Raw genomic sequence first — 57,671 nt, 5'->3', positions numbered from 1 at the left:
ACCTTCTATCGATCATGAACTCCGGAAATCTCCAGTTTGGTCCCGGAATGGCGACAGCCACGTTGCCCTCAGCCAATACGCCTTCATGAAATAACTCCTCGTACGTTTTACACAGTTCTCCGCGCGCGATGACTTCAAATCGATAACGCCCGAACAATGTATCGATGGAGGGAAATGCCAAACCGATAGCCAAAACTGATAGCAAGTCTTTGAGACTTTCTTGCCTGACAGCTTGTTCCAGTTCTGCAATCGAGCTCTTCGATCCGCTGACGCATTCAAATGCTTTCAGTTCCTGCTTTTTCGCAGCGTCAATTGCGTCGGCTGTATAGCGCAATGCCTCGTCGTTGCTCAGTTTGAATTCTTCAAGTGTGGCCGAATGGATGTTATTCCAAAGGGACGGATTACTCTTGGGAATGTAGTCGTCAGCGATTCCCAACGCTCTGAATCGCTCCATCATTCGAAGTGCATGCGCGTAGAACCGGCGATCGGTATCAGTCGTCTCAAGCTTGCCTTCCAAAATGGCATGAAGGCGTTGAATCATGACGAGGTCGGCAGCAGCCCCTTTTCTTTCGATTGTTGTTGCCGCTCCTTCAACAAGATTTGGTTCCAGCATTGTTTTACTCGCTGCAAAGGATTCGATTTTTACGGAGCGATTAACCTACATCAGCTTTCGAACGGACATATCTGCATCGTTCGTGAGTAATGAGCTGCTTAGTTGTATGAATAATCGTGAGCGCGATTTGATCGCTTGGGATTGGAAGATCAAAAAGAGATTTCCTACAGATAGGAGCATCTTCCCGACGATTACAAGTGAGACGGGTAAAACGGCGCCCATAAAAAAGGCCGCTGCAAACGCAGCGGCCAAGGTAAGACGTTGGATCAAGGAGCTACAAATCAACGTCAGTGAACACCAGGGTGATAAACCGAAATATTCGATTCATCTGAAATCTTTCAGCAATGGCCTGAGTTGCTCGAAGGCCTGTGCATCATGCTTTACGGCGTGTCCCGTGAAAGCCCGCTCAGAATACGGTTTCAAGCCTGTAGGAAAAATACCGATTCCAGACATGCACTGTTACGGGGCATGCAACAGTCATCCTGCATCAACGGCCTCATGCGCTTGATTGATGATCCTCCATCCAGCCGATCCATGGCCGGCGCAAAGCCCCGGGCCGCAAGGGCATTCATCCCTTCGGGCGACAATGCGAATACCTCCTTGGTGCGCTTATCGACCCCGTCGTGCGGCAGTAGGGTGGGGCCTTCTGTCACTCACCGGGGAAGACGCATGACAACAAAAACAATGCGCGCCATCTTCACACCGCAGGCGCTGGCAGCCGCCGTGGCTCTGGGTTGCTGCGCTCAGGCGCAAGCGGTTGCGTTCAACATTGGCGAAATCGAGGGCACGTTCGATTCGTCGCTGTCGGTCGGCGCGAGTTGGGGGATGCGCGATGCCGACAAGTCGCTGGTCGGCACGGTCAACGGTGGTACCGGGCAATCCTCGACCGGTGATGACGGACGCCTGAACTTCAAGAAGGGCGAAACCTTCTCGAAAATCGTCAAAGGCATCCACGACCTCGAGTTGAAGTACGGCGATACCGGCGTGTTTGTCCGTGGCAAGTATTGGTACGACTTCGAACTCAAGGACGAAGACCGCGAGTTCAAACCGATCAGCGACAAGGGCCGCAAGGAAGGTGCGAAGTCCTCCGGCGCGCAGATACTCGATGCCTTCGTCTATCACAACTACTCCATCGCCGATTTGCCGGGCACCGTACGCGCGGGCAAACAGGTGGTGAGTTGGGGCGAAAGTACCTTCATCGGCAACTCGATCAACAGCATCAACCCGATTGACGTTTCGGCGTTTCGTCGACCCGGCGCGGAGATCAAGGAAGGCCTGATTCCGGTGAACATGTTGTTCGGCTCGCAAGGCCTCACCGATCAATTCACTGTTGAAGGCTTCTATCAGTTGGAGTGGGACCAGACCGTTCTGGATAACTGCGGCACCTTCTTCGGCGTCGACGTTGCAGCGGACGGTTGCAACAACGGTTACACCGTCGGCAACCCGGCGATTGCACCGCTGGTGCCATTGACCACCGCGTTTGGCCAAGGCATTCAAGTGACCCGCGAAGGCGTGGTCATCCCCCGTGGCGGCGACCGCGATGCGCGGGATTCCGGGCAGTGGGGCACGGCGTTGCGCTGGCTCGGCGACGATACCGAATACGGCCTCTACTTTATGAACTATCACAGCCGCACGCCGACAGTCGGCACCACCACGGCAGGGCTTTCGACGCTGGCGGCATTGCCGGGCATGGTCGGCATTGCCAACGGCTTGGCACCCGGCAGCGGTTCGGGCCTGGCACAAAGTGTGATGCTCGGACGCGGTGGGTATTACCTGGAATACCCCGAAGACATTCGCCTGTACGGCGCGAGCTTCTCCACCACCCTGCCCACCGGCACTGCATGGACCGGCGAGATCAGCTACCGCCCCAATGCTCCGGTGCAGGTCAACACCAACGACCTGACGCTGGCGCTGCTCAACCCGATTGCCGGCGGTACGGCGTCGCCGATCGCGACAACTCCGGGTTCCGACAACAAAGGTTATCGACGCAAAGAGGTCACGCAAATCCAGAGCACCCTCACGCACTTCTTCGATCAGGTGTGGGGCGCCCAACGACTGACGTTGGTTGGCGAAGCCGCGGTGGTACGGGTCGGTGGTCTGGAGTCGCGCAGCAAGCTGCGTTATGGCCGTGACTCGGTGTACGGCCAGTACGGTTTCGGTGGCGACACTGACGGTTTTGTCACCTCGACCTCGTGGGGCTACCGTGCCCGGGCGATCCTTGATTACGCCAACGTGATCGGCGGGATCAACCTCAAACCCAACCTGTCGTGGTCGCACGACGTCGCCGGCTACGGTCCCAACGGCCTTTTCAACGAAGGCGCGAAAGCCATCAGCGTCGGCGTCGATGCCGACTATCGCAACACCTATACCGCGAGCCTCAGTTACACCGACTTTTTCGGCGGCGACTACAACGTCCTCGAAGACCGTGACTTCGTCGCCCTGAGCTTCGGCGTGAACTTCTGATCTGCCCGAGAAGGATGAAAGCAATGCGCAAAATGATTCTGCAATGCGGTGTGCTGGCCCTGAGTCTGCTGGCGGCCAACGTGATGGCGGCGGTGTCGCCGGATGAGGCAAACAAACTCGGCACCAGCCTGACCCCGCTCGGCGCCGAGAAGGCCGGCAACGCTGACGGCTCGATTCCGGCCTGGACCGGTGGCATCCCGAAAAACGCCGGAGCGGTGGACAGCAAAGGCTTCCTGGCTGACCCGTTCGCCAATGAAAAACCGTTGTTCACCATCACCGCTGCCAACGTCGACCAATACAAAGGCAAACTTTCCGACGGCCAGGTAGCGATGTTCAAACGCTACCCGCAAACCTACAAGATCCCGGTCTATCCGACCCACCGCACCGTCGCCGTGCCGCCGGAAATCTACGAGTCGGCCAAGCGCAGCGCACTCAATGTCACCAGTATCAATGACGGCAACGGCCTGGCCAATTTCACCGGCAATCGCTATTACGCTTTCCCGATTCCGAAGAACGGCGTGGAGGTATTGTGGAACCACATCACTCGTTACCACGGCGGTAATCTGCGCCGCATCATCACCCAGGTAACGCCGCAGACCAATGGCAGCTACACGCCGATTCGCTTCGAAGAAGAAATCGCCGTGCCGCAATTGATGAAGGACCTCGATCCGGAAAAAGCCGCCAACGTGCTGACCTTCTTCAAGCAATCGGTCACCGCGCCGGCGCGTCTGGCCGGTAACGTGCTGCTGGTGCACGAGACCCTCGATCAAGTAAAGGAACCGCGTCTGGCGTGGATCTACAACGCCGGTCAGCGACGGGTTCGGCGTGCCCCGCAAGTGGCGTATGACGGGCCGGGCACGGCGGCGGATGGCCTGCGCACCTCGGACAACTTCGACATGTTCTCCGGAGCCCCGGATCGCTACGACTGGAAACTGGTCGGCAAAAAGGAAATGTACATTCCGTACAACAGCTACAAACTTGATTCGCCGAAACTCAAGTACGACGACATCGTCAAGGCTGGCCACATCAACCAGGACCTGACCCGCTATGAACTGCACCGGGTCTGGGAGGTGATCGGCACGGTCAAACCGAGCGAGCGGCACATCTACGCCAAGCGCCACATGTACATCGACGAAGACAGCTGGCAGGTCGCACTGGCGGACCATTACGACGGTCGCGGGCAACTGTGGCGCGTCGCCGAAGGTCACGCGCAGTACTACTACGATCACCAGGCGCAGGCCTACACCCTCGAAGCGCTCTACGACATCATCGCCGGCCGCTACATTGCCTTGGGGATGAAGAACGAAGAGAAGCACAGTTTCGAGTTCGGCTTCGAAGCCAAGGCTGCCGACTACACACCATCGGCCCTGCGCGCAGAGGGTGTGCGGTAACGGATCAGATACATCAGCCGTACAAAAGGCGACCGCATGGTCGCCTTTTTTATGGCCGCCAATCAGCGTGCTGAATACTCGTCAACAAGCTGCCGGGAGAGGGCTAGGGTGAGCCCACAACTATAAAAAGGCTCGCCCGATGACCGCCATGACGCCGTGTCTGGATCGCCCCGGATTCTTGCCCAGACTGTCCTCCCATCATCAACCCCGCGCGCGATTGAGCGAGCCGTTGCTTGAGTCGATGGCGCGGGTCAGGCTGATCTGCGCACCTGCGGGCAGTGGCAAGAGTGCGCTGCTTGCCGAGTGCCTGCTGGAGGCGCCGCAACACTGCGAAGTCTGCTGGTTGCCGCTGGCGGGGGCAGCATCGGGTGTCAGCGAATTTTGTCTGCGCCTGGCGCAGGCGTTGGGGCTGGCCGATACAACGGAGTCCGCTCTGGTCGCGGCGCTGAGTCGCTGGTCGAGGCCTACCTGGCTGTTTATCGATGACTACTGCCGGTTGCCCGATTGCGCGCTGGATGCATTGCTTGATCGCTTGCTGACGGTCAGCAGCCCGGCCTTGATCTGGTGGATCGGCACGCGTCGACGCCCGCCATGCAACTGGCCTCGTCTACTGCTCGATGATGAATTGTACGAGTGCGAAAGCTCGACCCTGGCGTTCACCCAAACAGAAATCGCCCATGCGTTGAAGCACCTCCCCGCCGGGCAGGCCGGCGACCTGGCCGCGCGAATCTCCCAGCGAACCGCTGGCTGGTGCGCCGGGGTGCGTATGGCGCTGTTGCGCAAATGCGATTGGTCACAGACAACAGAACCGCAGCAACGCATCGATACACTGCTCGACTACCTGCAACATGAACTCTTCACTGGCCTCACGCCGGACCTGACCGAAGTCTGGCGCGTGCTCGCACAAATGCCGCGCTTCAATGTGCAACTGTGCGAGCACCTTTTCGGCGCCGGGGAGGGGGCTTTACACCTGCGCACATTGCAAATGCTTGGCTGCTTTATTGAGCCCTGGAATGACTCCGCGGACTGGTTGCAGATTTTCCCGCCGCTGTCTCGCGTCGTGCGCGAGGAACATTGGCCGTCGCGCCGTACATGGCATCGACGTGCCTGTCAGTGGTTCAGTTCCGCACGGGATTGGCGCTCGGCATTTGAGCAGGCGTTACTGGCTGAAGAATACGAAGCTGCCGTCAGCCTGCTGCAGCACTTCAGTTTCGAGCAATTGTTTGAAGAGCAAACAGTGGTGTTGTTGGTGCGACTGCACGAGCAACACGCGGGGGAGTTGACCCTGAGCACCCCTCAACTGGTCGGGCTGATTACCGCAGCGTTGCTCTTTGCCGGTCGTTTCGAGCACGCAGCGAAATGCATCGGGCATCTGGGGCGGTTCATGCCGCAGCCTTCGCCAGCGCTTGAGCGCCAGTTGATTTCGCGTTGGCAAACGTTGCAAGGCTGGTTAATGCACCTGGAAGGGCGGATGGAGGCCGCTCATGAACACTTTGCGCAAGCGCTGGAGGTCCTCGATCTCGAGAATTGGATCGCTCGGGTGATGTGTTTGTCAGGGTTGACCCAACAGGCCCTGTTGCGCGGGGAGCTGGATCTGGCTCATGCGTTGAATCGCCGGGCGTTGTGTCTGGCGCGGGCTCAAGGCTCGCTGGTTTTCGAAGCACTGCTTGAACTCGATCACGGACAATTACTCGAGCAGCGCGGCGCGGCGCCTCGTGCTGAAAGCCTGCTGGCGGGCGTGCATGATTTGCTCGCCAGCCAGCCGAACCGCCTGAGTCCCTTGCTGGGACGGATTGCCTTGCGTCGCGGGCGTCTTGCGCTGAGTCAGGGGCTGGATGTCTCGGCGGCGGAGTTTTTTCAGTCCGGGCTGGACGATTGCAAACGCAATCAAGACAAGCGGGTTTTGTATGGCTATCTGGGAATGGCGCAACTCGCTGCCAACGGGGCGGATTATCAAAAGGCGTTCGCATGGCTGCGTGACGCGGAGCGTTTGATGCAGCAGCGGCAGATTCCGGAAACGGTTTATCGGGGTGTGCTGTTACAAATCAGCAGCCTGTTCTGGTTACAGCAAGGACGTCCCGAACTGGCATGCGAGGCAACGACACGCCTGCTACGTCACTATCAAGGATCGAACGCCTTGCAGGCGCCCCCCGCAACACTTGAATTGATTCCACGGATTGAATACTTGCTGATCCTTGCGCAAGTGGGTCTGCGCACAGCGCACAATCCGCTCGGCCGCCTCCAGCGTTTGCTGGAGGCGGCGCATCAACGCAAAATGTTTTCGCTGGAAGCCGACCTTCAATTGGCGTTGGCCGAGGTTGCCTTTGTGCAAGGCGATCAGCCTATGGCGCGGCGTCACTTACAGCAGGGGCTGGAACTGACCCGTCATCACTGTTTGCATCAGGCGTCGCGCGAACTGCAACTGCGCCAGCCCGGGCTGATGAAAGTGCTGGATAACGAGCCACTGAAATCGACCGGTGCCAATACCCTGATTGGTAGTGGTCTGCTCAGCCTCCGTGAACTGGAAGTTTTAGGCCTGATCGCCAAGGGATATTCCAATCAACAGATTGCAGACCAGCTGTTTATTTCTCTACATACGGTAAAAACCCACGCCAGACGCATACATGGGAAGTTAGGTGTCGCACGGCGAACTCAAGCGGTCGCGAGTGCCAAGTCGTTGGGTATGGTGTTCTAGCATTGTTGTTATATGCAGTCTTCAGCAGTGGTTCGAAATCAGTGTCTGTTTGAGCCGCTAATGCTTGGGTTTCAAGAGCTTGTTGAATTTTTTCGCAACAGCCAATCGTCTAAGGCGACTGCTTCGTGCGAGGCTGAAACATAAAGTTCTGAATGATTTGGACGCTCACGTGTGAATTATTTCGAGAAAATTGGATGTAATGGTCAGGGCTAAGGTGCTCATTGGTTTTAAATTTATGGTGATATCGGTATGTAAAATAATTGATTCAGGTTGTTTGTTCTGTGATTCGGTCTGGGTAATGTACAAGATTGGAAAAGTATTCCGAGTATCTTTTCGGGAAGTCCCTGGCTTAGTTTGAATTAGCGAAGCAGATGTCATTCGGATGTTTGTAAGTGTCAAACTGAGAAGGTATGTTTAAATGGAAGTTCGTAGTCTTGACAATGCTGGATTCGGTAAAGTGGGAGAGGCGCTGGTCGCATTAAAGGGGCCGTTGAACGACATGCCTGCATTCGATGTTGTTTTACGTGCCTGTTTGCAGCGTGCAGTTGGCGAATTTTTTCAGCAGGCCGATGCGCGCATAATCAATATCAATGTTCGTGGCAAGGTCAAGCCGAAGCAAATGGAGCCGGTAGGAAGTCTGCTTCAAGTGTTAACTGACTGTCTGCAGCGTGGCAGGGCGCCGAAGTATGATGCGCAGTATTACGCGATTTATAGTGACCCGATTACAACCAATTCTCGAGATTTGTTGCCTGCGGTCCCTCTGGCATCTGTTGAGAAGTTACTGGAACGTCTGTTTCTAAATTTGCCAGACTACTATGTTGCGGTACTGCAAGAGTATTGGGCGGGAAAGGGCGAAAGTAAGGGGCGTTTTGCAGTTCCGAGAAAACTGACCATGAGCGAACTTCAAGCCTATCTCTTTCTGGATGAGCTTGAAGTTTTTTCTGATGAGGGCGGTATCAGTCGGGATGAACTTCAACGTATCCGTTATATGCTTCAGCCGGGCTCGCGCGGTACTTGGTATGGCGTATTTATCGGCAGCCGGGGAGACGCTTATAATGTGCAGCATTCAATGTTCGCCATCCCACTGGCAGAAGCTATCCGGGATGAACTTATTCCACGGGCGGATACCGCAATCGTACTGTACTCCCCGACTCATGGCGTCGAAAGATTCTCCTCCTCTGCTGAAATGCATCGGACGCTTGAGCAACGCCTGTCGTCCGGTGACAGTCGTGAGGTTTTCCTACAGTCGCTCGCAATCAAGGAACGAGAAAATTTTCCAGTCGTGCCCGAATTCCGTTATTTGAAAGTTGAAGGCGATCTGTTTGCACGCATCAGCGATAACGCCATTGAAAAATCCTGCAGTGAAGTTGTTAAACTGCTGGCTCAGTTCACTGATTCTGACTCGAATTATGATGCGGTTGTCGCGTCGGTGACGTCTGCACAGGCCTTGCCGGATATGCTTGGCCAGGCGAAGTCTCGCCAAGCGGCGCTTGTTCGGCTGGCGCAAAAAAACAGGTGGCCGATCTGGCTGCAGAATGCCGGTTCAACGAATCAGGAGATTTATGAGGCATTGGAAAAGCGCCTGCTGGAAAGCGAAGTGCAATACCATGAAGTAACAAAGGGCTTCGCCTCGCTCAAGGACTTTGCAAAAAAAGAAGTGGAGGATTTTATTTCTCCGGGTAAGGACGTTCGGATTGACCCCGATAACGTCTTCGTCAATGTCCGCCATGTGTTGAATGTAACGAATGGTCAAAAGATTGAGACCAGGGAGCGCAAAACGCTCACCCAGGCGTTCATGTACGGCGTGCATGATCAACAAGGTCAATTTGAAATTGCTGTGGAAAATCAGCCTTACAATCCTAAGTGGACCGCCTCTGAACTGCCTAAGTCGATCAAAGCGTTGAACGTGCGCGTGCGATATAACGACCAGAGGCAAGCCGTCTACTCGAAACCTGAAGTCTCGCAAGCGCTTCGACAAGTTCAAGGTCGCAGGACGGCTCTGTCGCTATTTAGCGCGGTTCTGCAAAAACAAGTGAGCCATGATGCCAACGATATGGTTAATCGCTATAACTATGATGACCTGTCTATCATGTCCGGGGGGATCAAGCTTGGTGCCAAGTATCACGCGTTCAAGGAGCTGAGGTATTTTAAGCGCAAGCTTGATCAAGACTCCCCCATCGTGGTGTATGCGCCGGGTTTTCCAGGCTCGCAAGAGTGGTTCGAATTTGCCACGTTCAAAGCGTTAAGGAATACGTTATTAAAATGGGTCCAGGACGATGAAGTCTGGGAGTATCTGAAGTCTCAGGCCGTTCTGTCTGATGTAAACAGGATGGTGGCTGAAGTCACAGGTGATAGTTGGACCCCACGTTGGATTGGTCAATCGAGTTTTGAATTCCCATTTACTACTGAAGACTACCCGCTGGAAAACGCGGTAAAAAATATCCTCAGCTGGGAATCCAAGCAAATAGAAGCTTATACACCACAGTGGTTCAGGAACGCCTCGGCGGAGGAGCAAGGGTTATCCGTTCGATTGCATACCGAATTCAAGGCTATTCAGAACGTAACAAAAGACGATCTGAAAATCGTGCCTTTCAAGGAGTTTGCCCGTGAGCTGGTGATGAAAGCATTCGCCCAGTACTGGGAGCGAAAGGGGCTTAAGGTTCCAGTCTTTGATCCGAATGATGTCATGGTCAAGATTCACAATGTTCCAGAAATGCCGCTCACCGATCTGTTCATCCAGTGGCAGATTTGGCGCAGTGACGTTACGATCTTTGAAAAAATTGTAAGTGTTGTCGTTCCAGGGATCTCCATAGCAATACATGAGTTAAGAGATTACCTTCGAACTGCCCGGTTCTCCGGTCGGGGTGTAGTAACCGCATTGAATGCACAGGTCATCAATGATCTTATTGATCTGAAGCCCGGCGAACGTTACGACGAGTATCTTAAAAATCAATTCCTCTCGACGCCACGTCGTGCTCTGAAGGAGGTTTGTTATCGAGAGCTTAAGCAGAACGAAATGCTCACTGCGGCGCTTGCCCAGAAAATCAGGCGCACGATCTCCAATGAAGATTTCAGTTGGCTTAAAGCACTTATCGATGATCTTGATAGCGATATTCGCGGCACCCATCGGTACCCAGGAGGCACTGCAGACGGACCGGTCGAGGGCGTTTGTCATTTCACCTTGAACTACAGGAAAGTTCACGGCGCATATGTCTTCAGTCGCAAATTTAACGGGCGGTTGCAGTCTGTTGTCTACGTACCGGGTACCCATGACGGGAATGATTTCTTTCCTGTCGAACAGTTATCGACGCGGCTTAAAGACTCCGCCTTCAGCGGTCATGTTTTACGAATGGTCAGTCTCCAGGATCAAAAGGCTGTTAAAAAACTCACAGATAATTACAAAGACGGGGGGCCACACGCACAGCCCCCCACGTTGTACGGCGCGTATAAGGTGGGCAACGAGTTCAAAGACGAGTACGAGGCCATGATCGCGCGTTTCAGGGCAGACGTGGATTATCAAACCACCAGTACCTGGGAGGCGGTCTGGGTCGATGCCAAGATTTTGCTCAATATCGCTTTGGATGTTGTCTCGTTGTTCGTGCCTCCAGTGGGCGCGGTAGTGACTGTACTGCGAATCGCGTATACGGTCGTTGAGGGGATTTCGGCCTCACTGGACGGTGATAAGGAAGCAGCCAATGCTTATTTCGCCAGTGCCTGGAGAGCGGCCATCATGTTTTATATCGGCTACATCGCCGGCGTCGGCAACTCTTCCAGCGCGGCCGGGCTGCTGTCTCGGATCAACGATTACGCGAACCTTCTCTCGTCGGTAACCGGTGTTCGCGTTGGCATCAGCTATGTCACCGCAGTCGCCGTTCCGCCTCACCGAGTGGAAAGCACCACGCGACTGATCGGTTGAGCCAGTAATCGAGGCGCCTGCCTATCCTTTCAGGGGGCAGGCGTCTCGAATCCCATCCGCCAACTCACGGCCCGCGTCGCAGCCAGCAAACGCTGCGCCGCCGGGCCGTTTTCGTCGGCGTGGAACAACGAAGTCGGGCCGACGATGGTCAGCACCGCTGCAACTTGCCCCACCGCGTTGAACACGGGTGCCGACAAGGCATCCACCCCCGGCATCAGCAAACCATGCACATGATGCAGACCGCGTTCGCGAATCTGTTCACACAAGATGGCGTAAGCCTTTTCATCGGCCAACGGGTGATTGGCGGCAGCGATTTCCTGCTCACGTAATTCGTCGGTTTCCCGATGCGGCAGGTAGGCACTGAACACCAGTCCGGTCGAGGAGCTGAGCAACGGCAACACCGAGCCCAATTGCGTCACCACCGTCACCGCGCGCACCGCCGGTTCGATGTGCACAACGGTTGCACCCTGATTGCCCCACACCGCCAGAAAACAGGTTTCGTTGAGTTCGTCGCGCAATTCGGACAGCGGCAGGGCAGCGACTTTCAGCACGTCCATACTGTTGAGGGCGGCCAGGCCCACGCGCAGCGCCTCACGGCCGAGGCCGTAATGGTTGGTGGCGGTGTTTTGCTCGGCAAACCCCGAGGCGATCAACGCCTGCAAATAGCGATGCACTTTGCTCGCCGGCATCTGTACATGTTCGGCCAGACGTGACAGCGAAGTGGAAGGCGACAATTCGGCCAAAGCCTTAAGGATGTCGGTGCCGACTTCGGCGGAGCGCACTTTCTGTTTGCCGTTACTGTCGCTGGTTTTTTCCATGAGGCTGCCGGGATCCGAAAACGAATGGGCGTCTTTATAGCTTGACGCTGGATAGCGAGCAAATTACGTTATGCGTAATCGAATTACGATAATAACAACCCCGGCGTGCCGAAACCTCTGAGCCAGAGCGATGGGCCACTGCCGACTCCCTGTTCAGGAGGCTCCATGAACCTCGATTCAACCGCGTTGTCGCTGGCCTATCAGTCCGGTTTCGGCAACGAATTCAGCACTGAAGCGTTGCCCGGCGCGCTGCCCGTCGGCCAGAACTCCCCGCAAAAAGCCCCGTACGGCCTCTACACCGAATTGTTCTCCGGCACTGCATTCACCATGACCCGCAGTGAAGCGCGGCGTACCTGGATGTACCGGATACAACCGTCGGCCAATCACCCGGCATTCGTCAAACTGGAGCGGCAACTGGCCGGTGGTCCGTTGGGTGAAGTGACCCCCAACCGCCTGCGCTGGAACGCGCTGGACATGCCGAGCGAGCCGACCGATTTCATCGACGGTCTGGTGAGCATGGCGGCCAACTCGGGGGCCGATAAGCCCGCCGGGATCAGCATCTATCACTACGCCGCCAACCGTTCGATGGAACGCGTTTTCTTCAACGCCGATGGCGAACTGCTGCTGGTGCCGCAACTGGGGCGCTTGCGTATTGCCACCGAGCTGGGCGTGCTGGACGTCGCGCCGCTGGAAATCGTCGTGCTGCCTCGCGGTCTGAAATTCCGCGTCCAATTGCTTGATCCGCAGGCTCGTGGCTACATCGCCGAGAACCACGGTGCGCCGCTGCGCCTGCCCGACCTGGGGCCGATCGGCAGCAATGGCCTAGCCAACCCGCGCGACTTCCTGACCCCGGTCGCCGCCTACGAAAACCTGCAACAACCGACCACGCTGGTGCAGAAATTCCTCGGCCAGTTGTGGGGCACCGAGCTCAATCATTCGCCGCTGAACGTGGTCGCCTGGCATGGCAACAACGTTCCGTACAAATACGACCTGCGCCGGTTCAACACCATCGGCACGGTCAGCTTCGATCATCCGGACCCGTCGATCTTCACGGTTCTGACTTCACCGACCAGTGTGCACGGGCTGGCCAACCTGGATTTCGTGATCTTCCCGCCACGCTGGATGGTCGCCGAGAACACTTTCCGTCCACCGTGGTTCCACCGCAACCTGATGAACGAATTCATGGGCCTGATCCAGGGCGAGTACGACGCCAAGGCCGAAGGCTTCGTGCCCGGCGGTGCCTCCCTGCACAGCTGCATGAGCGCCCACGGTCCGGATGGCGAGACTTGCACCAAAGCGATCAACGCCGCGCTTGCACCGGCGAAGATCGACAACACCATGGCCTTCATGTTCGAGACCAGCCAAGTGTTGCGCCCCAGCCGCTTCGCCCTCGAATGCCCACAACTGCAACCCAATTACGACGCCTGTTGGGCCACGCTGCCCGCCACGTTCGACCCGACCCGGAGATAACCCATGACTCAGAATTCCATCAACCGCAGTTGGGTTGTCTCGGCCAATGGCCACGCCGACTTCCCGTTGCAGAACCTGCCGCTGGGCGTGTTCAGCATCAACGGTTCGGCACCGCGCGCCGGTGTGGCAATCGGCGAACACATCTTCGATCTGCAAGTGGCGCTTGAGGCCGGATTGTTCGACGGCGCCGCACGCAGCGCGGTCGAAGCCATGCACGGCGGCCAGTTGAACGCGTTCTTCGAACTCGGTCGCGAAGCGCGGGTGGCCTTGCGCGAGCGCCTGCTGGAATTGTTCAGCGAAGGCAGCACCCATCGCGGCAACATCGAAGCCCAGGGCGCGAAACTGCTGCCACTGGCCGCCGATTGCCAGATGCAGCTGCCGGCGCGCATCAGCGATTACACCGACTTCTACGTCGGCATCGAGCACGCGCAGAACGTCGGCAAACTGTTCCGTCCGGACAACCCGTTGCTGCCGAACTACAAACACGTACCGATTGGCTACCACGGCCGCGCCTCCACCGTGCGCGCCTCCGGCACCGACGTGCGCCGTCCGAAAGGCCAAACCTTGCCGGCGGGCGCGACGGAGCCGACTTTCGGCCCCTGCGCACGTCTGGACTATGAACTGGAACTGGGCATCTGGATCGGTCAGGGCAACGAGATGGGCGAGTCGATTGCAATTGGCGATGCCGCCGAGCACATCGCCGGTTTCTGTCTGCTCAACGACTGGTCCGCCCGCGATATCCAGGCCTGGGAATACCAGCCGCTGGGTCCGTTCCTGTCGAAAAGTTTTATCACCAGCGTTTCGCCGTGGGTCGTCACCGCTGAGGCGCTGGCGCCATTCCGCACCGCGCAACCCGCGCGTCCTGAAGGTGATCCACAACCACTGCCGTATCTGTTCGACAAGCGCGATCAGGAGGGCGGTGCGTTCGACATCGAACTGGAGGTGCTGCTGCTCACCGAACGCATGCGCGAACAGAATCTGCCAGCCCATCGCCTGACCCTGAGCAACACCCGCCACATGTACTGGACCGTTGCGCAAATGGTCGCGCACCACAGCGTCAACGGTTGCCAGTTGCAGGCCGGTGATCTGTTTGGTTCGGGCACGTTGTCCGGCCCTGAAAGCGGTCAGTTCGGCAGTCTGCTGGAAATCACCGAGGGCGGCAAAAAGCCGATCGAACTGGCGTCCGGCGAAGTGCGCAAATTCCTTGAGGACGGTGACGAAATCATCCTGCGCGCCCGTTGCGCCCGTGACGGTTTTGCTTCCATCGGCTTCGGCGAATGCCGCGGTAAAGTCTTGGCGGCACGCTGACAGGAGCGGCTCATGGATCTCTATACCTATTACCGTTCGACCTCGTCGTATCGGGTGCGGATCGCGCTGGCACTCAAGGGCCTCGACTATCAGGCGCTGCCGGTCAATCTGATCGCGCCGTCCGGCGGTGAGCATCGGCAAGCGGCGTATCTGGCGATCAATCCACAGGGCCGCGTGCCGGCCTTGCGCACAGATGAAGGCGAATTACTGATCCAGTCACCGGCGATCATCGAGTACCTGGAAGAGCGTTATCCACAGCAGCCGCTGTTGCCGGATGATCTCGCCGCTCGCGCCCATGTGCGTGGCGTGGCGGCGGTGATCGGCTGCGATGTGCATCCGCTGCACAACGTCAGCGTGCTCAATCGGTTGCGTCAGTTGGGGCACGAAGAGCCGCAGGTGGTGGAGTGGATCAGTCACTGGATTGCTCAAGGGCTGGCCACGGTGGAGCAGTTGATTGGCGACAGTGGTTTCTGTTTCGGCGAGTGGCCGTGTGTGGCTGACGTCTACCTGATCCCGCAGTTGTATGCGGCCGAGCGATTCAATGTTTCGCTGGAGGCTTATCCGCGGATTCGCCGGGTTGCTGCGCTGGCTGCCGAGCATCCAGCCTTTATCAAGGCCCACCCGGCCAACCAACCCGATACACCTTAAGCTCCAACCAAAAAACTGTGGGAGCGGGCTTGCCCGCGATAGCGATTTATCAGTCAACTCTATGTCGGGTGCACTGGCGCCATCGCGGGCAAGCCCGCTCCCACAGGGGGTAATGCCAGCTTCAACCAAAAAATCATAAAAACAAAACAGGTACCTTGCGATGCACAACCAGATTGCCAGCTTCCGGGCGGCACTCGACGCCCGTCCTGTGTCCCGCTATCAGTGGTTGCTCTTGATCCTGCTCGCCTTGCTGCTGGTCACCGACGGTTACGACGCCCAGGTGCTTGGCTACGTGGTGCCAGCGCTGGCGCAGGATTGGGGACTGGAGAAATCTGCGTTCGGTCCGGTGTTCAGCGCCAACCTGCTCGGTCTTACCCTTGGCTCCCTCGCTGTCACGCCACTGGCAGACCGTTTCGGCGTGCGCCGGATTCTGCTTGCCTGCGTACTGATCTACGCCACCCTCACCGTCCTCATGGTGTTCGCTGACTCGTTGAATACGCTGATGATCGCGCGCTTCATCTGCGGAATTGGTATGGGCGGCGCGATGCCCAGCGCCATGGCGTTGATGTCGGAGTACTCGCCGCCGCGCCTGCGTACATTGATGGTGACGCTGGCCGCATGCGGTTTCTCGTTTGGCGGCGCGGCGGGTGGGTTTGTCGCGGCCGGGTTCATCGACCAGTTCGGCTGGCAAGCGGTGTTCCTCGCCGGTGGCGTCACGCCGTTGCTGCTGTTTCCATTCCTTTGGTGGATGTTGCCGGAATCCTTGCCGCGTTTGTTGCGCGATGCACCGCCGTATGTGCGTCTGCGTAAGGTAACTGCGCGGATGCTGCCGGACTGGCAACCGCCGGCGGCGTCCATCGGGCAAAACCAGCGGGAGCAGGGCAGCAAGCTGACCGTGGTCGAGTTGTTCCGCAACGGTTACGCACGGCCGACTCTGCTGATCTGGGCGACGTTCTTTGTCAGCCTGATTCTGCTGTACTTCATGATCAGCTGGCTGCCGACGCTGCTGCTGGAGAGTGGCCTGAAACTCAACGAGGCCAATCTGGTGACGTCGATGTTCCTGTTCGCCGGTACCTTGGGTGCAATCTGCATGGCCTGGTTCGCCGACCGCTTGAAGCGCAAAGTTCGACTGTTGTCCGGTGTTCTGGCGGGCGCGGCGCTGTGCACGATCCTGCTGGGGCTCAATCACGACAATCCGCGTTATCTGGTGGCCTGCGTGTTCGCCGCAGGGTTCTGCATCATCGGCGGGCAACTGACGCTGAATGCGTTCGCGAGTAATTTCTACCCTGCGCACGTTCGTGCCACGGGCACTGGCTGGGCGCTGGGTGTGGGGCGATTCGGTTCGATTCTCGGGCCGCTATTTGGCAGTCTGCTGCTGGCGATGCATATTCCGGTGGAGCAGATTTTTTTCTTCTGCGCGATTCCGGCGGTGATTGCTGCACTGCTGATCATTCAGGTGCGTTCGCCCAATGACACACGCATATCCAATGTGGGAGCGAGCCTGCTCGCGAAGAGCGATAACACGGTGTAACTGAAAGACCGCGTCGCCTGCTCGCGATGAGGGTGTGTCAGTTATTAATGATCCGACTGACCCACCGCTATCGCGAGCAGGCTCACTCCTACAAAAATCGTTTCAGTGGACGACAGAGTTGGGCGGGAGATGGCCGAGGCGCTCGGTCAGGCGCAGTCGCTGGATCGGATCGTCACTGAGCAACAAGGCATGTTCCAGATCGAAACGCTCGGCGTTCGGGCAGTCGAGCCGTTGATACAGACTGGCGCGGGCGAGGTAATCGGCAGCGCCGGCATTGCCCAGTTCGAGCACGCGCTCGGCGTCGATCAACGCGGCGATGAAGTCATCGTGGGTCAGGTGCAACTGACGCAAGTTGCGCGACAGGCGCTGCAGCATCTGCACCGGCGTCGCCGTCAGCAAATGCTCGGCGTTGAGCTTCATGTTCGGCCCGTACTGGCGTTGCAGCAGTTCGCGACAGTCATTGGGATACAGGCGTCGACCACCGCAAGGGTCGAGCAAGTGATCGGCTCCGGGCACGCGCAGCAGGAAATGCCCGGGGAAGTTGACGCCGACCAGTGGAATCTCCAGACCGCGCGCCAGCTCCAGGGCAATCAGCGCCAACGTCAACGGCTGACCACGCCGGGTCTGCAACACTTTATGCAGCAGGGCTGCCTGCGGACGTAGCGGCAGAAAGTCATCCTGGGCAAAACCCAGATCCGTCATGCGTCGCAACAATGGCTGCGCCAGTTCGCTGACCGGAAGCATCGGCAAGCCGTAACTGACCCGTTGTTGCAGCTCCTTGAACTCTTGCAGCGGCGTCTCGGGATCGAGCGCTTTTTCGTGCTCGGCAGCCATCCACAGCGCGGCTTCCAACAGCGCGGGCGGCGAACGGTGCAGACAGTCGAAAAAACGTTGGCGCGGACTCATCACAATCTCCGGGGAATGCCTCGTTTTAGCCCCGTCCGCGCCATTCGTCCAGTGCGTGGTTATGCGCGTCCTGGGTTATGCCGCAAAGCGGTTGTCAGCTGTTGTGCTTATTCCGGTGCGCTCCAGCAATTTTCAGGCGCAAGCCTATACTGGCGTTCTACAAGAAGTGATTCGGGAGCCCAACGATGTTTGCGCTCATGCAAAGCACTCGCCTGGAATCGCTGCACCTTAGCGTCGACCCGGTTTCCGGGTTGAAGGCGGTCATTGCCATCCACAACAGTCGTCTCGGGCCAGCCCTGGGCGGATGTCGTTATCTTGCCTATCCCAATGATGAATCGGCGGTTGAAGACGCGATTCGCCTCGCTCAGGGCATGAGCTACAAAGCCGCGCTGGCGGGCCTGCCGCAGGGCGGTGGCGTCGCGGTGATCGTGCGCCCGGTGCATGTGGAAAATCGCGGCGCGCTGTTCGAAGCCTTCGGCCGTTGCATCGATCAGCTCGACGGCCGCTACATCACCGCCATCGACAGCGGCACCTCGGTGGCGGACATGGACTGCATTGCCCAGCAAACCCGGCACGTCACCAGCACCACCTCGGCGGGGGATCCCGCGCCGCATGCGGCCATGGGCGTGTTCACCGGAATTCGCGCCACGGCGATGGCGCGGTTGGGCAGCGACAATCTGGAAGGCTTGCGCGTGGCGATCCAGGGTCTGGGTAATGTCGGTTACGCGCTGGCCGAGCAACTGCATGCAGCCGGGGCTGAATTGCTGGTCAGCGACATCGACCACGGCAAGGTGCAACTGGCAATGGAACAGCTCAATGCGCACCCGATCGCCAACGATGCGTTGCTCAGCACGCCGTGTGACATTCTCGCGCCGTGTGGATTGGGTGGGGTGCTCAACAGTCACACGGTCACGCAACTGCGTTGCTCGGCAGTGGCCGGGTCGGCCAATAATCAGCTGACGCATCTGGATGTCGCCGATCAGCTGGAGCGGCGTGGCATTCTTTATGCGCCGGACTATGTGATCAATGCGGGGGGACTGATTTATGTCTCGCTGAAACATCGTGGCGAGGAATTGCCCACGATAACTGCACACCTCTCGAAAATCAGTTCGCGGCTGACCGAGGTATTCGCCCATGCGCAGGCGGAGAAACGTTCGCCGGCGCGGGTGGCGGATGAGTTGGCGGAAAAGGTTTTGTATCGCTGAAACGTAAAAGATCGCAGCCTGCGGCAGCTCCTACAGGGAAAACGTATTCCAATGTAGGAGCTGCCGCAGGCTGCGATCTTTTAATGGGTCAGTGATTACTTTGCAGCTTTCGCCGCTTTTGCAGGTTTGACCGGCGCTTCAGCCGTTTCTTGCGCATCAGCAACGTCAGCCACTGGCTCTGCCGGGGCATTGATCAGCTCCGACAGTGCGTCAGGCTGGCTCTTGAACGCCTTGGCAAATACATCGCGATTCTTCGCCATGTAGATCCCGACTTCTTCAACCTGCTGCTCGTTCAGCGACGGCACGGCTTTTTGCAACACTTCGGACAGCATCTCGGCCAGTTCGAGCATTTTGTCATGACGGTCAGCTTCGGCTTTATCCATGAACAAGCGCTCCAGATCTCGGCTGCTGCGGTATACCACTTCGACGGCCATTCACCACCTCACATGCCTTCACATTTAGTTGTCTTTGCGACTACTGTATCTATATACAGCGAAAAGGATAAGCGAATCCCTGCGCTTTGGGTAGCGGCTTTTCAATGTAGACCGGATTTGAAGTTTGTCAGCCTCGTCGGACGTTGGCCGCATGCGGTGCGACCAAACGCCACGGCGCGGGTTTTGCGGCAGCTCGCCATGATGGCGTGGCCTCTTTTCTGCATGAAACTGCAAACGTGCAGAAAAACCGTCACGTCCAACACGCATCATCCGCTCGAATCGGGCTAAGGAACTTCATCGTGAAAATAAACTGGGCCGAGAAATTGCGGCAAAACGTGCATCAACTGGCCGAGTCCCTGGGTAACCTGTTCGTCGAGACCTTCCACTATCTGGCGCTGTTCGCCATCGGTGCGGTCACGGCGTGGGCGGCGGTGATGGAGTTTCTCGGGATGCTCGAGGAAGGCCACATCAAGATCGATGACATTCTTTTGCTGTTCATCTATCTGGAACTGGGCGCAATGGTCGGGATTTATTTCAAGACCAACCACATGCCGGTGCGCTTCCTGATTTACGTGGCGATCACCGCGCTTACGCGCCTGCTCATTTCCAACGTCTCGCACCACAACCCGCCGGACATGGGCATCATCTACCTGTGCGGCGGAATTCTGCTGCTGGCGGTGTCGATTCTGGTGGTGCGTTATGCCTCGTCGCAATTTCCTTCGGTGAAGATCGAACACCCGCAACGCAAGATCGGTACGGGGTCCGGTGAGCATCCTGAGGTGGAAAAGGGCGAACTCTAAAGCCCGGCCACTTGCCGTGGCTGGCCTTTTAGCAGCGGCGGTGGCGGGGTAATTCCGTCGCCGCTGGTCATTGCTTCGAGAATCGCCATGGCACTGTGGCCCTGCTCGATGGCGATACCGAACTGAATGCTCTGCACCAGCAGTTTGAGGCGTTTGGGATCGTTGCGCTGTTCAGCGCTGATCATCCGTTTGGCCACGATCCGGCCGCCGTTGGACAGGGTCAGCATGATGCTGCCGTCCAGGCCCTGAATACTCAGGTTGATCTGATAGTCCGGCGCAAAGGCATCGGTAATGATCTGAAAAGGATTGTCCATGATGCGTCACCGCCTGATTGAACGTGCAGTTGTTGACCGGCCGGGATCGGGTTGGTTCGCCAAACCGGATCATCGGCCATTCCGTGGTCTGTATCGTTGCTTCATGTAGGAGCTGCCGAACCTGCGACAACTCCTACAGGGGATGTAGCAAGGGACATGCCGGGAAAATTGTCGAACAACGAAACCGGACAAAAACAAGGCGAGCCCATGGCTCGCCTTGTTCATTTACGGGCCGTTTCAGGGCACGACCGAGAAGATGATCGCTGACAGTGCAATCAGGCCGATCAGCACGACAAACACGTTGGAGGCCTGACCCGAATACTGGCGCAAGGCTGGCACACGGCGGATGGCGTACATCGGCATCAGGAACAACAGGCAGGCAATCACCGGGCCACCGAGGTTTTCGATCATGCCGAGGATGCTTGGGTTGAATGTCGCCACAACCCAGCAACTGAGGATCATGAACAGCGCGGTGGCACGATTGAGCCAGCTCGCCGACATCACTCGACCGCGACTGCGCAGGCTCTTCACGATCATGCCCTGGAAACCTTCGCTGGCGCCGATGTAGTGGCCGAGGAAGGACTTGGTGATCGCCACCAGCGCAATCAACGGCGCTGCGTAAGCGATGACCGGGGTCTGGAAGTGGTTGGCCAGGTACGACAGGATCGAAATGTTCTGTGCCTTGGCCGCCGCGAGATCCGCTGGCGACAGCGCCAGCACGCAACTGAAGCAGAAGAACATTACCGTCACCACCATCATGCCGTGGGCCATGGCGAGGATGCCGCTGCTCTTGCGTTCGGCCTGCGCGCCGTAGCGCTGCTTCTGGTCAACCGCGAACGCCGAGATGATCGGCGAATGGTTGAACGAGAACACCATCACCGGGATCGCCAGCCACAATGTCTTGAGGAACACCGACATCGGCACGGCCTCTTGAGCACTGGCAAAGAATGCGCCGTTCCAGTTCGGGATCAGGCTGATTGCGAGCAGCAGCAACGCCGCGACAAACGGATAAACCAGCACGCTCATGGCTTTGACGATGACGCTCTGGCCGCAGCGCACAATGGCCATCAGACCCAGAATCAACGCCAGCGACAGGATCGCCCGGGGTGGCGGGGCAATGTGCAACTGGTGTTCGAGGAAGCTGCTCAAGGTGTTGGTCAACGCCACGCTGTACACCAGCAGGATCGGGAAGATCGCGAAGAAATACAGCAGCGTGATCAGTTTGCCGGCACCGATGCCGAAGTGTTCTTCGACCACTTCGGTGATGTCCCCGGAACGCCCGGACAGCACGAATCGGGTCAGGCCACGGTGGGCAAAAAACGTCATCGGGAACGCCAGCACGGCGAGAATCAGCAGCGGCCAGAAACCACCGACGCCAGCGTTGATCGGCAGGAACAGGGTGCCGGCACCGATGGCGGTGCCATACAGGCCAAGCATCCAGGTGGTGTCGAATTTGCTCCAGCCCTTGTGGGCGGTTTCTGTTTTGCCTGTGAGGTCTACAGCGGGATTTTCGGCAGCAGGTGTACGTACATCGGTCATCGGTATCGCCTCGTTATTATTTTTGCTCGGGCTCACGTGTTGCGGACGGTCAGGGAGTGCTCCTCAGCACTCCACCCAGCTCACTGCCAGGCCGCCTCGTGAAGTCTCTTTGTATTTGTCGTGCATGTCGGCACCGGTATCGCGCATGGTGCGGATCACCCGGTCGAGGGAAATGAAGTGGTTGCCGTCGCCGCGCAGCGCCATTTGCGTGGCGTTGATCGCTTTCACGGCGGCAATGGCGTTGCGCTCGATGCACGGCACCTGCACCAGACCGCCGACCGGGTCGCAGGTCAGGCCGAGATTATGTTCCAGGCCGATTTCGGCGGCGTTTTCCAATTGCTCCGGGGTGGCGCCAAGCACTTCGGCCAGGCCCGCAGCGGCCATGGCACATGCCGAACCGACCTCGCCCTGGCAGCCGACTTCGGCGCCGGAGATCGAGGCATTTTTCTTACACAGAATGCCGACCGCCGCCGCGCCCATGAAGAAGGCGACGACGTCATCGTCAGACGCGTCCGGGTTGAATTTCATGTAGTAGTGCAGCACCGCCGGAATGATCCCGGCGGCGCCGTTGGTCGGCGCAGTAACCATGCGCCCGCCCGCGGCATTTTCTTCGTTGACGGCGAGGGCGAACAGGTTCACCCACTCCATCGCCGACAGCGTCGAGCTGATGACATTCGGTTTGCCGATTTCCAACAGACTGCGGTGCAATTTCGCCGCACGGCGCGGCACATTCAGACCGCCGGGCAGGATGCCTTCATGGCGCAGGCCTTGCTCGACACACTCGCGCATTACCGACCAGATGTGCAGCAAACCTTTACGGATTTCATCGTCGCTGCGCCAGGCCCGCTCGTTGGCCATCATCAGCTCGGACACCCGCAGATTGTGCTGTTTGCACAGCGACAGCAGCTCGGCGGCGCTGGAGAAATCGTAAGGCAACTCGACGTCGCCGGCCGGGGACACGCCAGACTCGGCTTCCGCCGCTTCAATGATGAAACCGCCGCCGATCGAGTAGTACGTTTGCGTGAACAGCTCGGCCAATTCGCCGAAGGCTGTCAGCGACATGGCGTTGGGGTGGTAGGGCAGGCTCTCGTCGAGCAGCAGGAGATCGTGCTGCCAGTCGAAGGCAATCTCTCTTTGCCCGGCCAGAGACAGCAGACCGGTTTCGCGCAGTTGCTGAATTCGCGGGTCGATGGTCGACGGATCGATGCTGTCCGGCCATTCGCCCATCAGCCCCATGACCGTGGCGCGGTCGGTGGCATGGCCGACGCCGGTGGCTGATAGCGAACCGTACAAGCGGATTTCCACACGCTTCACGTCGAGCAGCAAATGCTGGTCGATCAGCGCCTGTGCGAAGGTCGCGGCGGCGCGCATCGGGCCAACGGTGTGGGAACTGGACGGACCGATGCCGACCTTGAATAAATCGAAAACACTGATAGCCATGCTAAAGCCTTACAAGCAATGGAGTGGGAATCGCCGCCATTTTTTGTAGGACAAGCGCAATGTCGGCGATACTGCCTACCTCGCTTCAACGTGACTAACGAAATTTCCTAAGTAAGCCTTTAGCAGGACTAAACAATGAGTCGTCAATTGCATGCACAGACCTACGTCTGGCTGCAGGTGTTTTCCTGTGCCGCGCGGCACTTGTCGTTCACCCGTTGCGCCGAGGAACTGCACATCACCCCGGGGGCGGTCAGTCAGCAGATCCGCCAATTGGAGGAGCGCCTTGGCTTTCGCCTGTTTCATCGGCGCGCACGCGGTGTGGAGCTGAGCGCTGAAGGCCAGCGGCTAGCGATTACGGTCAATGAGGCGTACGGCAGCATTGACGCGGAATTGCGTCGGCTCGATGCCGGAATGATCAGCGGGATTTTGCGGGTGCGTTCGATCCCATCGTTCCTCAGTAAATGGCTGACCCCGCGTCTGCCACGCCTGCAACAGCGCTACCCGGACATCCAGTTGCGCCTGGTGGCCGAGGACAGCAGCGTGCCGTTGCACGAGGGCGACTTTGACCTGGCGATCGATCTGAACGACGGCAGCTATCCGGGACTGTTATCCACAGCCTTGCTTGATGAGCAGATTTTCCCGGTGTGCGCGCCGAGCCTGTTACGCGGGCGGCCACCGCTGCACGGGCCGGCGGATCTGGTGCATTTCCCGTTGTTGCACGACATCACCGCCTGGCGTGGCAGTTACGAATACGCAGAGTGGGAGTTCTATCTCAACGCCATCGGCTTCGAAGGCGCCGACGTACGGCGCGGGCACACCTTCAATCGCAATCACCTGACCATCGAAGCGGCGATTGCCGGCATGGGCGTGGCGATCGCGCGGCGCACGTTGCTCAACGATGAGCTGGAGCGGGGCACCTTGATTGTGCCGTTCGGGCTGTCGGTGCCCAACCACAAACGTTACGTTCTGCTCTATGCGCCGGGGGCGTTGAGCCATCCGGGCGTGCGGGCGGTGCATGACTGGCTGGTGGAGGAAGCGGGGATTTTTCGCAGTTTGCACCCGTTGAATGACGGGCAATTGTGAGCAAATTTTGCAGGGTTGCGAGGCGACCCAACTCCCGACCTTACCAGTGACTTGCTTGGTTGTCCGGCTTTTTTTGCGAATGAATATTTATCTTTTTTCAGGGGTTGAAATGTTTGGCTGTCGGGCCGATTGTTGTAACCAAGAGGTCAGGAAAATATGTTTACGGCCTCTCGCGAGCTAGCTGAAATAAGGGATGAACTATGCAAATCCAAGTCAACAGCGATAACCATATTCAAAGTAGTCAACGACTGGAGGAGTGGGTACGTACAACCATTGAGAGCACGCTCGAACGTTATGAAGAAGACCTGACCCGTGTCGAAGTCCATCTGAGCGACGAGAACGGTGACAAGCCAGGTCCCCATGACATGCGCTGCCAACTGGAAGCGCGGCCAAAAGGCCATCAACCGATTTCCGTGACCCACAAGGCCGATTCGCTGGAACAGGCGATCGACGGTGCAGCCGAAAAACTGGAGCACGCACTGGAGCACTTGTTTGGCAAACTGCGGGGCAAACCCCGTGCCGCCATTGTGCCATTTACCAGCAAGGCGAACGACGCGCTGCTGGAGGAAGAATTTCTGGAGAATGAACAGGCAGCGATCAACAGTTGATCCGCTGATTCCATAAGCCACCCAATGAGAACGGGCCTGCGCAAGCAGGCCCGTTTTTGTTCGTGTGGCTGGATGGTATTTGGGTATGGCATGAGAAAGCAGCCCCTCACCCCAGCCCTCTCCCGGTGGGAGAGGGGGGCGACCGAGGTGTCTGAAGAGATGCGTCGACCTGAAAGACCGAGTCGATTCTGGATTCCGCTCAGTACTTTCAGGTCGGTATATTTCTCAAGCATCCCCCAATCAGTCCCCTCTCCCTCGGGGAGAGGGTTAGGGTGAGGGGTTTTTCAAACCTCAGAACGCAACCGATGTCTGCACATAAACCGTTCGCGGCTCACCTACATACTTGCCCTTGTTGTTGTCATCAAACGAGCGGGTGAAATACTGGGTGTTGAAGATGTTCTTCACCCCCACCGCCACATTCAGATCCGACAACTGCGGGCCGAAGTCATACCCGGCGCGGCTGCTGAACAGCATGTAACCGGGGATCTTGCCGGTACTGCCGTCAGCGCTTTCTTTCGAGGTATTGGCATTGTCGGCGAACTGGTCGCTCTGGAAGCTGCTGTCCAGATTCAACTTCCAGGGTCCCTCTGTGTAGCCAACGCCAATAGTGCCTTTGTGCTTCGAAGAGAACGGCACGCGGTTGCCTTTATTCGGCCCGTCTTCACGGATGGTCGCGTCGACGTAGGCGTAAGAGGCGTAGACATCGAAACCGGCCAGCGCCGGGCTCAAGTCATCGAGGGCGTAATTGACACTGGTCTCAATGCCCTGATGACGGGTTTCGCCACGGGCGATCACCGAATCGTTGGTCTGGTTGCTTTCGTACTGATTGTCGAAGTTGATCAGGAACGCGCCAATCTCTGCGCGCAACGCGCCGTTGTCGTAGCGAGTGCCGAGTTCCCAGGTGCGGGCCTTCTCCGGTTTCACTTCGCCACTGCTCACGCGGTTGGGCATCTGGCTGTATTGCACGCTGCCGAAGGAGCCTTCGGTGTTGGCGTACAGATTCCAGCTGTCGGTCAGGTGATAAAGCACGTTCAACGCCGGCAGTGCGGTGTTGTAGTCACCCTTGTATTTGACGTTGGTCAGGTTGTTGGTCTGTTGCGACTCGATCATCTCGTAGCGCACGCCCGGGGTGATCGTCCATTTGCCGATGTCGATGCGGTCGTCGACGAAGAACGCGTTGGCCTCGGTGCCGCCGCGTGTATCGCGGTCGTTGCGGCTACTGGTGGTCGGGTATTCATTGCTGCTGATCGGCGTGCGATAGCGCAACTCGTGGCCGGCCTCGTTGATGTAGCGGTAGCCGACGCCGACTTCATGGCTGGTCGAGCCGAGGTCAAAGCCTTGGGCGAAACGGGTTTCCAGACCGCGAACCCAATATTCGCGCGGTGACAGCGACAGGAACGTGCCCTGATCCAGATAACCGCTGCGCAGGGTTTTGGTGAAGAAGGTATTGGCGGTGAATTCGCGGCGATCTTCCTGGTATCGATAGCCGAAGTTGAACATCGTGCGACGGCCCCAGAACTGGTCTTTCGGACGCGTGGACTGATACGGATCGGCATCGTAATCGGCAACGTTCAAACCGCCGGGCATGTCGGCCTTACCTTCGTAATACTGGGCCATGGCGTTGAAACTGTTGGCCTCGTCGAGCTGGTATTTGCCCTTGAGGATCAGGTCGTCGATTTCGGTGTCGCTGTGCTCACGCCAGTCGCCGCCACGGGTGCCGGAATACAACAGCGCGCCACCCAGTCCGTTCTCGTTGGTGCCACCGGCAAGCAGATTGGCGCTGGTCTTGAAGCCGTCATGGCTCGACGAGGGACTGGTTTCCGTCTGGAAACCACCCTTGACGGTCGGTTCGTCGGGAATCGCCCGGGTCACGAAGTTGACCACGCCGCCGACGTTCTGCGGGCCGTAGCGCACCGCGCCGCCACCACGCACCACGTCCACAGCGTCCATGTTGCCCATGCTGATCGGCGCGAAAGAAAGTTGCGGCTGGCCGTAAGGGGCGAATGGAACCGGAATGCCGTCCATCAACACCGTTGAGCGTGCCGCCAGGCGCGGATTGAGCCCGCGAATACCGAAGTTCAGCGCCATGTCGTGGCTGCCGGTGCCGTTGTTTTCCGGGGCGTTTACACCGGGAATGCGGTTGAGCACATCACGCGCCTGGGTGGCGCCCTGGCGTTCGAATTCTTCACGACGGATCACGTCGCGAGCGCCGGGGTGTTCGAACACGTTGATTTGCTGCGCATCGCCGAGCCAGTCGCCGACCACTTTCGAGGTGTCCAGCTCAAGCGCTGTGTCACCCGCCGGTTGCAGGCTGAAAGCGTTGTTGCCCTCGGCGCGAGCTTGCAGGCCGGTGCCTTCGAGCAATGCGTTGAGACCTTGTTCAATCGTGTAGTTGCCTTCCAGGCCACGGCTTTGTACGCCGCTGGTCACTTGCGAGCCGAACGAAATCAGCACCCCGGCTTCACGGCCAAACTGATTGAGGGCGTTTTCCAGCGCTGATGGCGCGATGTGATAGGCCTGGGTGTCGGCCGCCACTGCAGCGGGCAGGGCGCCGAAACTCAGGCTGGCGCCGAGGATAAGGTTGCGCAGGCTGCGGGCCAGTGGCGTGAGGCGGGTGGGGTGCATGGTGGAGGATCCTGAGAAGGTTGAATCAAAGGGGGCTTTCCTTCTCTGTCACGCCAGATCTGAAAAACGGCTCACGCATTACAAATATTTTTTGAAGAACTGCTTTTGTGGCAGTGAGCTTGTCGCACCGTCTCGCTGGGCGCGAAGCGGTTCACGCTTTTAAAGGACGGGCCTGTTGCGCAGTCCAGCGGGAGCAAGCTCCCTCGCCACAGGTTCATTTCAAGCCTTGGCTTCTACGCTGACCCAGTAGCGGGTAAAGCGCTTCACTTTCACCGGCAAGCTGATTTCCAGCAGATCCAGAATCCGCTCGCTGTCGTCCAGTGGATACGTCCCGGAGATCAGCAAGTCCGCCACCTTGTTGTCGCAACCGAGTTGGCCGCGACGATAGCGCCCCAGCTCATCGAGGAAGTCGCCCAGCCGCATATGCGCCGCGACCAGCATGCCATCGGCCCAGGCGCCGCTGTTGGCGTCCAGCGGTCGGGCGTCGCTGACAGCGGCGGAGGTGAAACTCAGTTGGCGGGCGACAGGCAGCAGCATCGGTGCGCGTCCGTTGGCCGTCAGTTCGACCCGACCCTCAAACAACGCGACCTGCGTGCGATCAACAAACTGACGCACGTTGAGGCGCGCGTCCCGGGTTTTCAGAATGCCTTGTGCAGTCCGCACTTCGAACGATTGCGATGCGGTCAGGAGGATTTCGCCTTCGAGCAAGCGGATCAGTCGTTGTGCGCCATCGACATCCGCCGCACTTGAAGTATTGAGCTGCAATTGATCGCCCGCACACAACGCAATCTTGCGTCGCTGACCCACCGGGCTGCGGTAATCGGCGAGCAGCGACGGCAGCGGATTGTGTTCGCGCATGCCCCAGGTGACGGCCGAACCGCCACCCAGAATCAGCAACAGTTTCAGCGCCTGACGGCGACTGCCGGACTTCGGCCCGTTCAATGCCGCGTGCGCCAGCGGTGAGGCCACACCGCGCAAGCGCTGGTTGACCCGCTGAATGTGTTCCCACGCCCGGCGATGTTCGCTGTGTGCCTCCAGCCATTGTTGCCACGCCAGTTGTCGACGCGGGGAAAGCTTGCCTTGCTGCATTTCCATCAGCCAGTGCACGGCCTGTTCGGCCACTTGCGCAGAAAAATCCGCGACGCGGTTCATAGGGCGAAATAGCAGCGCATCGCCGCTTTGTTCAGATGACGTTTGACCGTTGCCACCGAAATGCCCAGTTCGGCGGCGATCTGTGGATAGCTCAGGCCATCGACCTGCGCCAGCAAGAAGGCGCGCTTGACCAGGCGCGGTAAACCGTCGAGCAACTGATCGAGCTCTATCAGGGTTTGCAGGATGATCGCTTTGTCCTCTTCCGATGGCGCGAGCATTTCCGGCATCTGCGCGAGGGTGTCGAGGTAGGCGCGTTCCAGATCCTGACGGCGGTAGTGATTGAACAGGACTCGCTTGGCGAGCGTGGTGAGAAAGGCGCGAGGTTCGATGATCACCGCTGGTTCGCGTGCGGTCAGCACCTTGATGAAGATGTCCTGCGCCAGGTCCGCCGCGCTGTCCGGGCAGCCGAGCTTGCGCCGCAACCAGCCGGTCAGCCAGCTGTGGTGGGCTTGATAAAGCGATTCGACGGGATGGGCGGACGGCAACGGGATGACTCCGGGCGCAACAATATGCGGAGAAAACATGCGTTAGAGAACAAGAATGGTTCGCATTGTAGGGCGCAAGCACGGCGTCCGGCAATCAGATGCTTTTGCGTATGAGAATATTTATCATTAATATCGCTCGCCTGTTGGTTCGGCTTGTTGGCCGGACGATTTTCGTTTCAGGGTCGAAACATGAAAGCCAAACTCGCCACACTTCCCATGTCCTATCGTCTGGCCGTCACCTCGCGGGTGATGGCAGCGGTATTTGGCGGCTATCTGGTTGCCGCGCTGGCCAGTGTCACCCTGACGATGTGGCTGCCGTTGAACCGCGCCGAAGCGGTGGTGACCGGCATGACCGTTTCCTTTCTGGTTTATCTGGTCGCCGTGCTGTGGTGTTTTGCCTGCCGCACGGCGTGGTCGGCATGGGTCGGTTTGCTGGTGCCGAGTGTGATTCTGGCGACCATCTCCGGCGCGGCCCGTGGGTTGGGGTACGCATGAAAGAGGGTTTTCGCCAGGCCATGGCCTGGCTGCACACCTGGGTCGGGCTGGTCTTCGGCTGGTTGCTGTTCGCGATTTTTCTGACCGGCACCCTAGCCTATTTCAATGACGAAACCAGCCACTGGATGCGCCCGGAAATTCCCGCGCGAGCGATCAATAGCGAGGCGAGCCTTGCCCTGGCGCAGGATTATCTTCAACAGCATGCCGCCGGTGCTTCGCGCTGGCTGATCGACTTGCCCGATGCCCGCGACCCCGGCCTGACCGTGCGCTGGCAGCAGGCGCCGGCGAAACCCGGCGAGCGCGGTCGCTTTGAATCGAAAACCCTCGATGCGCAGACCGGTGCCGAGGTGCAGGGCCGCGAAAGCCTGGGCGGCGAGTTTTTCTATCGCTTCCATTTCCAGCTGCAAATGCCTTATCCGTGGGGGCGCTGGCTGGCGACAATCGCCGCGATGGTGATGTTCGTCGCGCTGATCACCGGGATCATCACCCACAAGAAAATCTTCAAGGACTTCTTCACCTTCCGCCCGCGCAAGGGCCAGCGTTCCTGGCTTGACGGGCATAACGCCGTGGGTGTGCTGGTGCTGCCGTTTCACTTGATGATCACCTACAGCAGCCTGGTCATTTTCATGTCGATGGTCATGCCGGCGAGCATTCTGGCGTCCTACGGCGGTGATGTGCGGGCGTTTTACGATGAGGTTTTCCCGGCCTCGAAGACGCCGGAGCGGGCCGGCGTTTCCGCACCTCTGGCACCCATGGCGCCGCTGTTGGCCAAGGCCAGTGAGCAATGGTCGGGCGGCAACACCAAGCGGCTGTCGGTGAACAACCCGGGTGATGAAAATGCCTCAGTGGTGCTGTCCCGCGCCGGTGATCGTGTGGTGCACGATTTCGGCAGCGCGGTGACCTTCAACGGCGTCACCGGGCAGATGCTCGGCAGCACACCGGATCAACCTGTGGCGATGGCGGTGGGCGGCACGTTCTACGGTCTGCACATGGGCCATTTCGCCGGGCCGGTGCTGCGCTGGCTGTATTTCATTTGTGGTCTGGCCGGCACGGCCATGATCGGCACCGGGCTGGTGATCTGGCTCGGCAAGCGTCAACTCAAACACGCCAAGAGTGGTGTGATGCCGTTCGAACTGCGGCTGGTGGAAGTGCTGAACATTGCCAGCATGGCCGGACTGGTGTCAGCGGTGGCGGTGTTCTTCCTGGCCAATCGGCTGTTGCCGGTGGCGCTGGCGGGGCGGGCCGATTGGGAAGTGAATGCGTTCTTTATTGCCTGGGGGTTGAGTCTTTTGCATGCGCTGATGCGTCGCGGACGCAAGGCCTGGGTCGAACAGCTTGGGCTGGGGGCGTTGCTGTTTATCGCCGTGCCGCTGATCAATGCGCTGACCACACCGTGGAATCTCGGCGTAACGCTTGCGCAGGGTGACTGGGTGCTGGCCGGGTTCGATCTGACGTGCCTCGGAGCAGGTCTGTTCCTGGCGTGGGCCGCATGGAAAATGCAGCGCGCCAGCAATGCCGTCAGCGTGAAAAAGCCACGTCGCGAAACGGCTCGGCCGGTCACGCTTGAACAGGGAGCGAATTGATGCTGCTGGCCCTGTTGCTTTGCTACGCCGGGTTTACCGCGCTGTGTTTGTCGATGCCTCGGCACCACGATGAATTGCTCGGTCACAAAGCCTCGGCTCGCCGCCGTCAGGGCTTGCAACTCAGCGGGTGGTTATTGCTGGCCTTGTCGCTGTGGGCGGCAGTGTCGAGCAACGGCTGGAGTTTCGGTCTGGTCGACTGGTTCGCGGTACTGATGCTCAGTGCACTGACGTTGGTGCTGTTGCTGCCGTATCGCCCGCGTCTGGCTTTGGCACTGGCGGGAGTCAGCCTGCTGGCCAGTCCGGTCGCTGCATGGGCGCAGTGCTGAGGTGCTGATCGGTCTGCCGCCGGAATCCCGCGACGACGAGCCGCGCGGGGCACGTGCGCATTTTCTTCAGGTGTTCCTGTCCCAGCGTTCACAAATGGAAGCGCTGGTGAACCGGCGCGTCGGCTGCCGGGCGACGGCGGCAGATCTGGTGCAGGACTTGTTTCTGCGCTTCTGGCGCCGACCGTTGGTGCAGGTTGAAGAACTCAGCACCTACTTGTTGCGGTGTGCCGGCAACATCGCCATCGACCATTTGCGCAGCGAAGGCACGCGGGTGCGCGTCAATGAAGGTTGGCAACCGGAAGAGCCGCACAGCCACGGCAGCGAACCGCAAGCAGCGCTGGAAGCCGGCAACGATCTGCGCCATGTCGAAGCGGCGTTGCGCGCCTTGCCCGAGCGCACCCGGCAGATTTTTTTGCTCAATCGCATTCACGGCCGCAAGTACGCGGACATCGCCAAAGCCATGGGCCTGTCCCAAAGCGCCGTGGAAAAACATATGATGCGCGCCCTCGAGGCCTGCAAGGCCAGCCTGCGCGAACCCGCGCCACGCACGCCAGGGAAAGCACCGTGAATCACTCCGACCGCGTCATCCCGACGCCCGCCCAGGAACAGGCGGCATTTGCCTGGCTGAGCCTGTTGCATGACCGGCCCAGCGCTGGCGATCAACTCACCTTCAGCCAATGGCTGCGCGCCGACCCGGCTCACGCCGAGGCTTATGCACAGGCACAAGTGGTCTGGGAGTTGAGCGAAGGGCCGGCGAAAACGCTGGCCGACGAAGAGGCGCTGGCGTTGCAGGGCTATCTCGAGACGATGGATCGCCCGCGTCGTCCGCAGCTGCTGCGTTGGTCCGGTGCGCTGGCGATGGCGGCGTGTCTGTTGCTGATGGTCAGCCTCGGCACAGGGTGGCAGCCGCAGCGCTGGCTCGATGACCTTGGCGCCGATTATGTTTCGGCGCCCGGCGAGATTCGCACCGTAACCCTGGCCGACCAGTCGCAAGTCACGCTGGATGCCGACAGCGCCATCGCGGTGGATTTCAGCCATGGCGAGCGCCATGTGCAGTTGCGTCGTGGCGCCGGATTTTTCAGCGTGACCCACACGGGTGAGCCGTTTGTGGTCGAGGCCGAGAAGGGCCAGGCGCGGGTGCTCGGGACGCAATTCGAGGTGCGTCTGCAACCTCACGGCGCGCAGGTCACGGTGTTGTCCGGACGGGTCGGTGTGGCAGCGGATCGCGACGCAGCGCAGCAGATTCTCACGGCGGGTCAGCAGGTCGCCTACGGTGCGGGCTCGGCGCAGAAACTCCACGCGGTGGACAGCGAGGCACAACTGGCCTGGCGTCAGGGCTGGCTGACTTACTACAAAACCACGCTGGCGGAGGTGGTGGCGGATCTGCGCCGCTATTACCCGGGGCGAATTGTTTTGCTCAACGAAGAGCTGGCGGCGCGCAAGGTCAGCGGCAGTTTCCCCAGCAGGGATCCGCAGGCTGTTCTCAACTCTCTACAAGGGGTGCTGGGGTTTGAGCAGCATCAGGTACTGGGGCATCTGATCATTTTGCGTTGAGGCGGCTAAAGCCATCGCGAGCAGGCTCACTCCTACATTTGGAATGCGTTCCCCTGTAGGAGTGAGCCTGCTCGCGATGGCGCCGGATCGAACACCACAAAAAATAATTTGCAAATGTTGGTGAGGTAAACCCGAGCCCCATCCGTGTAGTGACTGAAACTGCGAGTCATTCGCATCCGTTGCGGTTCTACACAGGTCATTGAGCAATGAAGTCCAGGGCAAAATCGGGTTCGGTCAAACAGTGGTTGGGCGTTCAAGCGTTGAGCTTTTCGGCATTGGCCTTGCTGCCAATGAGCCTGGCGCTCGCCGCCGAAACCGTCAGCAGTCAGGCGCAACAGCAATTCAACTTCTCCCTGGCCGCCAAACCGCTGCCCCAGGCTCTGAGCGACTTCAGCCGTGTCACCGGGCAAAGCGTGGTTTACACCGATGAAGCGCCGTACGGACTCACCGCACCCGCCGTGAACGGCCAGATGAGCGCCGAACAAGCGCTGCAACGCCTGCTCAGCGGTTCCGGCCTGAACTTCCGTCGCACCGACAGCCACACGCTGGCGCTGGAGCCGCAACCCACTGCCGGTGCGCTGAACCTTGGCGCCACCACCATCACCTCGATGCGCGACGAGTCGATGAGTTATCAGCCGCCGCCAACCAGTTCGGTGATGCGTTCATCGGCCTCGCTTCAAGAGATCCCGCAGACCGTCAACGTCATCCCGGCGCAAGTGATCCGCGATCAGGCGCCGCGCAATCTCGACGATGCGTTGGCCAACGTCAGCGGCATCACCCAAGGCAACACTTTGGGCAGCACTCAGGATTCGGTGATGACGCGCGGTTTCGGCGACAACCGCAATGGCTCGATCATGCGCGACGGCATGCCGATCATGCAGGGCCGGGGCATGAACGCCACGGTCGATCGCGTCGAAGTGCTCAAAGGCCCGGCGTCCTTGCTGTACGGGATTCAGGACCCGGGCGGCGTGGTCAACCTGGTCAGCAAGAAGCCCGAACTTGAGCAGTACAACGCACTGACTTTCACCGGTTCGACCTACGGCGACGGCAAGAACGGCAGCGGCGGCACCTTCGACAGCACCGGCGCGCTGGGCGATTCCGGGCTGGCCTATCGCATGGTGGTGGATCACGTCGACGAAGATTACTGGCGCAACTACGGCACCCACCGTGAAACGTTGATCGCGCCATCGCTGGCCTGGTACGGCGAGCGCACCAAACTGCTGTTCGCCTACGAACACCGGGAATTTCTCACCCCGTTCGACCGTGGCACGTTGATCGATCCGCGCACCAACCATCCGCTGGACATCTCACGCAAGGAGCGTCTCGACGAGCCGTTCAACGACATGGAAGGGCGTTCGGACTTGTATCACTTCGAGGCCGACCACGAACTCAACGACGACTGGAAAGCCCACTTCGGCTACAGCTGGAACCGCGAAACCTACGACGCCAGCCAGGTCCGCGTGACCGCTATCGACACCAAAAAAGGCACGCTGACCCGCAGCATGGACGGCACCCACGGCGCGATCACCACCGACCGTTTCACCACCGCCAGCCTCGAAGGCAAGGTCAACGTGCTGGGCATGCAACACGATCTGGTGTTCGGCGTTGACGACGAGTACCGCAAGATCTACCGCGCTGACCTGATCCGGCAGAAAAGCCTGACGAGCTTCAGCTACATCAACCCGGTGTATGGTCGCGAAGTCGAAGGCACCACGGTCAGCCCGGCGGACAGTGCACAGACCGATCTGCTGCGCAGCGATTCGGTGTTCCTGCAGGATTCGATTCACCTCAACGACCAGTGGATTCTGGTCGCCGGCGGACGCTTCCAGGAGTACGACCAGTACGCCGGCAAAGGCGTGCCGTTCAAGGCCAACACCGACACCAATGGGCAGAAGTGGGTGCCGCGCGCGGGCCTGGTGTATCGCTACACCGATGAGCTGTCGTTCTACGGCAGCTACACCGAATCGTTCAAACCCAACTCGACCATTGCCCCGTTGAGCGGTAGCAGCACCGTGCTCGACGGCAGCATCGCGCCGGAACAAGCCAAGTCCTGGGAACTGGGTGCGCGGCTGGACATGCCGGGGCGCATCACCGGTAACATCGCGCTGTTCGACATCAAGAAACGCAACGTGCTGGTGGCCAACTCCGAAGGCCCGACGACGATTTACAGCGCTGCGGGTGAAGTGCGTTCGCGTGGTCTGGAAGTCGATATGACCGGTCAACTGAGTGAACGCTGGAGCCTGATCGGCAACTATGCCTATACCGATGCCGAAGTCACCGAAGACCCGACCTACAAGGGCAAGCGTTTGCAGAACGTGGCGAAGAACAGCGGCTCATTGTCGGCGGTGTATGACTTCGGCAGCGTGATCGGCGGCGATCAACTGCGAGTCGGTGCCCGGGCGCGCTATGTCGGCGAGCGGGCGGGCAATGCGGTGAATGATTTCGATCTGCCGAGCTACACCGTGGCCGATGCGTTTGCCACTTACGACACCCAAGTGGAAGGGCAGAAGGTCAAGTTTCAGCTCAATGTGAAGAACCTGTTTGACCGTACTTACTACACCTCGGCGGCGAGCCGGTTCTTTGTGTCGATGGGGGATTCGCGGCAGATCTCCTTGTCCAGCACATTGGAGTTCTGAGCCGAAACCGCGTCATCGTTCATCGCTGGCAAGCCAGCTCCCACAGGTTCTTGGTTGAGCACAAATTTCTCCAACGGCCGAGGACTTTGTGGGAGCTGGCTTGCCAGCGATGAGGCCCTGATAGACGGCAAAGATTCCAGTTCTAACGCAAAAACGCCTGCCGATATTCGCCGGGCGTCCCGCCCAACACCTGCCTGAACCGATTGGTGAAATGACTCGCGCTGGCAAACCCACAGGCCAGCGCAATTTCCCCCAGCGGCAACGCTGTCCCGCGCAACAACTCCCGCGCCCGGCTCAAGCGCCTTGCCAGCACATATTGATGCGGCGGCAAACCGAAACTCACGCGAAACATCCGCGCAAAGTGGTACTCCGACAACGCACACAATCCAGCCAATTGCCCGAGGCTGATCGGCTCGGCCAACTGGTTGTCGATGAACTCCACCAACTGCCGACGCTGGTGCGGCGCCAGTCCACCCTTCAGACGCAAACCCTGACGGGCGCCGACCTGACAGAGCAAGGTATGGCTGATCAATTCATGCGCCAGGCTACTGGTCAGCAAGCGTTCGGCGGGCTCGTCCCAGTTCAGCGTCAGTAGCTGGCGAAAGCGCTGCGCCTGTTGCGGGTCTTCGAGAAAAGTCTGCTCGCGCAGCTGCATTTCCCGTGGCTCGCGATCAAGCAACGTGACGCAACCGATGGCGAATTGTTCGGCGCTGAAGTACAGGTGGGCCAAACGGATATCACCGTTGATTACCCAGCCCGATTCATGGTCGGCCGGCAGGATGCACAGCTTGTCCGGCCCACCCTTCTGGCCCGGCTGACCGCGACGAAACGTGCCGGTGCCGCCGGCGATGTAGCAGGAGAGGGTGTGATGGCTGGGAGCTTCGTATTCCTGGGCGTCGTGGTGATTGGTCCACAGGGCCGCAGCCAGGCCGTCACCGAGCTCGGCGCTGTGCACAAGGCGAGCGTTCGGCGAGCGGTTAAGCGCTTGGAAGACTTGCAGGTTATCGATTGCGGCCATATTCGGTTCTCTCCAACGCCTTGCATCCTACTCCGTAGGCGTCGTGCTGCCAGCCAAGCGTCCGACAAATGCGCAAGATTGTGCAAGCGCTTCAACCCTTGGTGCAGCACCCTGATCCTCAATTCAGCGCAATCCTTGTGGCGAGGGAGCTTGTCGCGCCATCTCGCTTGAGGGCGTAGCGCTCACAAGTTTTTGGGGCCGCTGCGCAGCCCATCGGGGATAAATCCCCTCGCCACAACAGCGCTTGGCATTGCTTTCGGGAGTTCGCTTATGAATCTGTCGTTGTATCTGTTGACCGTGCTGATCTGGGGCACCACCTGGATTGCCCTGAAATGGCAACTGGGCGTAGTGGCGATTCCGGTGTCGATTGTTTATCGCTTCGGCCTCGCGGCGTTGGTGCTGTTCGTCTTGTTGCTGCTCAGCCGTCGGTTGCAACCAATGAACCGTCGCGGCCATTTGATCTGCGTGGCGCAGGGCTTGTGCCTGTTTTGCGTCAACTTCATGTGCTTTTTGACCGCCAGTCAGTGGATTCCCAGCGGTCTGGTGGCGGTAGTGTTTTCCACCGCAACCCTGTGGAACGCCCTCAATGCGCGGGTGTTCTTCGGCCAACGGATTGCCCGTAACGTGTTGATGGGCGGTGCGCTGGGATTGTTCGGCCTGGGTCTGTTGTTCTGGCCGGAACTGGCCGGCCATCGCGCCAGCCCGCAGACCTTGCTCGGCCTCGGTCTGGCGCTGTGCGGCACCTTGTGTTTCTCGGCGGGCAACATGCTCTCAAGCCTGCAACAGAAAGCCGGGCTGAAACCTCTGACCACCAATGCCTGGGGCATGGCTTACGGTGCGGCGATGCTGTCGGTGTGGTGCCTGATCAAAGGCATTCCGTTCGACATGGACTGGTCGACGCGTTACGTCGGGGCGCTGCTGTATCTGGTCATTCCAGGTTCGGTGATCGGTTTCACGGCGTACCTGACGCTGGTCGGGCGTATGGGCCCGGAGCGCGCGGCTTATTGCACGGTGTTGTTCCCGGTGGTGGCGCTGAACGTCTCGGCGTTTGTCGAAGGTTATCAGTGGACAGCGCCAGCATTGATCGGGCTGGTATTGGTCATGCTGGGTAACGTGCTGGTGTTTCGTAAACCGAAGGCGGTGGTATCACCGGTGCAGGGAAAGTTAGCTTGAAATAAATGAGCGCTGAACGTCAGCGCTCGACTTTCAATGTGATGTAAATCATCACCGGGAATATGAAGTCAACGATATGCCGTGCCCAGTCCTTGGCATTCCATGATTGTGAAGTGTCCATGTCGAACCATTCGACACCCACTGTTTGCAGACAGACGTAATAGATGAATATTGCAACCAGTATGCCCATGATCGAGAACTTCTTGGCTTCATGGAATGCCTCTGCCGATTCATCGATCTTGCGATAAAGCTGATAAGTGCCGATCAGACACAACACCGTATAAGTCACCTCCATGGTGATGATGAACCAATAGATCCGGTGGTGAATCATCGGTGATTCAATGGCTCGATACTTGATGTTCTCACTTGCAGTAGTGGTGTCCATGCTCAGGATGTGAGCCACGTACGTGTAGTTCGAATTATAGTCGGTGAAGTTGTGGATCATCACCAACAGGCCAAAGAAACTGATGTAAGCCATCAATATAACTTTGCTGTAGCGGATGATTTTTTCGGTGGTCAGTGTGTTCAAGGTTTTTGCTCTCCATAGCGCTCATCGATAATTCGATAGCCGGGCAGAGCTTATAATGCTGTTGTTTGGTTTTGTTTGTTGTTCAATTTCAAGTTGTGTATGTGCGTAACTAACGGGCAAGTGCTGTTTGGCACTTGCCCGTGTTTTTTTATCCGCGCCAGACTTGCGGATTCACCAGGTCCTGCGGGCGTTCGCCGAGCAACGCACTGCGCAAGTTGGCAATGGCCCGATTGGCCATGGCTTCGCGGGTTTCATGGGTGGCAGAGCCGATATGCGGCAGGGTCACGGCGTTTTTCAGCTGGAACAGTGGCGACTCCGCCAGCGGTTCCTTTTCGTAGACGTCCAGACCGGCGCCACGGATGCGGTTGTTTTGCAGCGCTTCGATCAGCGCGGGTTCGTCGACGACCGGACCACGGGAGATGTTGACCAGAATCGCGCTCGGCTTCATCAGCGCCAGTTCGCGATGGCTGATCAGGTGGCGGGTCTTGTCGCTGAGGGGCACGACCAGGCAAACGAAATCGGCTTCGGCGAGGAGTTGGTCGAGGCTGCGAAATTGTGCGCCGAGTTCTTGTTCGAGTTCGGTCTTGCGGCTGTTGCCGCTGTAGATAATCGGCATGTTGAAGCCGAACCGGCCACGGCGGGCGACGGCGGCGCCGATGTTGCCCATGCCGACGATGCCGAGGGTTTTGCCGTGTACGTCAGTGCCGAACAATGGGGCGCCGACGCTGGCTTGCCATTGCCCAGCCTTGGTCCAGGCGTCGAGTTCGGCGACGCGGCGGGCGCTGCTCATGATCAGGGTGAAGGCGAGGTCGGCGGTACTTTCGGTGAGTACGTCCGGGGTGTTGGTGAGCATGATCCCGCGTTCGTTGAAGTAGTCGAGGTCGTAGTTGTCGTAGCCGACGGAGACGCTGGAGACCACTTCGAGTTTTTCGGCGGTTTCGAGTTGGGTTTTGCCGAGTTTGCGGCCGACGCCGATGAGGCCGTGGGCGTGGGGCAGGGCTTCGTTGAACTGGGCGTTGATGTCGCCGTTTTTTGGGTTGGGGACGATGACGTCGAACTCTTGTTTTAGTTGTTCGATCATTGGGGGGGTGATGCGGCTGAAGGCCAGGACTGTTTTTTTCATCGTTTTGGGCTCGGCTTTGGGGCTTTATTGCCAAGCACGCTAACATTTCTTGGCGGCCTTTGGGCCGACCATGTTCTTGGGGTTTTGGGTGAATATCCGTTTTTGGGGGGATGGCGGCTTAGGGTTCCGCCCTTACGGCGGGTCACTTTTGGCAAACGCCCCAAAAGTAACCAAAAGGTCTGTGCCCTGACGTTCGGCCCTCGCTGTGGCTCGGGTTCCTTCGCTCCGGGTTTCATCCGGGGCATCGCCTCCGGTTTGCTTCGCTGCACCTCCTCTCGATGTTCCCCCCGGATGAATCCCTCCACTCAGCCTGCCGACGGGCTCCGAGATCAAGATCAAGAGCGGTACTCGAGCTAACGCTCATTGTGTTGAGTGGGGCGGCATGCGCCGCGTTTGGGGTGTGGCTTGAACAGCGATGGCGGCCTGACAGCCGACCAGTCTCTGGCAGACTGCATACGATCCAATTGTAGGAGTGAGCCTGCTCGCGATGACGGCCTGACAGCCGGCCAGTCTCTGCTGGTTGTACTCCACCCCTGTGGGAGCTGGCTTGCCAGCGATGACGGCCTGACAGTCGACCAGTCTCTAGCAGACTGCATACGATCCAATTGTAGGAGTGAGCCTGCTCGCGATGACGGTCTATCAGCCGGCCAGTCTCTGCTGGTTGTACTCCACCCCTGTGGGAGCTGGCTTGCCAGCGATGGCGGCCTGACAGTCGACCAGTCTCTGGCAGACTGCATACGATCCAATTGTAGGAGTGAGCCTGCTCGCGATGACGGTCTAACAGCCGGCCAGTCTCTGGCGGGTGAACCTGTTTCAAACTGTGGGAGCGGGCTTGCTCGCGAAGGCGGTGTGTCATTTGGCGATGATGTTTACTGATCCACCGCTTTCGCGAGCAAGCCCGTGCCCATAGGGGTCAGCTGCGTGGCGCTGGTGGTGTCACGTCGACGTTATCCAGCACGCGGTTCACCGCCAGTTCGGCGAGCATGATGATCTGCTGGATCGCGAGAATCGTGCGCCGTTGCGGAAGGTCGATATAGGCGGCGATGTCACTGCTCATGAGGCTGGCTTGTGCCAGTGATTCGCAGGCGTGGACCAGCAGGCTTTCGTTGTCCTGATCGGGCGCGACCTGGAACATGGTGCTGGGTTTGTGGAAACGCAGGGTGAGTGCGTTGGGTTGGAAGTAGTGGTCGAGGGCGCGATCGGCAGCTTCGTGGAATTTCTTCGAGCCGGGGAATTCGTAGGGCGTGGTGTTCTCCGCTTCAGGCGGATTGGGACTGTGCTTGATCATGACAAATATCCTTTTAATGACGTGGAACTGCCATGTTTCGTTTTCCAGGCGAAAGGGTGGCAGCTGTACGCGGACTGGAAAAACCGGCAAAGGATCAAACCCGGCAGACCCGAAGGTCTCCCACGTACAGCCGCCATAACTCGAACACCGGCGCTGAAAAAGCGCGGCATTATGTCATGTGCTGTGATCCTGCGGGTTTTCCAGACCCGTTCGCTGATTCGTCAGCGACACCCAAACCCTACCCACCGCCCTTCCGACGAGCAACCTGCAAAACACGTCGGAAATATCCGCGAAAACGCCCAGATGTAGGAGCTTCCGTAGGCTGCGATCTGTTGATTTTTAAACACCAACATCAAAAGATCGCAGCCTGCGGCAGCTCCTGCACGGGCCGGTGGATGTTTAAAAAGCACCGGCTACGCGAACCCTGTGGGAGCTGGCTTGCCAGCGATGGCTGCCGGACAGCCGGCCAATTTCCAGCAGACTGCCCACCCTGCAAATCACCGAAATCAGTTGGCGACGCGAGCCCCGGCAAGGCTGCCGCTGAGCTCATAAGCAGCCAGTTCCGCCTGATGCGCCGCGAGTATTTCTGGCAGCGAACCGCGCAGGTATTCGACCCAGGTCTTGATCTTCGCATCAAGGTATTGCCGCGAAGGGTAGATCGCGTACAGGTTGAGTTCCTGCGAGCGATAGTTCGGCATGACTCGCACCAGCGTGCCGTTGCGCAGGCCTTCGATCGCCGCGTACACCGGCAGCACACCGACGCCCATGCCGCTGGTGATCGCGGTTTTCATCGCGTCGGCGGAGTTCACCAGAAATGGCGAGCTGTTGATGGTGACCATTTCCTGGCCTTCCGGGCCATCGAAGGCCCATTTCTCCAGCGGGATCACCGGGCTGACCAGGCGCAGGCAGGCGTGGTTGAGCAGGTCGCTGGGCTTTTGCGCGCAGCCGTTGGCTTTCACGTAGGCCGGTGAGGCGCAGACGATGCTGTAGGTGATGCCCAGGCGTTGCGAGACGAAACCAGAGTCCGGCAGTTCGCGGGCCAGCACGATGGAGACGTCGTAGCCTTCGTCGAGCAGGTCCGGCACGCGGTTGGCCATGGTCAGGTCGAAGGTTACGTCGGGGTGGGTCTTGCGGTAGCGGGCGATGGCGTCGATCACGAAGTGCTGGCCGATGCCGGTCATGGTGTGCACTTTCAACTGCCCGGCGGGGCGGGCGTGGGCCTCGCTGGCTTCGGCCTCGGCTTCTTCGACGTAGGCGAGGATCTGCTCGCAGCGCAGCAGGTAACGCTTGCCGGCCTCGGTCAGGGCGATGCGCCGGGTCGTGCGGTTAAGCAGTCGGGTTTGCAGGTGGGCTTCCAGGTTGGAGACCGCGCGCGAAACGTTGGCGGTGGTGGTGTCGAGTTGCACGGCGGCGGCGGTGAAGCTGCCGGCTTCGGCCACGCAACTGAAGGCGCGCATGTTTTGCAAAGTGTCCATGGGGTGCTCTCAAGGGAGATGGCAAATTGTGACACGAAGTTTCGAGGGCTGAGACCCAGACTTAAGGATTATCTCGTTAACCGTAACAAAGATTCACAGAAAACCCAGCTTATCGCCGAACAGGGCGTTCCATAGAATTGCGCCGATCCGATGTAGGCGCTGCCGCAGGCTGCGATCTTTTGATTTTGTTTTAAGGGATTCAAGATCAAAAGATCGCAGTCTTCGGCAGCTCCTACAGCGAGTCCTCGCCTTATCCTCTTCTCAGGAATTCGCAGCTGTGCCGCGTCGCATCAACAGAGCGCTTTTGCCGCTCAGTGTTCTGGCTTTTACCCTGGGTCTCAGCGGCTGCATCTCAACGCAAGGAATTGCCCCGCATAGCAAGGCATTGGAAGCCGACGCACTGGCCACCGACGAGGCCATCGCCCACGCCGCCCGTGACGCAAACTGGCCCACCGCACAATGGTGGCAAGCCTACGGCGACCCGCAACTGAATCGCTGGATCGACCTCGCCGTACAAGACAGCCCGAGCATGGCCATTGCCGCTGCGCGAGTGCGTCAGGCCAAAGCCATGGCCGGTGTCGCCGAAGCGGCCGAGTCGTTGCAGATCAATGGCGAGTCGACGCTCAAGCGCCACAACTGGCCGACCGATCAGTTTTACGGCCCGGGCGAGCTGGCCAACACCACCACCTGGGACAACAACGCCGCGCTCGGTTTCAGCTATGCGCTCGACCTCTGGGGCCGGGAAAGCAATGCCAGCGAACGCGCGGTGGATCTGGCGCACATGAGCGCCGCCGAAGCGCGGCAGGCACAGCTCGAATTGCAGAACAACATCGTGCGCGCCTACATCGAGCTGTCGCTGCATTACGCCCAGCGCGACATCGTCGCCGCGACGCTTGCGCAGCAGCAGCAGATTCTCGATCTGGCGCAGAAGCGTTTGAACGGCGGGATCGGCACGCACTTCGAAGTCAGCCAAGCGCAAACGCCGCTGCCGGAAACCCATCGGCAACTGGATGCGCTGGATGAGGAAATTGCCCTCAGCCGCAACCAGATCGCCGCGCTTGCCGGCAAGGGACCGGGTGCGGGCGCGCAATTGCAGCGACCGACGCTGTCCCTTGGCGCAGCGCTGAAGTTGCCGTCAGCGCTACCGGCCGAACTGCTCGGGCAACGCCCGGACGTGGTCGCCAGTCGCTGGCAAGTGGCGGCGCAGGCACGCGGAATTGATGTTGCGCACGCAGGGTTTTATCCCAACGTCGATCTGGTCGGCAGCCTCGGCTACATGGCGACCGGGGGCGGCGCGCTGGAGTTTCTGACCGGCAAGAAACTCAATTACAACGTTGGCCCTGCGATCTCGTTGCCGATCTTCGATGGTGGGCGTTTGCGTGCTGAATTGGGTGAGGCCTCGGCCGGTTATGACATCGCCGTCGCGCATTACAACCAGACGCTGGTCAACGCGCTGAAGAACATTTCTGACCAGTTGATCCGCCGTGAGTCGATGGACAAGCAGCAAGGCTTTGCCGCCGAGTCCGTGGCCACGGCGCAGAAAACTTACGACATCGCGATGATCGCCTATCAACGCGGCCTCACCGATTACCTCAACGTGCTGAATACGCAGACGCTGTTGTTCAAGCAGCAGCAAGTGCAGCAGCAGGTGCAGGCGGCGCGGTTGACCGCGCATGCGGATTTGGTGACGGCGCTGGGTGGTGGGCTCGGTGCTGGCAACGATGTGCCGACGGCCGAGAAAACCGCAGCCCCGAAAACCCCGGCACTCCTGCGGTGAACACCCAATTCACTACACAAACCCCTTGTGGCGAGGGGATTTATCCCCGATGGGTTGCGGAGCAGCCCCAAAACCTGCAAACCGGTTCTGCCTGGTACACCGCATTTGCTTTTCTTGGGGCCGCTTCGCTGCCCATCGGGGATGAATCCCCTCACCACAAAAATTGATGTTTGCCACAGAAAACTCTTCAGTCCTCAATCATTGAGCAAGACCAAATGACTCCCTTGCCCGCACCTCTACGCTGGCTCTACTCCCTGGAATGGCGTCGGGGTTTGTTTGACTGGGCGCGCAGCGATGGCGTGACCTGGGTGTATATCTTCAAGGTGTTGCTCGCCGCATTCCTCACCCTGTGGCTGGCCATGCGTCTGGAGTTGCCGCAACCGCGCACGGCGATGATCACCGTGTTTATCGTCATGCAGCCGCAGAGCGGCCAGGTGTTTGCCAAGAGCTTCTATCGCTTCCTTGGCACCCTCGCCGGGTCGGCGATGATGGTCACGCTGATCGCGCTGTTCGCGCAAAACACTGAGCTGTTCCTCGGCTCGCTGGCGATCTGGGTTGGCATCTGCTCGGCCGGTGCGGCGCGTTGCCGTAACTTTCGTGCCTACGGATTTGTCCTGGCTGGCTACACGGCGGCGATGGTTGGTTTGCCGGCGCTGGCGCATCCGGATGGCGCGTTCATGGCGGCGGTTTGGCGGGTGCTGGAGATCTCGCTGGGGATTCTCTGCTCCACCGTAATCAGCGCGGCGATCCTGCCGCAAACCGCCAGTGCGGCGATGCGCAATGCCTTGTACCAGCGGTTCGGCGTGTTCGCGCTATTCGTGACCGATGGCTTGCGCGGACGCAGCAAAACCGAATCCTTTGAAGCCAGCAACGTGCGTTTCATCGCCGAAGCCGTGGGCCTGGAAGGGTTGCGCAGTGTGACCGTGTTCGAAGACCCGCACATGCGTCGGCGCAACGGTCGACTCAGCCGTTTGAACAGCGAGTTCATGGGCATCACCACGCGCTTCAACGCCCTGCATCAGTTGCTTGAACGCTTGCGCGGCAATGGCGAGGAGCACGTCGTCGCGGCGATCAGACCGGGCTTGCAGGACCTCGCTGAAGTGCTCGACGGCTTCAGCGGCCGCGCCCTGACCAGCCCCGATGCGGCGCGATTGGCGACAGCGCTGGCCACTTACAAGGAAGGTCTGCCGGCGCGGGTACGCAGCCTGCGCGCGATCTTTCAGGAAAGCGAACCCAGCGACGCCGAGCAACTGGATTTCCACACGGCGTACGAGTTGCTCTATCGCTTCGTCGATGACCTGCACAGTTATGCGCAGACGCACGCATCCCTGGCCGATCACCGCCACGAGCGCGAGCGCTGGGACGAGCCGTTCACCCCGCAAACCAACTGGTGGGCCGCCGCGGCCTCGGGGATTCGCGCCTCGTTCATCCTCATCGTGCTGGGCAGTTACTGGGTCGCCACCGCGTGGCCGAGCGGCGCGACGATGACCCTGATTGCCGCCGCCACCGTGGGCCTGTCCGCTGCCACCCCGAACCCGAAACGCATGGCGTTTCAAATGGCCTGCGGCACGTTTCTCGGGGCGCTGATCGGCTTCGTCGAGATGTTTTTCATCTTCCCGTGGATCGACGGTTTTCCGCTGCTGTGCGTCATGCTCGCGCCGGTAATCGTGTTCGGTTCGTTCCTGACTTCGCGGCCGCAGTACGCCGGTGTCGGTCTCGGTTTGCTGATCTTCTTCAGCACCGGTTCGGTGCCGGACAACCTGACCATTTACAACCCCTACACCTTCATCAACGATTACATCGCCATGGTCATGGGCATGCTGGTCTGCGCCGCTGCGGGCGCAATTATTCTGCCGCCGAACAGCCGCTGGTTGTGGCGGCGGCTGGAGCAGGATCTGCGTGGCCAGGTGGTCTATGCGATCAGCGGCAAACTCAAAGGCCTGGCGTCGAGTTTCGAGAGCCGCACCCGCGACTTGCTGCATCAGGCTTACGGTCTCGCGGCCGGTGAACCGAAGGTGCAAAAGAACCTGTTGCGCTGGATGTTCGTGGTGCTCGAAGTCGGTCACGCGATCATCGAGTTGCGCAAGGAACAAGCGATTTTGCCAGTGCACCCAGCGTATGCCGAATCGCAGCCGTGGCGCCAGGCGATCCGCGTGATGGGCCGCGCGCTGGTGCGGCTGTTTCTGCAACCGAACGCCAGCAATCTGGAACGCGCACTGGTCGCTGTCGATCACGCGATCAGCCGCGTGGCCGCGACCGATGAGCCATTCGCGCCGCACTTCGATACCTCGGCGTTGCGCCGGGTGAAGAGCTATCTGCACTTTATCCGCACCTCGTTGCTCGACCCGCAATCGCCGCTGGCCGCTCTTGCTCCCGCCAAGCCCGAAGGACTTGCCCATGCCTCGTGAAATCGCTTTCCACGGCGTGTACATGCCGACCATGACCCTGATGTTTTTCATCGCCGCGGCGCTGGCCTGGGCGGTGGATCGGTTCTTGTCGGGGTTCGATCTGTACCGTTTTTTCTGGCACCCGGCGCTGCTGCGCCTGAGTCTGTTTACCTGTCTGTTCGGCGCGATGGCGCTGACTGTCTACCGTTGAGAACGATCTGATGAAAAAGTTTTTCAGCCTGCTCGCGACCCTGCTGGTGCTGGCCCTGGCGCTGTGGATCGGCCGGACCTTGTGGGTGCATTACATGAACACGCCGTGGACCCGCGACGGTCGGGTGCGCGCCGACATCATCAACGTCGCCGCCGACGTCACCGGTGAAGTGGTCGATGTGCCGGTGCGTGACAACCAACTGGTGAAGAAGGGCGATCTGCTGATGCAGATCGACCCCGAGCACTACCGCATCGCGGTGAAACAGGCGCAGTCGCTGGTGGCTTCGCGCAAGTCGACATGGGAGATGCGCAAGGTCAACGCCCATCGCCGCGCCGATCTGGACAATCTGGTGATCTCCAAGGAAAACCGCGACGACGCCAGCAACATCGCCGACGCCGCGCTGGCCGACTATCAACACGCCCAGGCACAACTGGAGGCGGCCGAACTCAACCTCAAGCGCACCGAAGTACGCGCAGCAGTCGACGGCTACGTGACCAACCTCAACGTGCATCGCGGCGACTACGCACGCATCGGCGAAGCGAAAATGGCCGTGGTCGACATGAATTCGTTCTGGGTTTACGGCTTTTTCGAAGAGACCAAACTGCCGCACGTTCGCGTGGGGGATAAAGCCGACATGCAACTGATGAGCGGCGAAGTCTTGAAGGGGCACGTGGAAAGCATTTCCCGTGGCATCTATGACCGCGACAATCCGGAGAGCCGGGAGCTGATCGCCGACGTCAATCCGACGTTCAACTGGGTGCGTCTGGCGCAACGAGTGCCGGTGCGCATTCACATTGATGAAGTACCGGAGGGGGTGTTGCTGGCGGCAGGGATTACTTGCACGGTGGTGGTGAATCAGAGCGCTGTGGACAACTGACAGACCGTGTCGCTCCTTTCGCGAGCAGGCTCGCTCCCACAGAGGTCATGCATTTCAAATGTGGGAGCGAGCCTGCTCGCGAATGGGGGCGACTCGGTATTTCCAGACTGATACCGCGCAATCACTCAGCGCAAAACGTCTCCTGCAAATGCAACCAGAACACCCGTCCGGATTCGAGTTTTTCAAACACCACTGTCGAGCGCCGATCCGTGTGCACACCGCTCGCATCGCTCTGTTGTTCGCGGTAACTCACGGTCGCGCCGCGCTGATGCAAGGCAATCACGCGTAACTCACTGAGCTGGATTCTGAAGCCTTCCTTCTGCCCCCCTGCGGCTCGGAACAGCAGGCGCAAGGCGTCGACATCCAACGCTCGGCCCGACGGCGTCACCATGGAAAAACGTGGCGAAAAACGTGCCAGCAATCGCTGCAGCGCGGCGTCCTCCTCTTCTACGGCAAACCATCGTTCGATGGCTTCGTGCGCCTGGATCACTTCGTCCAGGTAGGGCGTGGCGTCATTCATGCAGTTTTTTCCTCAAGGGCAGGTGGGTTCAATAGCGCGAGCGCGTGGGTCGAGTCGAAACGCAGGACGGCGACCATGGGCAACAGGGTCAGCAGCGCGGCGGCGATAAAACACTCATGGAAAGCGTCACCACTCAACGCGCCCAACAATGAGCTGAGCATCGCTGCACCAAGGCAGAAACCGAGTTGTCGGTTGATATTCCACAGCGCACTGGAGTGGCCCATTTTGTCTGCTGCGATGCCGACAAATGCCAACGTCTGCGCGGTGACGCTGCACAGGCTGCCGCCCAGGCCCATCAGCGCGTAAGCGATGATCAGCGGCGTGCTGGCGGGTTGTTCGGTGCGCATCTGCAGCACAATGCCGAGGCATTGCAGGAGCATGCCGGCGCTCAGCAAAGGTTTGGGGCCGATACGATTGAAACTGCGTTTGCCGAGCATGATCGCCACGCCCGAACCGACCGCCCATGGCAGCATCAATGCGCCGGTTTGCGCCGCGCCGAAGCCGAGGCCGTGCAGGTACAACACGGCAATCATGTGAGTGCCAGTGAATACACCGGGCACGCACAGGTAGATCAGCATCGCCAGGCGCAGTGACGGATTCTTGATCAGTTGCAGGTCGAGGATGGCGCCGGGTTTGTCCCAGCCATCACGCAGGTAAAGGCACAGGGTCAGCAGGCTGAGCAAGAGCACCAAGACGCCGAGGGTTCGCGTATCGGTCTCGCTCATCAGGCTGACGGCGATCAACAACAAGCTGAGCGCCGAAGCCGCCAACAGCAGGCCACGGGCGTCCAGTGTCGGCCGTTCGCCGGCGGGTTGATCGGCTTTCAACCAGAACAGGCCGAGCCCGAAAGCGAGCAGCGCCACCGGCAAATTGAGGTAGAAAATCCATCGCCACGACAGCGCCTGCACGATCAATCCACCCGCCGCTGGAGACAGTGCTGGCACCATCAGCGCGACCAATAAAACCACGCCAGTGAAATGCGCGCGCTGCGCCGGCGCAAACTGCCGATAGGCCAAGGCCTGACCGACCGGCAGCAACAGTCCGCCACCGAGTCCCTGCAGCAGGCGCCAGCCGATCAGGCTTTCAATCGATCCTGCTTGCGCCACCAGTGCAGAGCCCACGCCGAACACCAGCAGCGAAGCAAGAATCAACCGTCGCTCGCCGACCCGTGCGGCCAGCCACACACTGAGTGGGATGATCAAGGTCAGGCCGAGCATGTAGGCGTTGGTGATCCACGCCAGTTCGGTCACCGTGGCGTGCAATTGTTGAGCGATGTCGGGGTAGGCAATGCTTGCAACGAACATGTTCAGCAAGTCGAGGGCAAACCCCAATAGATACACCAGCGCGACTTTCGAGCGATAAGCCATGGCAGCTTCCCTGTGATAAGACGTGCAGGGTAGGGCGCTTCAGGTGATAGGAAAACGCTGGTTTGGCTGCTAGTTTGTCAAAATTATTTTGACAAGGAGCGACCTGAACATGGTCAGTCTCGACCGTTTCGAAACGTTCAAAGCTGTGGTTGAGGCCGGTTCATTGACCGCTGCCGCCAATACATTGGGCCAGACGCGTGCGGTGGTGAGCTTCAACCTCAAGCGGCTGGAGGAGGAGTTGGGCGTGACCTTGCTCACGCGCAACACTCGGCAACTGGCGCTGACCGATGCGGGCGAGCGTTTTTATCGACGCTGCTTGCGCACGTTGGACGAAGCGCGGTTGGCCATCGAGGAGGCTCGTTCCGAGCATTCACAGCTCAAAGGCACGTTGCGTATTACCACGACCGTCGAGTTCGCTCTGGCGCAGGTGGTGCCGGCGCTTGAAGTGTTTCGTCAGCAGCAACCGCAACTGAACATTCATTTGTCGACGTCTTCGACCCATGCCGATCTGATCTCCGAGCGTTTTGACATGGCGATCCGTCTGGGCCGTATGCACGACTCCAACCTGCGTGCGGTGCAGTTGTCGACGTTCGAGGTGTTCGTGGTGGCCGCGCCGCAATTGGTCGAGCGCTTTGCGCCGGTTGCCACGCTGGCCACGCTGGAGTCGATGCCGACATTGGGCCATGGACGCGTGCCGGAAATGACCGTGACCGATCCTTCCGGGACCGAACTCGTGTATCAGCCAAAACCGGGCACCACTGCGATCGTCGCCGACAACTCGGCGACGCTGCGGGCGTTTGCCTTGACCGGGCAAGGTGTGGCGATTTTGCCGCAATGGCTGATTCAGGAGGATCTGGAGGCTGGGCGATTACAGCGCTTGTTGACCGATTTCCGCTTTGCGCAGCAAGGCGTGTATGCACTGTACCCGGACACCCGGCATTTGCCGCTGAAGGTGCGCGCGTTTATCGATTTCATGAAGGGCTGGGGTTGAGGGTTTGTGGTGATTGTTTTGGCCGCTTCGCGGGCAAGCCTTGTTCCTGCAGGTTGGGCGTTGCTCGCGAAGGCCTTACACGGTCTTGCGCCCCGTGCCGCTAAACGCACGGGGCCTGGGACACTTTATTAGTAGTACTTGTTAACCACCCCCAGCGCGTACTCGATGGTTTCATTGACCGACAACTCGTCATCTTCCATGAGCGAGACGATGCGCTTGTCATTGGCGATATTCGCGCCAGGCAATTTCAACTGAGCGGCGCGGGTAACCACGATGTAGGTCACAACGTCGCCACGGCTTTTGGTGAACGGCTGCTTGAGGGCGGTGAACATGTTTTGTTTCACATAGTCGTAACGCTCGGTAGACGACATCCCTTTGAAGGTCTCTGGATAGTTCTGATAGATAGCGGCTGAGTAGCGGCCGACGTCTTCCTCACGCGCCTCATCGAACAAAGTTTTCTTGCTGGTGACTTGGGTGACCAGTTCGCTATAGAGCTTGTCGCCTTCAGCGATCTGGGTAGCATTCATTTTGGCTTTCAGGTCATCGCCAGCGCTAGTGTCTTCGGCTTTGGCCATGATCCGTGTCCAGGCGTACGCGGCGCTCAGGTCGCCCTGTGCTTGGTAGTGCTCAATCAGTAACTTTTGCGACTCGTCATAGCCGTGCAGGGAGGAACGCTCCAGCCAGCGAAAGGCAAGTGCGGGGTCTTGCTTGGAGCCGATACTGCCGATTTTGTAGCTTTCATACAGACCGTATTCCGCGCACCAGTCGTTCTGCATGGCGGCATAAGCCATGTAGTTGAAGGCTTCAGTGTTACGTTGGTCGGCAGTCAGATCGAGGTCATAACGGGTGATCATCGACAGATAGCAAAACGCGCGAGTCTGCTTGGGAGCGGCCATGACCATGCAGGTTTTGGCGTCATTGCGCTCCCCCTGCTTGTACAACTGCAAGCCGATGCCATACACAATGTCACTGTCCATCTGCTCATTGCACTGCTTGTTGGCTGTGACTTTCGGCAATACGTCCTGCAAGGTCAGCTTGGGCAGCGTGTCATTAAGAGACGAGGGTTGGCTTGCGCAACCCGCCAGCAAAGCAACCAATGCCAGTGGCAGCACGTTGAAAAATTTCAATGGATATTCCCTGATCTGCGATTGAATAAAAGGTCGCATGGAACGGGCAGGGGAAGAGCAGGAGGGCAAAGCAATCCGTGCTTCAGTGTTACGCCAGCGATTCCATGCTGCATGAGCCGGGCAAACGCCGCGAAGGTCTCAAGTGCGCGCATTCTACTGAATGCACCTGGAGGCACAACCACAAGGACGCGGAAGGGTTGTTGGCAAAGGGCAGGATCGTTATATTGCCGACCCTTTCCAGCCTGCAAGGAGCAAGCGGATGAAGTACATCGGGGGATTCCTCTTCGGGCTGATGTTGCTGTTCAGTAGCGTCGGCGCCGCCTACCAAGGCTACGATTTTTTCGATCTGAGAATCAGGGGCCTCAAGGCTCCGGCGCAAGTCTTGAGCACCTCCAGCTCGAGGATGACCAATGTCGGCAGCGGCCATAGTTACACCACCACCCGAACGGTTGCCTTTGTCACGGCGGACGGCACGCCGGTCATTCATGAATTCAGAGATGGGTTTTCCGGCGCCGTAGCGGGAGACAAGGTGAGTGTGTTCTACAACCCTGCCAACCCCCGTGAAGTCATCGCGGGCACGTTCTTTGGACTTGGGTTGTTTCTGGCATTGATCATCTTCGCACTGTTATGTGTTTTGGGGATCAAGATAGCCTGGGAGGAATGAGTGTTTCCCAGGCTCAGATCTGACGATTCAAGCCGAAGCGTTTCATCAGCGTCGTCTCCAGCAACCCCTTGGGCAGCAACGCCGCCAGCAACGGCAATGCCCGGCTGCCATTACCGATGCGGATCAGTCGGGGCGGTTTGCTCTGCTGCACGGCTTTCAACAATACGGCGGCAAACTCGCCGGTCGGGGTTGGGTTGTCCTGCGATGCCTTGGCGCGCGCGCGAATGCCTTCACGCAGGGGAAACCACGGCGAGCTTTCGTTGATCAGTTGTTCGGCTTCGTGGCCGGCATTTTTCGCGAAGCTTGATTGAATGGCGCCGGGCTGCACCTCCATCACGCGAATGCCGAACGGCGCCAGTTCCATGCGCAGGGCATCGCTCAAGGCATGCACGGCCGCTTTCGACGCGCAATAGGCACCGGCAAACGGGGTGACCAACACACCGGAAACACTGCCGATATTCACCACCAGCCCCTTCGCTCGACGCAGCACCGGGAACAGTGCGCGGGTGACGCCGACAATCGAGAACACATTGGTTTCGAACTGGCGCTGCATGGCCGGCACGCCGCCGTCGAGCAACGGGCCCATGGCACCGTAACCGGCGTTGTTGATCAGCACGTCGAGGCCGCCATGCAGTTGATTGATCCGTTCGCTCAGTTGTTGCAACGCCGCGCCGTCGTTGACGTCGAGCTGCACCGCAGTGAATCCGGCCGCACTCAACGCTGCGACGTCTTCAGCCTTGCGCGCCGTGGCCCAGACTTCGAAACCGGCGCTTTTGAACACCTCGGCGAGGGCGCGGCCGATGCCGCTGGAACATCCGGTAATCAACGCAACGGGCATGGCGCATTCCTTGTGCAAAAGAGTGGGAGGGGGGATCAGTCGGAGAAACTACCCTGCAATCGCTCGGCGCGAAACTCCAGGGTTTGCGGGCGATAACCGGGCCGCAGCGGCGGCATCGGCAAGCAGTCTTCCCAACTGCCGCCAGCCTGCAACTCGCCGGGGCCGCGATAGCGTGGCGCGGTGTATTGGTTGTCGGCCAGATTGACCGTGTCGCCCGGTGCATAGGCCGCGATGCGCCAACGCAGTTCGGTCAGCGGCACACTGTTGCCGTTGTTCATTTTCAGTTGCAACGGCCGATCGGCCGGGCATTGCTCGGGCGCATAGACAATGCGCATCTCAAGGCGCGCCAGTTGCTTGATCTCGCGGTTGTCCAGCCACACCACCCAGACGGCTACCAGACCCAGGCCGATGGCGGCCGCTACCGACACCGGCAAAGCCTTGGCCGGATAGCGCAGCAGCAGGATCAGCCAGGTGATGACCAGCAAAACGCCGATGAACATGTCGCACAACCTCGCAGGGATAGAGGGGCATCCTACCTAAGCGTAGGTGAGGTTGGCGATGGGCAGGATTTCTGCGGTGAGTTTGAAGACACCTTCGCGGGCAAGCCCGCTCCCACTGGGATGGGTGGTCATCACAAAATCGAGTAACGCCTCGGTCCACTGTGGGAGCGGGCTTGCCCGCGAAGAGGCCAGTATAGACACCGCAGATTCCGGACAAAAAAAGCCCCCGCCCAACCCGCTGCGGATGGGGGACGCAGTGGGCTGGGCGAGGGCTTCTTGTCTTGCTGAGCGTTTTACTGCGCGATGGTTTTCACCGACACGCCGCGTTCGATCGGGGTGGAGCGGCCGTAGATATCTTCGAACCGCTCGATATCGTCTTCGCCCAGGTACGAACCCGACTGCACTTCGATGATTTCCAGCGGGATCTTGCCCGGGTTGCGCAGGCGATGCACCGAGGCGATCGGAATGTAGGTCGACTGGTTTTCGCAGAGCAGGAACACGTTGTCATCGCAGGTCACTTCGGCGGTGCCGCTGACCACGATCCAGTGTTCGGCGCGGTGGTGGTGCATCTGCAGCGACAGGCAAGCGCCCGGTTTCACCGAGATGTGCTTGACCTGGAAACGCCCGCCCATGTCCACCGAGTCATACGAGCCCCACGGACGATAGACCTCGCAGTGGTTCTGGGTTTCGCTGCGGCCCTGCTCGTTGAGGGTGGCGACCATCTGCTTGACGCCTTGAACCTTGTCCTTGTGGGCGATCATCATCGCGTCCTTGGTTTCGACCACGACGATGTTTTCCAGACCGATCACCGAGACCAGTTTGCCGTTGCCGTGGATCATGCAGTTCTTGCTGTCCTGGATGACCACATCGCCTTTGCTGACGTTGCCGTTGGCGTCTTTCTCGTTGACTTCCCACAGCGACGACCAGCAACCGACATCGCTCCAGCCGGCGGTCAGCGGTACCACGCAGGCGCGTTGGGTTTTTTCCATCACGGAATAGTCGATGGAATTGTCCGGGCAGCAGGCGAAGGTGGCTTCGTCCAGTGTGACGGTGTCGGCGTCCTGCTGGCTGCGCTCAAGGGTCAGCAGGCAGGTGTCGTAGATGTCCGGATCGTGCTTCTTCAGCTCTTCGAGGAAGCGGCTGGCGCGGAACAGGAACATGCCGCTGTTCCAGTAGTAACCGCCGGATTCGACGTATTCGGTGGCGCGTTTGACGTCGGGTTTTTCAACGAAGTGCGAGACGCGGCTGACGCCTTCGGGCAGCAGCGAATCGGCGGTGGACTTGATGTAGCCGTAGCCGGTTTCCGGTTTGGTCGCCGGCACACCGAACAGCACCATCTCGCCATTTTCAGCGGCGACGGTGGCCAGGGCGAGGGCGCGTTGCAGGGCTTTCTGGTCTTCCAGTACGTGGTCGGCCGGCAGTACCAGCATCAGCTCGTCACGACCTTCGTTGACCAGCATCATCGCGGTCAGCGCCACGGCGGGCGCGGTGTTGCGGCCGAACGGTTCCATCAGGATGCGCTGGCATTCCAGATTGCGATTGGCCAACTGCTCGTTGACGATGAAACGGTGATCCTTGTTGCAGACCACGATCGGGGTGTCCATGCCTTCGAACACCAGGCGCTCCAGGGTTTGCTGGAACAGTGTGTGTTCACCGGTCAGGGCGAGGAATTGTTTAGGGAACTGCTTACGCGAAAGCGGCCAAAGACGTGAACCGCTACCACCTGACAAGATCACCGGAATCATATTGTTTACTCCATAAAATCGATTGGTTAGAGGCACGAACGCTGTGTCGTTTCACTCTTGTTTTTGTCTCGTTCTGAACGCTAACCTCGGTCCCTGTGGGAGCCTGGCTTGCCAGCGATGGCATCGCCTCGGTGTATCTGCGGAACCGAGGTGTCTGCATCGCTGGCAAGCCAGCTCCCACAGGGAGCCGGGTCAGTTCAGGAAATGTGTTAGCGCGTCGACACCGGGCGTTTCACCCAGACTGGCGACAGGCTGCTGCCGGAACCGGTGACGTACAGCACCGCTGCCTCACCACGCTCCAGTGCGACCGGTTTCACGTCGCCGACTTTCTTGTCGCCTTCGTACAGCGCCAGGCTGACTTTCACCGGGTTGATTTCGCGTTCGCCACGGCCCTTGGCGGCCACATTCGGCACCACGTCGGTCTTGCCGTCGGCGGTCTTCAGGGTCAGCGGCTTGTCGCTGAGGTTCTGTACGCGGACCAGGGATTTCTGCTTGTTCTTGAACGGCGGCTCTTCGATCAGTTGCGGCGCGCCGGAGGCGTTGTTGACCAGGGTGTAGTAGTGGTCGCCGGCAAGTTTGACCGGCAGGGTCTGGCTGCCGATCTTGGCGCTGTAATCACCGCCCGGCATGAAGCTGAAGTCGCTGCTGGCCAGCGGCGCAACGTCGCTCAGGTTGGTGCTGCCGACGGTGGCGCTGACTTCTGCGTTGCTGGCGTTATAGATACGCACGAAGGTCGAGCCTTTCGGTGCGGTCGGGCCGTACAACGCGGCGTCACCACCGGCGAAGGCCTGGACGGAGAGCACGCTGAGGCCTGCAACCAGTGCAATGCGTTTTGCGAGACGACGAGGAGTAGTAGTGAAAGTCATGGTGTTACCTCTCTTTCAGTTTTGCGCCCGATCGGGCGTCTCGGATTTAGTGTTGATGGCTACGTTTTGTTGGCGAGCGCCGGCTTGTTTGAGCTCTGCGACCCACTGCGGGTCGGCGTCGCCGATTTCGTTGTTCACAGGCAGATATCGTTCAGGAAACTCCCAGATCAGTACCTGTGGCGGGCTGTTCTTGAAGTCATCGCTTTTCAGGTAGCTGAGCATCGGCAGGATCGGGCCGTGGCCGTCTTCGGCGTAGCTCACCACGTCGCTGTGCAGCGCTTGTTTCAGCGCACCGACGAAGTTCCAGTTGGGGTTGGCGCTGTAGCTGGTGCCGACCAGTGCCACCGGCACTTCATTGCTGGCGAACAGCGCGTCGTCACCGGCAGGCTGCTCGTTGGCCGCGACGGTGTTGCGCTTTTGCAGTGGCTCTTGCGCCGGCATCAGGTTTTCGAACAGCGGATCGAGCGGCAGGAACAGACGCAGATCGCCCTTGTGCGTGACCTTCTCGGCCGGCGTGGTGACGAAACGCTGCGGTTCGCCGCTGAGCGGGAACTTGTCGGCGATGGTTTTCGCCAGCGTATTCGCCGCAATCTCTGCACCCTCAGGTGTCCAGTGCGTGTCGGTGCGCAGGAACACTTGCTGACCGTTCTGCTTGGCCTGTTGGAACGGCTTGAGCAGGTCGGGGGCGAGGATCTTGTCGGCTGCTACGCGGTTGTGGAAATCCTGATAAAGGTTGGCGTGAATGCTCGCCGGTTTCACTTCACCCAGATGCTCCGGGTACAGGCGAACCTTGGCCGGCACAATCGCCATGACCAGTTTCACGCCTTTCGCTTTCAGGGTCTGGCGCACGCCTTCAACTAGCGCGTAGTTGCCTTGCAGATTCAGCTCTTCGTTGACGATCGGGTTGAATTCCTCATCGCTGTACAACCACTGATCGCGACCGAGCACCACGCCCGGACGACCTTCGTTGAACAGTTTGAAATCCAGCGCGGCCCTGAGGTTGGTGCCCAGACGCTTGATCGGGAATTCATCGTCGTCGTGGGTTTCCACAGCCTTGGTCCAGCGGCCGTTGAGCACCGTCGCATCGGCGTTGGTGCTGAAGCCGAAGAAGCTGCGCACCGACCACAGACCGAGCACCAGCAGGGTCACCAGGAACA

Annotated in this window: 48 protein-coding genes and 1 pseudogene (1 of these 49 running past the window's edge); 26 read left to right on the top strand and 23 right to left on the bottom strand. The window is 59.3% G+C overall.

Going from position 1 to position 57,671, the window contains the following annotated elements:
- On the bottom strand, positions 1–613 hold the 5' portion of the coding sequence (locus tag ACIONG_RS16970; RefSeq protein WP_401301239.1) for a hypothetical protein. Its footprint begins 11 nt before the window's first position; the window shows 613 of its 624 coding nt (coding positions 1–613); it begins with the start codon at positions 611–613; its stop codon lies off the left edge, out of view.
- 106 nt (positions 614–719) lie between these two features.
- On the opposite strand from ACIONG_RS16970, the gene ACIONG_RS16965 reads away from it, so the two are divergent.
- From ACIONG_RS16965 to ACIONG_RS16945, 5 genes are all read left to right on the top strand, one after another.
- Complete coding sequence (locus tag ACIONG_RS16965; RefSeq protein WP_401301236.1) at positions 720–1,121, top strand: hypothetical protein; 402 nt, start codon at positions 720–722, stop codon at positions 1,119–1,121.
- A 161-nt stretch (positions 1,122–1,282) separates the two neighbouring features.
- Complete coding sequence (locus ACIONG_RS16960) at positions 1,283–3,076, top strand: DUF1302 domain-containing protein (protein ID WP_401301233.1); 1,794 nt, start codon at positions 1,283–1,285, stop codon at positions 3,074–3,076.
- A 23-nt stretch (positions 3,077–3,099) separates the two neighbouring features.
- A complete protein-coding gene (locus ACIONG_RS16955) occupies positions 3,100–4,467 on the top strand; it encodes a DUF1329 domain-containing protein (protein WP_401301230.1) in 1,368 nt (455 codons plus the stop codon).
- Between the two features lie 139 nt (positions 4,468–4,606).
- Positions 4,607–7,162 carry a LuxR C-terminal-related transcriptional regulator gene (locus ACIONG_RS16950; protein WP_401301227.1) on the top strand — a complete coding sequence of 852 codons (2,556 nt, stop codon included), beginning with the start codon at positions 4,607–4,609 and terminating at the stop codon, positions 7,160–7,162.
- A gap of 418 nt (positions 7,163–7,580) precedes the next feature.
- Positions 7,581–11,078 carry a dermonecrotic toxin domain-containing protein gene (locus ACIONG_RS16945; protein ID WP_401301225.1) on the top strand — a complete coding sequence of 1,166 codons (3,498 nt, stop codon included), beginning with the start codon at positions 7,581–7,583 and terminating at the stop codon, positions 11,076–11,078.
- 29 nt (positions 11,079–11,107) lie between these two features.
- On the opposite strand, the gene ACIONG_RS16940 is transcribed toward ACIONG_RS16945, so the two are convergent.
- Positions 11,108–11,896 carry an IclR family transcriptional regulator gene (locus tag ACIONG_RS16940; protein ID WP_213027593.1) on the bottom strand — a complete coding sequence of 263 codons (789 nt, stop codon included), beginning with the start codon at positions 11,894–11,896 and terminating at the stop codon, positions 11,108–11,110.
- A gap of 165 nt (positions 11,897–12,061) precedes the next feature.
- On the opposite strand from ACIONG_RS16940, the gene hmgA reads away from it, so the two are divergent.
- The 4 genes from hmgA (at position 12,062) to ACIONG_RS16920 (ending at position 16,853) form a co-directional block, all read left to right on the top strand.
- Positions 12,062–13,366, top strand: coding sequence for a homogentisate 1,2-dioxygenase (gene hmgA / locus ACIONG_RS16935; protein ID WP_315446881.1), 1,305 nt, complete (start codon positions 12,062–12,064; stop codon positions 13,364–13,366).
- A 3-nt stretch (positions 13,367–13,369) separates the two neighbouring features.
- Positions 13,370–14,674: a fumarylacetoacetase gene (gene fahA, locus ACIONG_RS16930; RefSeq protein WP_401301216.1), complete on the top strand. Its 1,305-nt coding sequence runs from the start codon at positions 13,370–13,372 to the stop codon at positions 14,672–14,674.
- 12 nt (positions 14,675–14,686) lie between these two features.
- On the top strand, positions 14,687–15,322 hold the full coding sequence (maiA, locus tag ACIONG_RS16925) for a maleylacetoacetate isomerase (RefSeq protein WP_213027596.1): 636 nt from the start codon (positions 14,687–14,689) through the stop codon (positions 15,320–15,322).
- A gap of 160 nt (positions 15,323–15,482) precedes the next feature.
- Positions 15,483–16,853, top strand: a complete 1,371-nt coding sequence (locus ACIONG_RS16920) for an MFS transporter (protein WP_401301212.1) — start codon at positions 15,483–15,485, stop codon at positions 16,851–16,853.
- Between the two features lie 102 nt (positions 16,854–16,955).
- On the opposite strand, the gene ACIONG_RS16915 is transcribed toward ACIONG_RS16920, so the two are convergent.
- The gene (locus ACIONG_RS16915) at positions 16,956–17,759 is read right to left on the bottom strand and encodes a SirB1 family protein (RefSeq protein ID WP_401301209.1); all 804 of its coding nucleotides are present in this window, start codon (positions 17,757–17,759) and stop codon (positions 16,956–16,958) included.
- Between the two features lie 185 nt (positions 17,760–17,944).
- Here ACIONG_RS16915 and ACIONG_RS16910 point away from each other — a divergent pair, with 185 nt between their 5' ends.
- Positions 17,945–18,964, top strand: a complete 1,020-nt coding sequence (locus ACIONG_RS16910; protein ID WP_213027599.1) for a Glu/Leu/Phe/Val dehydrogenase — start codon at positions 17,945–17,947, stop codon at positions 18,962–18,964.
- 179 nt (positions 18,965–19,143) lie between these two features.
- On the opposite strand, the pseudogene ACIONG_RS16905 reads toward ACIONG_RS16910, so the two are convergent.
- Positions 19,144–19,398 (bottom strand): annotated as a pseudogene (locus ACIONG_RS16905) (YebG family protein); the annotation flags it as partial.
- 299 nt (positions 19,399–19,697) lie between these two features.
- Between ACIONG_RS16905 and ACIONG_RS16900 the strand changes: the two are divergent.
- Entirely contained in the window at positions 19,698–20,198 is a 501-nt protein-coding gene (locus tag ACIONG_RS16900) for a phosphate-starvation-inducible protein PsiE (protein ID WP_103305161.1), read from the top strand.
- On the opposite strand, the gene ACIONG_RS16895 is transcribed toward ACIONG_RS16900, so the two are convergent.
- The 3 genes from ACIONG_RS16895 to ACIONG_RS16885 all read right to left on the bottom strand — a co-directional run bounded on the left by ACIONG_RS16895 (position 20,195) and on the right by ACIONG_RS16885 (position 23,491).
- Positions 20,195–20,512, bottom strand: coding sequence for a DUF3509 domain-containing protein (locus ACIONG_RS16895; RefSeq protein WP_401301205.1), 318 nt, complete (start codon positions 20,510–20,512; stop codon positions 20,195–20,197). The genes ACIONG_RS16900 and ACIONG_RS16895 overlap by 4 nt on opposite strands.
- A gap of 237 nt (positions 20,513–20,749) precedes the next feature.
- The gene (locus ACIONG_RS16890) at positions 20,750–22,051 is read right to left on the bottom strand and encodes a serine/threonine transporter (protein ID WP_401301202.1); all 1,302 of its coding nucleotides are present in this window, start codon (positions 22,049–22,051) and stop codon (positions 20,750–20,752) included.
- A gap of 63 nt (positions 22,052–22,114) precedes the next feature.
- Positions 22,115–23,491, bottom strand: coding sequence for an L-serine ammonia-lyase (locus tag ACIONG_RS16885; RefSeq protein ID WP_401301199.1), 1,377 nt, complete (start codon positions 23,489–23,491; stop codon positions 22,115–22,117).
- Positions 23,492–23,626: 135 nt separating this feature from the next.
- On the opposite strand from ACIONG_RS16885, the gene ACIONG_RS16880 reads away from it, so the two are divergent.
- Positions 23,627–24,574: a LysR substrate-binding domain-containing protein gene (locus tag ACIONG_RS16880; protein WP_007914183.1), complete on the top strand. Its 948-nt coding sequence runs from the start codon at positions 23,627–23,629 to the stop codon at positions 24,572–24,574.
- Between the two features lie 200 nt (positions 24,575–24,774).
- Positions 24,775–25,182 carry an HPF/RaiA family ribosome-associated protein gene (locus ACIONG_RS16875; protein WP_103305165.1) on the top strand — a complete coding sequence of 136 codons (408 nt, stop codon included), beginning with the start codon at positions 24,775–24,777 and terminating at the stop codon, positions 25,180–25,182.
- Between the two features lie 291 nt (positions 25,183–25,473).
- Here the strand turns inward: ACIONG_RS16875 and fecA are convergent, their stop codons facing one another.
- From fecA to ACIONG_RS16860, 3 genes are all read right to left on the bottom strand, one after another.
- Entirely contained in the window at positions 25,474–27,807 is a 2,334-nt protein-coding gene (gene fecA / locus ACIONG_RS16870) for a TonB-dependent Fe(3+) dicitrate receptor FecA (RefSeq protein WP_401301195.1), read from the bottom strand.
- 219 nt (positions 27,808–28,026) lie between these two features.
- Complete coding sequence (locus tag ACIONG_RS16865) at positions 28,027–28,959, bottom strand: DUF4880 domain-containing protein (RefSeq protein WP_401301192.1); 933 nt, start codon at positions 28,957–28,959, stop codon at positions 28,027–28,029.
- Positions 28,956–29,444, bottom strand: coding sequence for a sigma-70 family RNA polymerase sigma factor (locus ACIONG_RS16860; RefSeq protein WP_401301189.1), 489 nt, complete (start codon positions 29,442–29,444; stop codon positions 28,956–28,958). Before ACIONG_RS16860 ends, ACIONG_RS16865 begins: the two co-directional genes overlap by 4 nt.
- 189 nt (positions 29,445–29,633) lie before the next feature.
- On the opposite strand from ACIONG_RS16860, the gene ACIONG_RS16855 reads away from it, so the two are divergent.
- From ACIONG_RS16855 to ACIONG_RS16830, 6 genes are all read left to right on the top strand, one after another.
- Positions 29,634–29,939, top strand: coding sequence for a DUF3649 domain-containing protein (locus tag ACIONG_RS16855; protein WP_401301186.1), 306 nt, complete (start codon positions 29,634–29,636; stop codon positions 29,937–29,939).
- A complete protein-coding gene (locus ACIONG_RS16850; protein ID WP_401301183.1) occupies positions 29,936–31,522 on the top strand; it encodes a PepSY-associated TM helix domain-containing protein in 1,587 nt (528 codons plus the stop codon). Before ACIONG_RS16855 ends, ACIONG_RS16850 begins: the two co-directional genes overlap by 4 nt.
- The gene (locus tag ACIONG_RS16845; protein WP_103305171.1) at positions 31,522–31,848 is read left to right on the top strand and encodes a DUF3325 domain-containing protein; all 327 of its coding nucleotides are present in this window, start codon (positions 31,522–31,524) and stop codon (positions 31,846–31,848) included. Before ACIONG_RS16850 ends, ACIONG_RS16845 begins: the two co-directional genes overlap by 1 nt.
- Before the next feature lies 1 nt (position 31,849).
- Positions 31,850–32,416, top strand: a complete 567-nt coding sequence (locus tag ACIONG_RS16840; protein ID WP_213027609.1) for an RNA polymerase sigma factor — start codon at positions 31,850–31,852, stop codon at positions 32,414–32,416.
- Complete coding sequence (locus ACIONG_RS16835) at positions 32,413–33,402, top strand: FecR family protein (RefSeq protein ID WP_401301179.1); 990 nt, start codon at positions 32,413–32,415, stop codon at positions 33,400–33,402. Before ACIONG_RS16840 ends, ACIONG_RS16835 begins: the two co-directional genes overlap by 4 nt.
- A gap of 206 nt (positions 33,403–33,608) precedes the next feature.
- Positions 33,609–36,038, top strand: a complete 2,430-nt coding sequence (locus tag ACIONG_RS16830) for a TonB-dependent siderophore receptor (protein ID WP_401301176.1) — start codon at positions 33,609–33,611, stop codon at positions 36,036–36,038.
- Between the two features lie 142 nt (positions 36,039–36,180).
- Here the strand turns inward: ACIONG_RS16830 and ACIONG_RS16825 are convergent, their stop codons facing one another.
- Positions 36,181–37,056 carry a helix-turn-helix domain-containing protein gene (locus ACIONG_RS16825; protein WP_401301173.1) on the bottom strand — a complete coding sequence of 292 codons (876 nt, stop codon included), beginning with the start codon at positions 37,054–37,056 and terminating at the stop codon, positions 36,181–36,183.
- A gap of 270 nt (positions 37,057–37,326) precedes the next feature.
- Here ACIONG_RS16825 and ACIONG_RS16820 point away from each other — a divergent pair, with 270 nt between their 5' ends.
- Positions 37,327–38,229: a DMT family transporter gene (locus ACIONG_RS16820; protein ID WP_213027613.1), complete on the top strand. Its 903-nt coding sequence runs from the start codon at positions 37,327–37,329 to the stop codon at positions 38,227–38,229.
- 19 nt (positions 38,230–38,248) lie between these two features.
- On the opposite strand, the gene ACIONG_RS16815 is transcribed toward ACIONG_RS16820, so the two are convergent.
- The 4 genes from ACIONG_RS16815 to ACIONG_RS16800 all read right to left on the bottom strand — a co-directional run bounded on the left by ACIONG_RS16815 (position 38,249) and on the right by ACIONG_RS16800 (position 42,644).
- The gene (locus tag ACIONG_RS16815; protein WP_103305177.1) at positions 38,249–38,758 is read right to left on the bottom strand and encodes a DUF2165 family protein; all 510 of its coding nucleotides are present in this window, start codon (positions 38,756–38,758) and stop codon (positions 38,249–38,251) included.
- 148 nt (positions 38,759–38,906) lie between these two features.
- Positions 38,907–39,881: a 2-hydroxyacid dehydrogenase gene (locus ACIONG_RS16810; protein WP_401301168.1), complete on the bottom strand. Its 975-nt coding sequence runs from the start codon at positions 39,879–39,881 to the stop codon at positions 38,907–38,909.
- A gap of 913 nt (positions 39,882–40,794) precedes the next feature.
- A complete protein-coding gene (locus ACIONG_RS16805; protein WP_401301165.1) occupies positions 40,795–41,169 on the bottom strand; it encodes a DUF6124 family protein in 375 nt (124 codons plus the stop codon).
- Between the two features lie 506 nt (positions 41,170–41,675).
- Positions 41,676–42,644, bottom strand: a complete 969-nt coding sequence (locus ACIONG_RS16800) for a LysR family transcriptional regulator (protein ID WP_103305180.1) — start codon at positions 42,642–42,644, stop codon at positions 41,676–41,678.
- Between the two features lie 277 nt (positions 42,645–42,921).
- Between ACIONG_RS16800 and ACIONG_RS16795 the strand changes: the two genes are divergently transcribed.
- The 4 genes from ACIONG_RS16795 to ACIONG_RS16780 all read left to right on the top strand — a co-directional run bounded on the left by ACIONG_RS16795 (position 42,922) and on the right by ACIONG_RS16780 (position 47,896).
- Complete coding sequence (locus ACIONG_RS16795; protein WP_401301162.1) at positions 42,922–44,421, top strand: efflux transporter outer membrane subunit; 1,500 nt, start codon at positions 42,922–42,924, stop codon at positions 44,419–44,421.
- A 215-nt stretch (positions 44,422–44,636) separates the two neighbouring features.
- The gene (locus ACIONG_RS16790) at positions 44,637–46,829 is read left to right on the top strand and encodes an FUSC family protein (RefSeq protein ID WP_213027618.1); all 2,193 of its coding nucleotides are present in this window, start codon (positions 44,637–44,639) and stop codon (positions 46,827–46,829) included.
- Positions 46,819–47,019, top strand: a complete 201-nt coding sequence (locus ACIONG_RS16785; protein WP_007914106.1) for a DUF1656 domain-containing protein — start codon at positions 46,819–46,821, stop codon at positions 47,017–47,019. Before ACIONG_RS16790 ends, ACIONG_RS16785 begins: the two co-directional genes overlap by 11 nt.
- A gap of 10 nt (positions 47,020–47,029) precedes the next feature.
- Positions 47,030–47,896 carry an efflux RND transporter periplasmic adaptor subunit gene (locus ACIONG_RS16780; RefSeq protein WP_401301158.1) on the top strand — a complete coding sequence of 289 codons (867 nt, stop codon included), beginning with the start codon at positions 47,030–47,032 and terminating at the stop codon, positions 47,894–47,896.
- Positions 47,897–48,017: 121 nt separating this feature from the next.
- On the opposite strand, the gene ACIONG_RS16775 is transcribed toward ACIONG_RS16780, so the two are convergent.
- Positions 48,018–48,416: a DUF4440 domain-containing protein gene (locus tag ACIONG_RS16775; RefSeq protein WP_401301155.1), complete on the bottom strand. Its 399-nt coding sequence runs from the start codon at positions 48,414–48,416 to the stop codon at positions 48,018–48,020.
- Entirely contained in the window at positions 48,413–49,783 is a 1,371-nt protein-coding gene (locus tag ACIONG_RS16770; protein ID WP_401301152.1) for an MFS transporter, read from the bottom strand. Before ACIONG_RS16770 ends, ACIONG_RS16775 begins: the two co-directional genes overlap by 4 nt.
- 109 nt (positions 49,784–49,892) lie before the next feature.
- On the opposite strand from ACIONG_RS16770, the gene ACIONG_RS16765 reads away from it, so the two are divergent.
- The gene (locus tag ACIONG_RS16765) at positions 49,893–50,774 is read left to right on the top strand and encodes a LysR substrate-binding domain-containing protein (protein ID WP_401301149.1); all 882 of its coding nucleotides are present in this window, start codon (positions 49,893–49,895) and stop codon (positions 50,772–50,774) included.
- A gap of 128 nt (positions 50,775–50,902) precedes the next feature.
- Here ACIONG_RS16765 and ACIONG_RS16760 read toward each other — a convergent pair whose 3' ends face one another.
- Positions 50,903–51,901, bottom strand: a complete 999-nt coding sequence (locus tag ACIONG_RS16760) for a sel1 repeat family protein (protein WP_401301146.1) — start codon at positions 51,899–51,901, stop codon at positions 50,903–50,905.
- 259 nt (positions 51,902–52,160) lie between these two features.
- On the opposite strand from ACIONG_RS16760, the gene ACIONG_RS16755 reads away from it, so the two are divergent.
- Positions 52,161–52,565 carry a DUF3592 domain-containing protein gene (locus ACIONG_RS16755; RefSeq protein ID WP_401301143.1) on the top strand — a complete coding sequence of 135 codons (405 nt, stop codon included), beginning with the start codon at positions 52,161–52,163 and terminating at the stop codon, positions 52,563–52,565.
- Positions 52,566–52,578: 13 nt separating this feature from the next.
- On the opposite strand, the gene ACIONG_RS16750 is transcribed toward ACIONG_RS16755, so the two are convergent.
- The 5 genes from ACIONG_RS16750 to ACIONG_RS16730 all read right to left on the bottom strand — a co-directional run.
- Positions 52,579–53,403 (bottom strand): SDR family oxidoreductase, encoded by an 825-nt coding sequence (locus ACIONG_RS16750; RefSeq protein WP_401301140.1) that lies wholly within the window; start codon positions 53,401–53,403, stop codon positions 52,579–52,581.
- 35 nt (positions 53,404–53,438) lie between these two features.
- Entirely contained in the window at positions 53,439–53,903 is a 465-nt protein-coding gene (locus ACIONG_RS16745) for a multidrug transporter (protein WP_123534243.1), read from the bottom strand.
- Between the two features lie 293 nt (positions 53,904–54,196).
- The gene (locus tag ACIONG_RS16740; RefSeq protein WP_064586060.1) at positions 54,197–55,648 is read right to left on the bottom strand and encodes a mannose-1-phosphate guanylyltransferase/mannose-6-phosphate isomerase; all 1,452 of its coding nucleotides are present in this window, start codon (positions 55,646–55,648) and stop codon (positions 54,197–54,199) included.
- A 209-nt stretch (positions 55,649–55,857) separates the two neighbouring features.
- Positions 55,858–56,514, bottom strand: a complete 657-nt coding sequence (locus tag ACIONG_RS16735) for an alginate O-acetyltransferase AlgF (protein ID WP_213027621.1) — start codon at positions 56,512–56,514, stop codon at positions 55,858–55,860.
- A 15-nt stretch (positions 56,515–56,529) separates the two neighbouring features.
- Positions 56,530–57,671: alginate O-acetyltransferase (locus ACIONG_RS16730; protein ID WP_401301135.1), on the bottom strand; the 1,142-nt coding region annotated here is incomplete at its 5' end.

The organism is Pseudomonas sp. NPDC087817 (assembly GCF_044742875.1).
Lineage (GTDB): Bacteria > Pseudomonadota > Gammaproteobacteria > Pseudomonadales > Pseudomonadaceae > Aquipseudomonas.
This window is presented reverse-complemented; position numbering and strand designations above follow the sequence as displayed.

Excerpts from the sequence above, each read along its gene's own strand:
- ACIONG_RS16965 (WP_401301236.1), top strand. The coding sequence starts at position 720 with ATGAATAATCGTGAGCGCGATTTGATCGCTTGGGATTGGAAGATCAAA.
- ACIONG_RS16785 (WP_007914106.1), top strand. The coding sequence starts at position 46,819 with ATGCCTCGTGAAATCGCTTTCCACGGCGTGTACATGCCGACCATGACC.
- ACIONG_RS16915 (WP_401301209.1), bottom strand. The coding sequence starts at position 17,759 with ATGAGTCCGCGCCAACGTTTTTTCGACTGTCTGCACCGTTCGCCGCCC.
- ACIONG_RS16850 (WP_401301183.1), top strand. The coding sequence starts at position 29,936 with ATGAAAGAGGGTTTTCGCCAGGCCATGGCCTGGCTGCACACCTGGGTC.
- ACIONG_RS16825 (WP_401301173.1), bottom strand. The coding sequence starts at position 37,056 with ATGGCCGCAATCGATAACCTGCAAGTCTTCCAAGCGCTTAACCGCTCG.
- ACIONG_RS16770 (WP_401301152.1), bottom strand. The coding sequence starts at position 49,783 with ATGGCTTATCGCTCGAAAGTCGCGCTGGTGTATCTATTGGGGTTTGCC.
- ACIONG_RS16880 (WP_007914183.1), top strand. The coding sequence starts at position 23,627 with ATGAGTCGTCAATTGCATGCACAGACCTACGTCTGGCTGCAGGTGTTT.
- ACIONG_RS16820 (WP_213027613.1), top strand. The coding sequence starts at position 37,327 with ATGAATCTGTCGTTGTATCTGTTGACCGTGCTGATCTGGGGCACCACC.
- ACIONG_RS16800 (WP_103305180.1), bottom strand. The coding sequence starts at position 42,644 with ATGGACACTTTGCAAAACATGCGCGCCTTCAGTTGCGTGGCCGAAGCC.
- ACIONG_RS16790 (WP_213027618.1), top strand. The coding sequence starts at position 44,637 with ATGACTCCCTTGCCCGCACCTCTACGCTGGCTCTACTCCCTGGAATGG.
- ACIONG_RS16750 (WP_401301140.1), bottom strand. The coding sequence starts at position 53,403 with ATGCCCGTTGCGTTGATTACCGGATGTTCCAGCGGCATCGGCCGCGCC.
- ACIONG_RS16740 (WP_064586060.1), bottom strand. The coding sequence starts at position 55,648 with ATGATTCCGGTGATCTTGTCAGGTGGTAGCGGTTCACGTCTTTGGCCG.
- ACIONG_RS16765 (WP_401301149.1), top strand. The coding sequence starts at position 49,893 with ATGGTCAGTCTCGACCGTTTCGAAACGTTCAAAGCTGTGGTTGAGGCC.
- ACIONG_RS16775 (WP_401301155.1), bottom strand. The coding sequence starts at position 48,416 with ATGAATGACGCCACGCCCTACCTGGACGAAGTGATCCAGGCGCACGAA.
- maiA (WP_213027596.1), top strand. The coding sequence starts at position 14,687 with ATGGATCTCTATACCTATTACCGTTCGACCTCGTCGTATCGGGTGCGG.
- ACIONG_RS16875 (WP_103305165.1), top strand. The coding sequence starts at position 24,775 with ATGCAAATCCAAGTCAACAGCGATAACCATATTCAAAGTAGTCAACGA.
- ACIONG_RS16780 (WP_401301158.1), top strand. The coding sequence starts at position 47,030 with ATGAAAAAGTTTTTCAGCCTGCTCGCGACCCTGCTGGTGCTGGCCCTG.
- ACIONG_RS16940 (WP_213027593.1), bottom strand. The coding sequence starts at position 11,896 with ATGGAAAAAACCAGCGACAGTAACGGCAAACAGAAAGTGCGCTCCGCC.
- ACIONG_RS16945 (WP_401301225.1), top strand. The coding sequence starts at position 7,581 with ATGGAAGTTCGTAGTCTTGACAATGCTGGATTCGGTAAAGTGGGAGAG.
- fahA (WP_401301216.1), top strand. The coding sequence starts at position 13,370 with ATGACTCAGAATTCCATCAACCGCAGTTGGGTTGTCTCGGCCAATGGC.
- ACIONG_RS16950 (WP_401301227.1), top strand. The coding sequence starts at position 4,607 with ATGACCGCCATGACGCCGTGTCTGGATCGCCCCGGATTCTTGCCCAGA.
- ACIONG_RS16960 (WP_401301233.1), top strand. The coding sequence starts at position 1,283 with ATGACAACAAAAACAATGCGCGCCATCTTCACACCGCAGGCGCTGGCA.
- ACIONG_RS16755 (WP_401301143.1), top strand. The coding sequence starts at position 52,161 with ATGAAGTACATCGGGGGATTCCTCTTCGGGCTGATGTTGCTGTTCAGT.
- ACIONG_RS16895 (WP_401301205.1), bottom strand. The coding sequence starts at position 20,512 with ATGGACAATCCTTTTCAGATCATTACCGATGCCTTTGCGCCGGACTAT.
- ACIONG_RS16805 (WP_401301165.1), bottom strand. The coding sequence starts at position 41,169 with ATGATCAAGCACAGTCCCAATCCGCCTGAAGCGGAGAACACCACGCCC.
- hmgA (WP_315446881.1), top strand. The coding sequence starts at position 12,062 with ATGAACCTCGATTCAACCGCGTTGTCGCTGGCCTATCAGTCCGGTTTC.
- ACIONG_RS16910 (WP_213027599.1), top strand. The coding sequence starts at position 17,945 with ATGTTTGCGCTCATGCAAAGCACTCGCCTGGAATCGCTGCACCTTAGC.
- ACIONG_RS16920 (WP_401301212.1), top strand. The coding sequence starts at position 15,483 with ATGCACAACCAGATTGCCAGCTTCCGGGCGGCACTCGACGCCCGTCCT.
- ACIONG_RS16830 (WP_401301176.1), top strand. The coding sequence starts at position 33,609 with ATGAAGTCCAGGGCAAAATCGGGTTCGGTCAAACAGTGGTTGGGCGTT.
- ACIONG_RS16810 (WP_401301168.1), bottom strand. The coding sequence starts at position 39,881 with ATGAAAAAAACAGTCCTGGCCTTCAGCCGCATCACCCCCCCAATGATC.
- fecA (WP_401301195.1), bottom strand. The coding sequence starts at position 27,807 with ATGCACCCCACCCGCCTCACGCCACTGGCCCGCAGCCTGCGCAACCTT.
- ACIONG_RS16745 (WP_123534243.1), bottom strand. The coding sequence starts at position 53,903 with ATGTTCATCGGCGTTTTGCTGGTCATCACCTGGCTGATCCTGCTGCTG.
- ACIONG_RS16885 (WP_401301199.1), bottom strand. The coding sequence starts at position 23,491 with ATGGCTATCAGTGTTTTCGATTTATTCAAGGTCGGCATCGGTCCGTCC.
- ACIONG_RS16955 (WP_401301230.1), top strand. The coding sequence starts at position 3,100 with ATGCGCAAAATGATTCTGCAATGCGGTGTGCTGGCCCTGAGTCTGCTG.
- ACIONG_RS16855 (WP_401301186.1), top strand. The coding sequence starts at position 29,634 with ATGAAAGCCAAACTCGCCACACTTCCCATGTCCTATCGTCTGGCCGTC.
- ACIONG_RS16890 (WP_401301202.1), bottom strand. The coding sequence starts at position 22,051 with ATGACCGATGTACGTACACCTGCTGCCGAAAATCCCGCTGTAGACCTC.
- ACIONG_RS16735 (WP_213027621.1), bottom strand. The coding sequence starts at position 56,514 with ATGACTTTCACTACTACTCCTCGTCGTCTCGCAAAACGCATTGCACTG.
- ACIONG_RS16845 (WP_103305171.1), top strand. The coding sequence starts at position 31,522 with ATGCTGCTGGCCCTGTTGCTTTGCTACGCCGGGTTTACCGCGCTGTGT.
- ACIONG_RS16865 (WP_401301192.1), bottom strand. The coding sequence starts at position 28,959 with ATGAACCGCGTCGCGGATTTTTCTGCGCAAGTGGCCGAACAGGCCGTG.